The organism is Gilliamella sp. W8136 (assembly GCF_016101285.1).
GTDB classification, from domain to species: Bacteria; Pseudomonadota; Gammaproteobacteria; order Enterobacterales; family Orbaceae; genus Gilliamella; species Gilliamella apicola_N.
In genome coordinates this window covers 57672-115342 of the sequence record NZ_JACFQU010000003.1, presented here as the reverse complement: position 1 = coordinate 115342, position 57671 = coordinate 57672, and the positions used below count along the sequence as shown (strand labels likewise).

Here is a 57671-nt window from a genome sequence, read left to right as displayed (position 1 = left end):
ATACACACTTAGGACTAAGCTCATCATCATAAATCTCACTCCCTTTGGCAAGATTCGGGCAAACATATATAACTTCATTGCAGGCTGGACATTCACATTTATCCTTTCTTAAGATGTTTTCTTTAGGATTTCATCATAACAATTAATTAAGCATTAAATAATAAATTCAATACGGTAAAAAATACCGTTAATTAATTTATGTTATCTTTGTACCATACCTCCGCCCTTGTTATATTAAATTGTGTTGAAATATCCTCATCTCGCGATATATTTTTACTAAAAATATTTCCAAAAATACCTGAAAAGGGAAATGCAAACAGTGGCGAAATAACATGATGACTTAATAAGCCATACTGTTCGTTTAATGAATTCATAATAATATTGTTAGATTTATCAATATAGAATTCTAATAATAATTTACAATTTGTTTTATCAATAAAAATTGGGATAATACCCTCTGCAGCGGTTGAATATGTTGTTTCATTTGTTTTAACCGATGACCTAATGACATGCGCCGATAAATTAGAGTCATCCAATTTAAACAGCATAAAGCCATCGTTATACATTTTACGCATACCTCTGGTTTGTGTTAACACAATTCCATTTAGCTCTGATCCTTCAAATTCTAAATATAAATATGTTTTTTTGCCATCAACAAATAATTGCAGTGAATCCTGTCCAGTCTGATCATACAGATCTCTTCTAATATAATTGACTATATTCTTGCGCGCCGGAACCGTTGCAATACTCCGAATAGGGCCGGATTTATATAATAAATTACGGGGATTAAAATTAGATTCATAATTTTTAACGAAATCAAAAAAACCAAAATAAAAATCAGTTGTGTCAATTTCTTTATCTTTGCCATAAATATATGACAATTTATTTAACCCATATTTTAAATCGCACAGATACCGGGGAACATCAACCCCTCCATAACTGGTTTTCCCGTTTGTCATATCGAATCTTGGTAAGATCCTATACGAGTTAACTACATCAGTCATAATGTCTTTGTGCATAACATAGCTACCCGTGGCATTTTCATATGAAGCTTGACGATAAACGCACGCAACGTTGTTAGTTTCACACCAAACATAAACTTCCATGGTTGGCTGGTTAATGAATTTTTTAACATCTTTCGCGAGTACAATTGATAAATATTTTGTACCTGTGCCAGTGTATTGGCTGGCATAGCCAAATGGAGAATTAGATTTACTATCCATAAAATTAATTGATTGATACTGTGTGGAATCATTAATAATAACGGTATTTGAATATAAACGACTCGCTAGCCACATTGCTTGATATTTGTGCCCCAAATCACCAAAATGTAATCCGTCGGGTTGCAATTCTCCCCATTTATATTGATTGTTATTTTGTAACCAACTAATCATTGCATTGGATAAATCAAAAAATGGGATATTATATTTTTGGGCTAAATATTCCTTAGCTTGATTATATTGTTGAGTAACATCTTTTTTATCCCTTTCGCTTCCGTCCTTTTTTGATAGATATGTTAGATTACATGATAGCAACACAGGGGTTGAACCATCTTTTATAACTTTTTTAATTAATAGCTCTGTTTGATTAATATATCGATATAGCCGATTAGTTCTAGCGGCATCATTTAGTCCAAAGTTGATGATAACCATATCACATACTCCATAGTACGGATTTTTTGTGATATTGGCCTCATAATTATCTGTTGCCCAACCGTTTTCTATTCGTTGTCCGCTAAATCCTGCATTAAAAACGTTTATATTATTATTATGATACATTTCTCTAAGCAACAATTGTAACTGAGCTGGCCACGCATTAGGGGCATTGAGATTATGATCTGTTCCTGTAATATTTTTTTTATGGTTTGTTGTATTGATACCATCGGTGGTCGAATCACCATAACATGCTATTTTAACATCTTCCCCGGCCGCCATTTTTGCCATTATTAGATGTAGCTTATTGTAGTCTTCGGGGAAAGTATCTAATATCCGCTGTATACTTTCACCGGTTTGTTGCTTAATGACTGACATGATTTATCTCCTTACATATTCATGTTCTATTATTTTTGGAAAGTGTTTTGATTTTAACTGGTAACTTCTATTACTGCTTTTTAGTTACTAAATAATTATCTTTGTTAAATCATTTTTAGCCAATTAAGCAAAATTGTGACAAATTGAAATACAATATGAAAAGGTATTGTCGATCTATTAAGCAAAAATCAATGGTATTAACTATATTGGTTCATTGTTTTAGTAAATTGAGAGTAACGGAAATAAAAATGGTCGCCATTAACCTCACCGATTGACGGCTGGAGATGATGCAAATCGCCCTCTCTCATTAAACGTCGCATCCTTTTTGCACTCTTTACATCCGCCATTGCACTAACACTGCAAATGACATCCAAAAATTTTCAGCAAACATGACATACTCCCATTCTATACAAGATGTCCGTTCCTGATTTTTCTGAGTATATAACCGCACCTAATAAAATCAACATTACCCTTTTTACCATTAAACAGAAATTCACAACCGTAATAAAACGTGGTTAGTTCAAGGTCTGATGAGTAAATATGGACCAAGTGGGTTTTAGCATTGTTAAAAATTTTAAACTGAATTAGCAACAAAAGGATGAACAACAAGAGAGCAAATGCAACAAAACTTATAATAAATCGGATATGTATCCTAAAACAAAAAGCTCTCAAACGAGAGCTTTATAAAATCCTATTATAAATAATTTAGTATACGGTTTATCCCTGTGTACAGGGAACATTTACGAAAACAAATTTACAATCATATAAGAAGCTGCCGCTTTTATGGTTTCAAAGGTTAACTCACCACCTTTACCTTTAATAAGATTCTTTATTTTGTTCCAATTTGTATCACTTCTAATATTATCTAAAAATTCATGTCCTGCTAACGTTAAGTCTTGAGTATAATATTCATACATCATTCGATCACTACTTGAATTAATGGCTTCAACTAAACGTGCATCATTAAGTAGTTTTATATGATAACCAACAATCTCAGGATCATAGCCTTTAATCGAAAATGACGATATTTTCATATCACATGGAGAGTCTTCTATAGCTAGCATTATTTTTCTAATTAATTCCCAATCTCTTTTCATCTTTTAACACTGAAGTTCCAAATAGTTACAACTGAAATAAATAAAGTAATTAAATTATACACAATATAATTAATTGATCACTTTGATTTATGCCTAATTCTTAACGCTTCATTTTCCATTATTTGAATGTCGTTAAATTTTCATTACGGTTTATCCCTGTGTATACAGGGAACACACCCACCCAGCCGAAATTGTCAATCCGTTATCAGGTTTATCCCTGTGTATACAGGGAACACGCTTGCTAGACCGCGTGTTATTCCTGCGCTGTCGGTTTATCCCTGTGTATACAGGGAACACCCCCCGCAGATACGCGCCAATTTCAGAAAAAGCGGTTTATCCCTGTGTGTACAGGGAACACTTGCGCATAGTCGAACGCAGGGCGAGCCTAACCGGTTTATCCCTGTGTGTACAGGGAACACGCCGACCCACTTTAAAAATGATTTTCCTACACACGGTTTATCCCTGTGTGTACAGGGAACACTCCAATTATAACATACTGTTTTATAATTAAAATATTGACCGTCAAATTTCTACCGATTTTTTAGGTTATTTTTCATTAAAATCACATTCTATAACACTATGTTTTTATTTGATTAATTAAAATTGATGAAAATTAAAATTAGATTCTACGGGATTCTACCGATAAGTTAATATTTTTCATATAATTAAAAAATGGTAGACAATGAAATATAGAATTGCGATTTTTGAATAGTAAAAAATGCTATGTAATATTGACGCCCCCGCTGATTTATCCCTGTGTGCACAGGGAACATCGTAGTGGGCGGAATGCCCATTGAAACTTGCGCGGTTTATCCCTGTGTATAGGAAACATAGGAGATAAACCACTACGTATTACGTCAAATTCAGTTTATCCCTGCGCGAACAGGGAACATTGATTAGTTAGTAGAACAATTTTTTTGCAATTTTTTAAAGGCTTTTGCAAAGCCAGCTAGAGAGAACTCAAAATCTTTAGTTTTTGAATATTCAGCTCTAACCACTAACTTTTTCCCTTTTTTTATCAAATTATTAATTTCATTAATATCCGAAAATTCATATCCTATCTCTTCTTTAGTCCAATCCATTTCAATGGGAGTTTTTTTGTCCACTCTTAATACGACTTTTGTTGAATTTCCTCTCTCGTTTATTTTTGGTAAATCATTTATATCAAATGATAAGAGGCTAACTGAATTACAAGTAAATAAAAACGTAGCAGTTTCATTATTCAATTTTGTTTTATCAATCGTGAAGATTCTAACTGTTTTCTCATCAGTAATAGGGTCTTCATTGATATCAACTATCCAGTTACCGGTTTTTACTGAGCCGCAAAAAGCAAAAAAGGGGACAAACAACAAGCAAAACAAAATTTTCTTCATACCATTTCCTTAATCTTTACATTCATTTACAATATTATTTTATTTAATAGATTTTGGCAATAAAAAACCCTCATTAGAGGGTTGAATTGATTTGATACTTTATGCTAAAAAACAATATTTTTAATAGCTACAACTAATATTATGCCATCGGGTTATTACTATTGAATCTTGCGCATCATTTACTCTTAATAATTTATTGTCTTTTAAGAAAGCCCAATATAATTTTTTTCCTGTGTAACTGCCAAATGAATTTTTAGCATTGACATATAGGCAGACCGAATATCCGGTGACAACCTCCCCATATTCAATTATGAAATCTTTCTGAGGTTTAGAAATGTTAGAATATTTTGCAGAATCAGGATCTTTCAATACGTCCCGAAAATACGATTTTATCTTAGGAAAAAAATTTACTGGTTTGTTACCAAATTTTTCATTCTCGAAGTCAATAGATAAATCAAGAGTACAATTACCCCATTTAAAAACAAGATTACTTATTTTAGTCGTAATCACATACTTTGTTCTATCATTTGCAAGAACATATACTTTCTCTGAGTCCTCTGCAATAGATAAATTATCTGCAAATTCTGTAAACTCTGTAAATTTAGGCGATTTATGCTCCTTGTGTGTTAAATCTTGAGCAACAAATCTATCATTGGTTACCCGAACAGTTCCATTCGCCAAATAGTTTAGATTTTCTTCTGTTTCAATACCCATTGCATATTTACAATTATAGAAATCATCAGCAAATACAAAAAATGGGAATAACAACAAACAATAAATAATCTTTTCCATACCATTTCCTTATTCTTTATGTTTTTTTGCAATGGTATGTTATTTGATAAAGTTTGGCAATGAAAAACCGCCACGCGAGCGGTTTGTAGTAGTTTTGTATTTTATCCCTGTGCATACAGGGAACGCCGGTAATTTTGATAGTTGAATTGTTCGCGTCACGGTTTATCCCTGTGTATACAGGGAACGCGGACATTGACACGTCAGTCCTGTTGGTATCCCCGGTTTATCCCTGTGTGTACAGGGAACATGATTGTTTAAATCACGAGGATTAAGCATCGATGCGGTTTATCCCTGTGTGTACAGGGAACACAATGGTCTGAGTGTGATAACGATGAGGTAACTCGGTTTATCCCTGTGTGTACAGGGAACACAATTATTAGGTAACCTAAAAAATGTTTCAAGCCGGTTTATCCCTGTGTGTACAGGGAACACCCCAATTATAACATACTGTTTTATAATTAAAATATTGACTGGCAAATTTCTACCGATTTTTTTGGATATTTTTCATTAAAATCACATTCTATAACACTATGTTTTTATTTGATTAATTAAAATTAATGTAAGTTAAAATTAGATTCTACGGGATTCTACCGATAAATTTATATTTTTCATACAATTAAAAAAATAGAAAACAATAAAATGTAGAATTGTGATTTTTTTGAATAGCAAAAAATGCTATGTAATATAGACGCCCCGCCGATTTATCCCTGTGAATACAGGGAACTCCAAATACAAGTCAGAAGTCCAGTTTTATGACACGGTTTACCCCTGTGCATACAGGGAACTCTGCTTTTGGAAAATTTTCCCAAACCGTTTGGGCGGTTTATCCCTGTGTTTACAGGGAACATGTTATTATTGGTTGGTATCTGTGCATACAAATCGGTTTATCCCTGTGTGTACAGAGAACATTAAATCGCTCATCTTTCTCCCCTTATGCTTCTCGGTTTATCCCTGTGTATACAGGGAACACCCCCTGACCCGACGCCGTGATAATCCTACCGCCGGTTTATCCCTGTGTATACAGGGAACACCACTGAATCAATCTGGTTAGAAATTGACAATGCGGTTTATCCCTGTGTATACAGGGAACACTCTAATTATAACATACTGTTTTATAATTAAAATATTGACTGTTAAATTTCTACCGATTTTTTAGGTTATTTTTCATTAAAATCACAATCTATAACACTATGTTTTTATTTGATTAATTAAAATTAATGTAAGTTAAAATTAGATTCTACGGGATTCTACCGATAAATTTATATTTTTCATACAATTAAAAAATAGAAAACAATAAAATGTAGAATTGTGATTTTTTGAATAGCAAAAAATGCTATGTAATATTGACGCCCCGCCAATTTATCCCTGTGTGTACAGGGAACGCCTGTTCGAATATAGTTCGCATGCGAACCTGCCCGGTTTATCCCTGTGCATACAGGGAACTCTCAGCTAAGAGCTCTAAAGTTAATTTAGATAGCTTAATGAAATAGATATAGTGATTAAACATTAAGCAAACCAATTTCTTTTTTTAATCTATCAAAACTTTTTTTATTTAAAAGTTTCTGATCACTTTTAATCTCAATTTTGTTACATTTACCAGTTAAATATTGAAACTTATCATCAAGAGCCGCAAAAAAAGTTTGTTTTTTGGACGATAAAAAGATTTTATTAACAAGTGAATAAGCCCCTGATAATACATCACCATCAAGCTCATCTTTTATTATCGAATCCATGACAAAAGGTAGTTCAACAGAAGAATATTCCATTAATATTTTTATGTAAGTTAAATAAATAACCAAAAATATTTGGTTTAATGCTGAACCACTATTTTTAATTTGATTAAATTTTAAAAATTTAAAATCACGATCTACGGATGGTAAGTTACTAGCTAGTTTATTAAAAGTATCAGTAAAATACGAGTCTATTTCAGAACGCCTATTATTTTGTTCTTCAGTCAATTTTTTTATTTCTGTATTTATTTTTTTTATCTCATCTTCAATATCAGATTTTTTAATTTCTAAATCACCTAGTATTTTATAATATTTATCTTGAGATGTTGCTTCGCCTAAACTTTGGATAAATTCATTAATAGATGATCTACTTGATTTCATTTGTAGTTGTTTAGATAATTTATTATATTCTTTATCAAGCCCTAATTTTTTATCCAACAAAGATCTTATGCTTTGTTCAGCTTCGTTTATTTTTAATTCTATCTCCTTTATATTAAGAGATAATAAAAAAGAACTATAATCTAGTTTCATTCTTTCTTCAGATTGTTGTTCTGTCAGGAAAGAATTACATTTACTACATTTGATTGAGTTATTTTTATACAACTTATTATTACATTTTAATATATCATTAAGTTCTCTTAGTTCTAATTTAAGAGAATCTAATTCAACTTGCTTTTTATATATTTGTTCATTGTAAGTGGAAATCTTATCATTAAGAGATTCAAGTATTAATAAATACTTCTTCAAATCTTCTTTAAAACCATCTTCATCTAAAACTAAATTTCTTTTATTCGTTAAAATAAACTGATCTTTTAGTGCTATCAATGAGTTGCAAGTATTTCTTAATTGACTAAGTTCATTTTTTAATATTCCCCTTTTCTCTTCTTTTTCAAGATGTTCATTACTTTTTAAGTTTAGAACATATTCAAAAATAGATTGCGGCATATCTTTTGAGTTATACCAATTTAAATTAGCTGTATTTCTAAATGGTACTCCTTTCCAAGATGAATCTTGATCAACATAAAATAAGCTAAGAATTGCAGCCGCATGAACTTGACTTAGATTCTCACTATCTTTGATGCGAATTTTAATTTGCATATCTAACAGTTTGGTAAACCATCTAGAATATTCCGACTCACTTAAGGGAGCGTCAGTATCATATACCTTGTAAAAATTTTTATGACGTATTATCCATCCATCCTGATTATTATGACTAAAATAAATCTTAAAAATCATTTGGTTATAATTCCATGTTTTCGTGAAATTTTTTATGTCCATTCCAAGACAATAATAAATTGATTTTAGCAAGCTTGATTTACCTACAGTACCATTTCTGGAAAATATAACATTTGAGTTGGGTGAAAAATTGAACTCATTAGCTAATCCATTATTTAAGTCAACAATGACAAAACGCTTAATAATCATTTATTACGCTCCAAAAACTTTTCCGAAACAATATCTATAAGAACGGCATAAATATCTGATTGAAAATCATCACTTAATTTTTGATAAATACTATGTATAAATGAAAAACCATTACTTTCTAACTTTTGAATATAGAAATCACTACCAGAAATTTTATCAAATATATCTTTTCTTAAATCCCTTAATTTGCTATTAAGCATATAGAATTTAAACTCTATATCTTTTTTTTCTTTATTACTTATTAATTCATATTCAACTAATGATTCTAAAATCTCAATCCTAAGCTTTGGTATCTGACTAATTACACTACAAAGTCTAAAAATGTTTTTTAGTTCTTCTTGAGTTATTTTTTTACTTTCAATCACATTTTTATTATGAATACTCGCTTTTTTTTCACTTTTTAAATCTATTTGTTTAAATAGTTCATTGAGCGCAGTAATTCCAACATTGTCATCTACCACGATACCCTTACCTACCATATAACCAAGAAGATATGTCTGCGCATTTGATAAATCATTGTTAAAATTAGAAAATACTATTTTAGTTTTTTTTAATTCATTTTGAATTTTCTCTTTATCACCAGAAAATAAATTTTCTTGCTGCAAACATTTTAAAAATTCTTCCTTTTGTTTTTCAGAATAATCATAAACACAATTATCGAATATATTACAACTAGATTTATCTAAATAGTCTTTATCTTTTTTAATAAAAGTATCTAGAGTCACAACTTTATAATAATCTACTTTTTCTTCCTTATTTAAAAGTTTATATAAAATCGAATGTTTATTCTTTGGAACTTTAACTAAACTTTTAATACTTAATGTTTGCCCTTTTACTTGCAGGTGAAAAATTTTTTCTGAGAAAAAAACTACAATGTCCTCTTGATTTTCAACAATGATATAAAAATTATCCACGTTAAAATTATTAATAGCAATTTGAGCAATTACTGCTTTCTGGTAATTAAAACCTCTTATACTATAAGCACCACCACTATCCATAGCCATAAATAACACACAATATATAATCAATAATCGTGATTATATATAAATAAGAATGCATTTTCTTTATGTTTATACAAACAGTGTATTTTTATACAGTGCATCTTTTTTACAAATTTTGATAATTGTTTTTTACTATTAATTGAATTTGTTTAAGCTTGAAAACTTGATTTTTTAAAAATCCGCCAGAATGAAGTGACCCCATAAAGTTGGAAGCGGTTTGTAGTAGTTTTATATTTTATCCCTGTGTATACAGGGAACACAGATTTATTAACGATTCGCGTATGAATCGGACCGGTTTATCCCTGTGTATACAGGGAACACGATCACAATATTGCGCCAGTTGATAAATAGCCCGGTTTATCCCTGTGTATACAGGGAACACTTAACGATCGCGATTTTCATGTTGGCGATCTCCGGTTTATCCCTGTGTATACAGGGAACACAAATACCAAGAGTGCACCGCTCAAATCTGAACCGGTTTATCCCTGTGTATACAGGGAACACTTTATCATTGGTATCAAAATTTGTAGGTAGTGCGGTTTATCCCTGTGTATACAGGGAACACCAAAAATTTTACTCGCGGATTAACTGACTGCACGGTTTATCCCTGTGTATACAGGGAACACAATTTTTCCACCAAATGAATTATCCATTTTTTGCGGTTTATCCCTGTGTATACAGGGAACACTCTAATTATAACATACTGTTTTATAATTAAAATATTGACTGTTAAATTTCTACCGATTTTTTAGGTTATTTTTCATTAAAATCACAATCTATAACACTATGTTTTTATTTGATTAATTAAAATTAATGTAAGTTAAAATTAGATTCTACGGGATTCTACCGATAAGTTTATATTTTTCATACAATTAAAAAAATAGAAAACAATAAAATGTAGAATTGTGATTTTTTTGAATAGCAAAAAATGCTATGTAATATTGACGCTCCGCCGATTTATCCCTGTGTGTACAGGGAACACTAGATGACGTAAAACACCACGAAATCACAGTCCGGTTTATCCCTGTGCATACAGGGAACTCTCAATTAGAGGGGTGCTAGAGTACTAATGGAACGGTTTATCCCTGTGCATACAGGGAACTCCCCAATTATAACATACTGTTTTATAATTAAAATATTGACCGTCAAATTTCTACCGATTTTTTAGGTTATTTTTTATTAAAATCACATTCTATAACACTATGTTTTTATTTGATTAATTAAAATTGATAGAAATTAAAATTAGATTCTACGGGATTCTAACAATAAGTTTATATTTTTCATACAATTAAAAAAATAGAAAACAATAAAATGTAGAATTGTGATTTTTTTGAATAGCAAAAAATGGTGTGTGATATTGCACTAGGTTACGTTATGGCAGGTTCAACAAGTGACTTTTATATTTAGGTTATAAATAAGTTAGATTACTATAAATAAAAAGATGGCTGTTAAAGCAGCCATCTTTTTTCACAGAAAAATATTTATTAATTCAATTTATTTAGAAGTTAATCTCGGTACCTACAAAGTAACGTCGACCTTCTAGAGTTTTACCAAAGTCAGCGTTTGAAACATCTTTGTCAAATAAGTTATAAACTCCACCATAAATCTTAGCATTTTTATTTATATGGAAAGATGCACCCACATCCCAGAAAGTGTAGCCCGGATATTCTATTTTCTTACCACTACGATCTGTTGTGCTTTCTACGCCATAATAAGCAACTTTAGTCCATAAATCCCATTCTTGAGTAACATACCAATCAAGTTGAGTATTGAATTTTTGCTTTGGTGTACGGTTTAAAGGTTTACCTTTATTTTTTCCGGTTTTTTGTTCTGATTTATTCCAAGAATAGTTAGAACTTAACAAGAAATCAGTAAAGAGTGGTGTTTTGAATGATAGCTCTAAACCTTTAAGATCTGCTTTATCCACATTTTCACGCCCCTGAACAAAATCAAATTTTTCACGATAACCATTGATCTGGCATTTTCTAGATCCAGCCTCACCTCGGCAAATATAATAAGATTGGATTTTATCTTTATATTTGGTATAAAAAGCGGTTACAGATGCATCAACACCATATTCATTAGTATAACCAACACCCACTTCAAATGAATTCGTTTTTTCAGGTTTTAAATTTGGATTTCCCATTATCATCCCTTTATTACCTGTTCCTGATCCACCTGTAACTTGTCCCCAGTCTGAAACAACTTGGCGTAGTTGTGGAGTTGCAAATCCAGTTGAGTAACCACCTTTTAAAGTAAAGTTATCATCAATATTCCAGACACTATAAATCTTTGGATTCCAGTTATGACCATAATTTTCATCTTTATTATAACGTACGCCGGCAGTTATACTCCAATTATCGACGATTCTGATCTCATCATCAGCAAACAATGCATAACTCCAACGATCGATTTTTGTTAATTTTTTATTTAACTGATTACCATTGTCGTGTAGTTCTTGATAAGTATATTCTCCGCCAGCGGTTAACATATTGATCGAGAAAGGAATGGTCACGCGAGAGTCAACATTGGTATTACGAATTTTCATTTTTCTTTCTGGATTATTATTACTTTCATGAGCAATAAAAGATGTTGTTGATACATCACCAAATAAACCATTATGAGTCAAGGCAAAAGAGTTGCGACGGTTATCTCGATTAAAATCTCCACGATTAACTGGTCTTGTTTTTCCACCTGTAGCATTACTATTTTGTAAAGATCGCCCAAAGTCGAGATCAAATGTTTGTGTTTCAGTTGCATTAAGCGATATTTTACCATTCAGGCTACGTAATTTTTGTCCTGAATGGCCATTTAGGAATTCGTCTTCATGACGCCTACTATATTGACCATATAACTGAATACCCAAAACATCATCAATAATGGGTCCCATGGTGGAAAAACTACCAATATAGGTATTTTTTTCATCTGAACGGTAAGGAATCACTGACTCAACGCGTAAACCACCGTGCCATTTGTTAGATACTTTTTTAGTGATAATATTGACTACCCCACCCATTGCATCCGAACCATATAAAGAAGACATTGGTCCACGAACGACTTCAATACGCTCAATAATCGTTAACGGTGGTAGCCAGCCTTGTTCAAAACCTGAGTTATCACTATTAGGTCTTGTTTCACGTGTGCTTACTTTTTTACCATCAATCAATAATAGAGTGTATTTGGCATCCATACCACGAATACTAATATCGGTCGAATCACCACCACCAGTTATAGTAACACCCGGGATATCTTTAAGAGCATCAGTCACATCACGATAAGGTTTTTTGCTAATTTCTTCTGGCGTGATTACTGAAATTGTCGCCGGTGCTTCTTTAATTTGTTGTGAAAATCCTGATGCTGTCACCACCATGGTATCCGTGTCTTTATCGCTTGCAGCCACAGCTATGCCAGACAAAGATAATAAAAGACTAGTGTTAATGACATGTGTTGCCAATTTAAACTTAGTATTCATTTGTTTAACCCTATTATTTATATTGATATTTCTAACTGAAGTGCAAAAGTACAATATACTATATGAGAATAGTTATCAATATCTTTTCATAAAATTATTTATTACTAGACAATTTATACACTTTAAACAATAATAGTTATCATTTGCAGAGTAAACCAAGGAACCAAGATGAATACCAAGAAAAAATTACTACTAAGCACATTAGCTGCACTTGTCTTAGGATTAACAGGGTGTCAATCCTCTATGACGGTAACAACCGATAATAATCAATCAGTTGTTGTGCCTAAATCACCAAGTAAAGTTGTCGTGATGAACTATGGTGCACTAGACACTTTAGATGCTCTAGGTAAGGGTTCAATTGTTGCTGGAGCACCTCTTTCTGTTCTGCCTTCTTATCTTGAGCAGTATAAAAATGCAAACATTGCTGATACGGGTAATATGAAAGAACCAAGTATAGATGCAATCAAACAAGCTAAACCACAATTGATTATTATTGATGGTCGTCAAGCCAGCCGAACTCAAGAGCTATCTAAAATTGCGCCGGTAATTAATTTAAGCGTTGATGCAAAAAACTATCTTGAATCAACTAAAAATCATATTAATGTATTAGCAGACATCACTGGCACTGAAAAAAACGCAAGTAATTTAATTCAAACCCTTGATGTAAAAATAACAAATGCTCAATCTGTTGCTCAATCCAGTCCTAAAAAAGCAATTGTTGCAATCCATAATGATGGTAAAATGATTCTAATTAACGCAAGTTCAAGTGCCGCGTTAATTCATGATGTTTTAAAAGTAAAACGAGCCGTTCCATTTTTTATTCAACCAGTAAATAATGGTGAAAGACCAAAACCAACTTTTATTGACAATAATTACGTCAATAGCGTTAAACCTGACATTATTTATGTTGTTGATCGTAGTAAAGCAATTGGTCAAGCGGCTATGAAAGAAGACTTTTTTGATGCAAAAGTTTTAGCTGCAAGCAATACTGAAGTGGTTTATCTAACGCCGGATCTTTGGTACTTATCTGGCGGTGGTGCAGAAAGTTTAGATCGTCAAATTGATGAAGTAATCAATGGTCTAAAATAGCATTTTTATTGTTAATTGTTTAACTTCCTATTTGCCCTTATGCTGTCAGTAAGGGTTTTTTTATTATATAGCTATCTTGATTGTTTTTATCACTGTTTTTGGTATTTTAGAGTTTTGTAATACATGGTAATACTATCGATGTTGCACAACTTTGGGTTTACTGAAAACAGTACCAAAAATTGCTATTAAATGGTGGATTATTTGATACTTAAATGATGGCATGCCAAAAGTTTAAATTTTATTATTCAACCAATAATTAATATGTGAAAATAATCTTCTATTTAACATGAGTAAATTTCCTATTGAGAAATAATCTTTTTTCTCTTATCAACACTTCAACTTTCAAGCAGTCTTTTTTTAAACTCTTATAAATACGATTTCAATATGATACTTTTAAATTCTTAAGATGATACATTTAATAAATGTGGTTGCAAATGAACAAGTTTATAGTGCTCTCCAATTACAAAATTTTATACCGTTATAAAATGGATTATCGACTTGACCTGCTGCAGATTATATACCTAAACAATGATACAAGACCAATCCCTCAGTTCTTATTGAAGATAAATTATAATTTATTTATATGGTTAGCGGTCATGTTAGATATATGCCTTTAATAATTTTATTTTATATAAATCATAACAACCTAAAAATTTTTATTAGCATCTATTTAAATATGTTAAAATACACGCCTATTGTCTAAATCTAAATTGACAGACTTTTAGATTCTCGAGAAATACCTCTATAAATTTTAAAATTATTACAATACTATGAATATATCATCCCCAACAATTGGATTTGTGAGCCTCGGTTGTCCTAAAAATTTGGTTGACTCAGAGCGAATATTAACTGAACTGCGTACCCAAGGTTATCAAGTGGTACCTACTTATGAAAATGCTGATCTGGTGATTGTAAACACTTGTGGATTTATTGACAGTGCGGTACAAGAATCGCTTGAAGCCATTGGTGAAGCACTTGATGAAAATGGTAAAGTGATTGTTACCGGTTGTCTTGGCGCTAAAGAAGATCAAATCCGAAGTGTACACCCAAAAGTGCTTGAAATTTCTGGTCCTCATAGTTACGAAGCAGTGCTAAGTCATGTAAATAAATATGCCCCAAAACCGGCATATAACCCATTTACCAGCTTAGTACCCGAACAAGGGGTAAAGTTAACACCTAAACATTATGCATACTTAAAGATTTCAGAAGGTTGTAATCATAGCTGTACATTTTGCATCATTCCTTCTTTACGTGGTGAGATGGTCAGTCGTCCTATTGGTAATGTACTTGATGAAGCAAAACGATTAGTTGACAGCGGAGTAAAAGAACTTTTAGTCATTGCTCAAGATACCTCAGCTTATGGTATTGATATCAAAAATCGTACCAACTTTTGGAATGGTATGCCTTTAAAAACCAATATCCAAACACTCTGTGAGCAATTGTCTAGTCTTGGTATTTGGGTGAGATTACATTATATGTACCCATATCCGAGTGTTGATGACTTAATTCCATTGATGGCGGAAGGAAAAATCTTACCTTATTTAGATGTCCCGTTACAGCATGCCAGCCCAACGGTTTTAAAATCAATGAAACGTCCTGGGACAATTGAAAAAACACTTGAACGAATTCATCATTGGCGTGAAATTTGCCCAGAAATCACTCTGCGTTCAACGTTTATTGTTGGTTATCCCGGCGAAACTGAACAAGATTTTGAATTATTACTCGACTTTTTAGAAAAAGCGCAATTAGATCGCGTTGGTTGCTTTCCTTATAGCCCTGTTGAAGGTGCAGCAGCGAATGAATTAGCTAACCAAGTTCCAGACGAAATCAAACAACAACGATTTGATAGGTTTATGCAGTTGCAGCAAAAGATATCAATGCAAAAATTACAAGCTAAAATAGGGAAAACCTTAGCGGTTATTATTGATGAAGTTGATGAAGAAGGTGCAATAGGTCGTAGTATGGCTGATGCACCTGAAATTGATGGTGTTGTATATTTAAATGAAGAAAAAGATGTCAACGTCGGGGATGTTGTTCAAGTCATTATTGAGCATTCTGATGAATATGACTTATGGGGAACGGTTAAACGGTAATAAATCATGAAACAACATTATAAACATGAAATAAAAAATCTTGGTAAATTGGCTGTACCAGTACTTATTGCACAAGTATCACAAACATCCATCACTGTTGTTGACACCATTATGGCTGGGCACTACAGTAAAACGGCATTATCTGGTATTGCTATCGCCGTATCAATTTGGTTACCAACCGTTTTGTTTGGTCAAGGACTATTAACCGTTTTAACCCCCATCATTGCCAACTTAAATGGTGCAGCTAAACGAGACCAAGTTGCGAATCACACACGTCAAGGTGTGATAATCGCTCTATTTTTATCAGTGTTGATAATGTTGATTTTATATCATTCAGACCAAATAATCGGTCTACGAAGTTCCGTAGATCACGCTATTGATCCCGAAATGATGGACGTGGCCGTAAAATTTTTACGAGCAATCATGTGGGGAGTACCAGCATTCTTGCTGTTTTTAGTTTATCGCAATCAATGTGAGGGGTTATCTAATACTAAACCAGCTATGGTAATCATATTCATAGCATTACTTGCTAATATTCCAATTAACTATGTTTTAATTTATGGCAAGTTAGGATTACCTGCATTTGGTGGTGTTGGTTGTGGTATTACTGCTGCCATCATTTTTTGGCTAATGTTTGGCTTAATCCGCTTATATACTTTAACCACTCCAACTCTACGTGATATTCGTGAAACACCATTGACCAAATGGGTTGATTTTAGTGTAATCAAAAATATTGTTGTGCTCGGCATGCCTCTGGCACTAGCCTACTTTTTCGAAATGAGCTTGTTTGCTGTGATAGCTTTGCTGATTGCTCCACTTGGTCAAGTCACTGTTGCTGCACATCAAATTATCTTTACTATCAGCAGTTTAACATTTGCAATACCATTATCTTTAGGTGTAGCATCAAGTATCCGAGTAGGTTTTTTACTTGGTAATAAAAAAACATCATTAGCAAAACAAACGGCTTATATTAGTTTGGCGATATCGTTAATGATTGCTGTGATAGTGGCATTAGTTCTGGTTATTTTTAGAACGCCAATTATTCATATATTCACAGATGAAGTAGATGTTATTACTATTTGCTTGCAACTAATCATTTTACTCGCTATCTATCAAGCATCTGATTATCTTCAAGTTGTAGCAAGTAATGTATTACGTGGTTACAAAGATACGAAAAGTATTTTTTATATTACGTTTATCTCTTATTGGGGCGTTGGTCTGCCAGTTGGATACATTTTAGGATTAACCGATTTAATTATGCAGCCAATAGGTGCTGCAGGTTTTTGGATAGGAATTATATTAGGACTAGCGCTTGCTGCATTTTTACTTATTGCTAGAATGATCTACGTTCAAAAACAACCCAAAGAAGTAATTTTAAATAAATCTTCAAGATAATATATAATATGAAAAGGATTAATATAGTTTTTGTTTCAATTATACAAAAATATGTTAATCCTTTATTCGTTATGGACACCCTATTGTTTTATTAAGAGTGAGCATTAGCAATAGTCCATGATGGTAAACCTAGTAAATTAAATTTCATTGCTTTTCCTTTATCAATATCTGTTTTTTTAATTAGCAAATAAGCCCGCTTGACAGTTGCTCCAAATGGATCACTCTTAATATATGTTCCAGAACTCATATCTAAAAATATTTTGCCATTTTAATTGGTGCTATAAATGATTCAGCCACATTAGGCTCGATTCTAGACGCATAATTTATTGGATATTCAAGCGGTTTTACAGGTATCCCAAACAGTTACTGTATAATGACAAATAACCCTAATATATTATTTTTTCCTAATTAAATAACTGCTGTCTAAATGTATAATGAATATTATGTTCATTTTAAATAAATATAAGTTGATTAAAATTAGATTACTAATATAATTTTGCAGCTTATAAATTGATTGTTTTAAAATGGATTTGTTTTTGTGATATTTATAAAAAGAAAATTATTTACACATATTATTTGTATTTGTCTCTCAATAGCATTGGTTTACCTATTAGGTTATGAAAAAAGATTTGATAGAGCAATGCTTACTTATTTTTCTCTAATTTTTTTAGCTAGATTCACACTATTTCGTTTCTTTTTTGGGGCGATATTTGTCATTGCATCACTTTATTTTCCGATAGGATTTTATTATGGAAGTCCAAATGTTGCAGTTATCAGTGCGGTATCAGAAACCGATTTTGATGAAGTATTAGAATTCTTTAATCAATTACCTATTTATTTTTATTTTATACCAATAACCCTCGTAATTTTATTCACATATATATTTTATAAAGTTAAATTTCCAACAGTGAATAACAAATATGTTATTATTTTGTTTTTGTTACTATGTTGTTATAAACCAATCAAAATATTTTTTAAAAGTCAGAATCCCTCAATTCCAACAATTTTAGTTCATAATTTTAAATATCCACCTTTTGAATTTTGCGTAGATTTATATTCAAGCTATAAGTTATATACAACAGAGAAACAAGAGCAGCTTAAACAAATTGAAAAAACTAATACAATCCCTATTGTTTCAGTCAATCCTAAATATAAAACCTATGTTATTATCATCGGTGAAAGTGTTCGTAAAGATTATATGAGCGCTTATGGATTCAAGTATGATAATACTCCGTTTACAAATGAACATGCCTCACTAATTTGGGATGGATTAATTGCTCCTGCATCCAATACTCAATCATCAATTCCTCATTTAATTAGTCAATCTACTTATTCAGATAATAAAGAAGTTAATGCACAAATAAACAATAATATTATTACTATTGCAAATGATGCTGGATTTGACACCTACTGGCTTTCGAACCAAGGCCAATTAGGTAGAATGGAAATAACTGTGCCGAGAATTACCGCTTATAGCAAAAATATTTTCTACACCAAAAAAGGGGAATATAACGGTCGCTCGTCAAAAGGTAAATACGATACCTTGCTTTTACCTAAACTAGATAGCTTATTAGCAGAAAAGAATGACAAACCAAAACTTATTGTTATGCATTTAATTGGTTCCCATCCGCATTTTTGTAAAAGATTACAATTTGATGTGCAATTTGATCTCGACAATAAAAATTTATCATGTTACGTCAGTAGTATTAAAGAAACGGATGATTTTATAAAATCAACAATAGAGATATTAAAACGACATAATGAAGATTATTCTGTGGTTTACTTTGCTGATCATGGGCTTTCTCATACTGAACAATACCAAGATTTAAGACATAATTGGGAAAACCAAAATAGTTACCAAGTGCCATTAATATTTTTTGATTCAGCAGAAAATAGTCAAATTAAAATCAATAAACAAATTTCAGGATATCAATTCGTTTATTTATTAAGTCATTGGATGGGGATTAAATTGAACATCCAACATGATTACATGCAATATCATTTGATGGATATACCTGAACAAAAAAATATTCAAATTAAAGATTGGAATAATAAACTTTTTCCATTTAATGATTTGAAAAAAGATCCTAATCCATATTAAAAGATTTAATTTTTTGACTAAAAAAAACATACCATCACTAAATTACTAGTGATGGTTTTTAAATTTAATTGAAAATAACAAAATTAAGAAAAAACAATAAATAACCAATCAACCTAAATCAAAACAAATATTATCTCCAATATTCAATTTTGGAAAAACATCTGGTTCAACTGCAATTGCACCTGGCAGAATGTCACTATCACTTTGTTTAAAATAAATAGAAATATGTCCCAATTCTTCAAAGTTTTTATTTGCCTCGCTACCAACTTGTTTAATAATATATTTATGTTCACCTAACATAAATTCTTTACCTTCAATCAATGTTTGATTAGGCTTTTTATGAAACTCATGTATTACACAAATTTCCCTTAAATCAGGTGTTGCCATTGGACCAAATAAAATGATAACTTTTTCTTCTTCAAATTCCGGAACAATAGCACCAATATCAGTAATAACACTTCTTGACATATTTACCTCTTTTATAACTTAGTACATTCCAATACTCATAATCCAAGCAACAATAACAGCCAATATTCCAGTGATCATTCGACTATACAATACAGCGGGTACCCCAATTTGAACAGTTTGAGGTTTTGCTTCCCCTAAAGATAGTCCAACTGGAATAAAGTCACATCCAGCTTGAGCATTAATAGCAAACAACGCAGGTAATGCATAAGCAACAGGAATTGCACCAATTGCAATCTGTGAACCTATCAAGACCCCAATAACTTGAGCAATAACAGCGCCCGGTCCAAGAATTGGAGATAAAAATGGTAAGCTACAAATAAATGCAATTACCATCATACCCCATATTGAGCCAGCTAAAGGTGACAATGTTGTAGCGATTACATGGCCAATACCTGTGTAATTGATAATACCTATTAACATACTAATAAATGCCATAAAAGGTATAATATTTTTAATTAACATATCAGTCGAATCACGACCTGCTTGATAAAAGATTCCCATTGCTTTACCAATACTTCGGGATAATTTAATCAATAAGCTTTCTTTTTGATTTTGGCGATGTTCTTCTTTTATTTGTGCATATTTTTCTTTAAATTTTTCGCGATCCAAAACTGGATTTTCAGCCGTTTGTGTTTGCTGTTGTTGATTCTGCGCAGATGCTGTTGGTTGTTCATTATGACCTTCTAATAGATTTATGTTTTGAGGCTTAACCCCTGAAACAAAAACATCTTCAGTAATATGTTTTGCTAAAGGACCTGTTGGTGCTGATGGAATAACATCAATTGTAGGAATTTTTTTCATTGGATAAACACCAATTCGAGCGGTTCCACCACAATCAATAATTGCGCACAGAATTTCATTTTCTGGAATTGCATTTTTGAAACCGTCTACCGCTTCCCCACCGGAAAGTTCAGCAATTCTTTGGGCAACTGGATGAATACCACCGCCTGTTACAGAAAGTATTTTATGTTTTTCAGTCGTTGGCGTTAAAGAAAAACCTGTTCCCCAGCCACCTTGTCCTTTATCTATAATAATTGTTTTATACATAGCATCACTCTCCTACAGATTTTTTTTACGCATCAAAAATTTAGTAATAATTTCGGTAATAACACCACGCATTAAAATAATGATAATACCCGCTAAAAAGTACCGAACAGAAAGACTTGAAATGCTATAACCTGCATTCATAACACCATTTGCAATCCCCAGATATACAAATAACTCACCAGCATTGGCATAAGGAAACATACCGGTTACAGGGTGCAAGAAAGAAACAACCGAATCATAAAAAGCTGGTTTTTGTTCTTCTTTAACAAAGCGACCAAAAGTATAAGCCATTGGATTAGTCAACATTAAAACAGACAGAATTGGCATTAAACTGTAGCGCAATAGCATATTTTTTGCCGAAAATTGAATTGCCTTAGTGACTCGTTGTTCACCAATAAAAGCAATTAAAGAATAGGTAAATGTTAATAACACAATCAAAAGCGGGACAATATCTGTCATAAAACCAACAAAAACTTTCCCACCAGCTTGAAATAACCCAATAAAATGGGTTCCAAACCATTCAATATATTCCATTATTATCTCCTTTGTTGTTGTCTTCTAAGATTTTAATAAGTTAAATTAAACAGGAAGTTGGTTTGTTCCCATTTTTATAATTGCTTTTTCTTCAAGAGAAAGTTTTCTGGTTTCACTTTCTTCTCTTAAATTGGTTAAAATTTGTGACAATTGGTATCCATAGAATCTTGGTAATGGTTTAAATTTGGCAAAGATTGATTTTCCTTTTAAAAGTTGGCATTCTTTAACCATTTTGTTTTCATCTATCACCATAACCACAATCGCACTTGAACCTAACCTTTTACGTTCAATAGATGAATAAAGATGATAATTTTTAGAATTTGAATATTGTTGAGTGATGTTGTACATATATCTTTGATAATACCTAATTTGCATTAAACTCAATATTGACTGTAAAACAAAAACAACACTGGCGATGATTACAATATTCATGTTTACAAACCCCATAAAAACAACTTAATTTATAACGCTAAGAACTGCTGAATCTTATTAGTCAGCAGTTCTTATATTTTTAACTAAAGACTTCATCTTGAAGTTTACGTAATTTCCAAACTGTTGTTGTTTCATCTAAAACAACATCATCTTCAGTTAAAAACTTACCATTTGGTATATCTCGTTTGGCAACAACATTACCGCTGATTAGACCAATTGGGATATTTTTGTTTTTCTTCATATCCGCATGAGTTTCAATTACACCACGAACACAAAAACCACCGATTCCATCAAGTCGTTCGCCAATTTTGATATCCTTTTTAGCGACTGCAACTGTTTCAGATACTGGAGCACCACAAGGGACAATAGCGGTATCGTGATTTAAAATAGCTTTCGCAATAGTCATTGGTGTTTCAAGGCTAGCTAAATGGAAAGGACGATATAAAATGTGATGATCTCTATCACCTTTTTTCATTAAGTAATTTAATTCATTACTCACATTAGGATTTTGACCTTTAACGATAGCAAAAATACCTGGGGCTAAACCATCAACATATTCAACGACACCAAATTTATTAAGAACGCCTCCATTTTCTTTAAGGTTTAAATCTTTGAGGACTGAATCTAAATCACCTTTGACGCCATGCATACCAACTACATCAGGAACAAAACCCATTGCATTCGAAAGTAAATTCATTTCTGCCATAGTCTTCGTTCCATCTTGGAATGCCGCTAACATGTGTGATGACATATGTTTTGAATCAGCCTCAGCTTGTGCTGTATCAGGATTGGCTTCTATTTTTAATTTGTTATTTTTACCTTTACCTACAACAAGAACTTCCATTCCCATTGATTTTGCAAATTCATACATCTCAAGTGTTGCTGCTGGTTCATCTCCATCAGAACCGGTATAGATAAGATCAGCAGCACTAAACAGTTTATGCATCAAAGGGCCTATTGTGATATCTATCTCCACATTAAGAAGAACTAAATGCTTTTTGGCTAATAATGTTTCTAAAGCAATTTTTGCACCTACTTCAGGTACTCCTGTAGCATCAACAATTATTTCAACCTCTTTTGATTGAATTACTTCTTTAAAATTTTTAGAAACAAGAATATTATTTTCCTTACTGGCGCTTGCTTTATAATCTTTTGCTGCTTGTATCGCAGCTTCTAAATTAATATCACTAATTCCAGTTACACACATTCCCGGAATGGTTGCTATCTGCGCTATCATTCCTGTTCCCATTTGACCTGCACCAATAACCCCAACTCGAATTGGATTGTCATTTTCTTCTCTTTGTAACAATTGTCTATAAATGGTCATTTTTGTATTCTCCTTGTTAAATTTAATATTAAATAGGTTTATTAACTATTTATCATAAAGATAACATAATAAATCATAACCACAATTGACAAATCAACATTATGTGACTTTTGTCACACTAATTGTCATTTGTCACAAATTTAAATTTTGGACAAAAAAAAGCCTCTTTATACAAATAAAGAGGCTTTTTAACTATAAAAATTAAAGAATCATTAGTGACTAGTATTTAAGACATACTCAGCCATTTTGTCTGTCATTACGATAATATCGATAATCTTAGAATTTAAAGCTGCAATAACTGCTTTTTCCTTATTTTCACCTGATACAATAGCAACTACTGTTGGAATTTCACGTAAATCATCTAAACTTAAACCTATAATTTTTTGATTTATTGGACTATTTGCTTCTTTCCCGTCAGAAGTATAAAAACGTGAATTACAATCGCCAACTACATCATAATAACGAAACTCTTCAAGATCTTTTTTATTAATATAACCAATTTCTTCCATAGTACTATTTTGATAAGGATTAGAGATACCTACGATCGCCATATCAACCGTTTTACCTTCATTGAGTACTTCATTTATATATTTATTTTTACATAGATCATTTTTCATTGTTTGATCTTCCACTAATGCTGGTGCATATAGGTACTTACACGTACATTGCATCTTTTTTTTAAGATCATAACAAATTTGATTCGAATGTAAGTCAACTTCCTCAGCACCCATACCACCTATCAAAGGTACAATAACTAATTCTTTATTGGTAATATAAGGAAATTCATTAACAAATTTCCTAATTGTTTTTCCCCACGAAATACCTAATTTATTAACTTTTAAAATTCGTTTATTCAATGCATAAGCCGCTTTTTTAGCTAACCAATTTGTAGATTCTTCATAAGATAGATTATGTGTAGCAACAACAATCGCTTCTTCTAGTTTGAATTTAGTTTCAAGCTTCTGTTCTAATTCAACTGTATATGCAGTTTCATCTTTGATGAAAATTTCAACAATGCCTAATTCTTTAGCATCTTGTAATTTTTTAGAAATTATTGATCGTGATATACCTATCTTCTGAGCTATTTGAGCCTGAGTCCAACCGTATTGGTAATACCAAGTTGCAATTTTAACTAAATCTCGCTTTTCTTCCCATCTCATAACTCACTCCTATTGAGTTTTTATAATTAACAATAGTCAATCAACATAACAAATGTTTAACTAATAGTAGCATAAATTGAAAAATCAAACATCAAATCAAATTTTAATCACCATTAGTATTTAAAAACGTCGATAAACAACACTAACTATAATGAATTAAAATAATAGTTAACGATAATTATCACACGTTGCGATCAGTTGAATGATATTGAGATAATACACAACATAAAATTCCCTAGGGTATTTTATTGAGCTACATAAATGACAAGATTCAAGCTTGGTAAGTTATTTTTATATAAAACATTTATCAAATACCTTATTCTTTTTTCTATAAGAATTCTAAAACACCTTGAAACAATGAGATAATTATTGGGGTTCTACTGTATGGTATTTGAGGTATGCAGAAGTTTGAAAAATTTCAACTAATTAAAAAATAGAAATTTATATAATCAGTTTCAAGCATGAGATTAAGATATATTGATTACCCAATAATCTATAAGAGAATATTCATAAATAGGATAAGTTTTCTAAAGAACATAAAATAAGCATAAAAAAACTTCGCTAAAGTTATTAGCGAAGTTTTATTCTGTTAAGCAGAGTATAATTTATTTCAATAAACTTTTCGCCTGATTTAAGACATTATCAATAGTAAAACCAAATTCTTTAAATAGTTGATCGGCTGGGCCTGATTCACCGAATGTTGTCATACCAACAACTTTACCGTTAAGACCAACATATTTATACCAATAATCACTGATACCTGCTTCGATCGCTAAGCGAGCCGTCACTGAAGATGGTAATACAGATTCTTTATAAGTTTCATCTTGTTTATCAAATGCATCTGTCGATGGCATTGAGACAACTCTTACTTTTTTACCAGCTTCGGTAAGTTTATGATATGCCTCAACAGCAAGTTCAACTTCTGAACCAGTAGCTATGATAATTAATTCTGGTGTGCCAGTACAATCATTAAGAATATAACCACCACGATAAACATTAGCTAATTGCTCAGCACTACGTTCTTGTTGTTTAAGATTTTGTCTTGAGAAGATTAGCGCTGTTGGACCATTTTTGCGTTCTATCGCATATTGCCAAGCGATAGCTGATTCAACTTGGTCACAAGGACGCCAAGTACTGACATTTGGTGTAACACGTAAACTTGCCATTTGTTCAACAGGTTGATGTGTTGGTCCATCTTCACCTAAACCAATAGAATCATGAGTATAAACGAATAATGAACGAATCTTCATTAACGCAGCCATACGGATAGCATTACGTGCGTATTCCATAAACATTAGGAAAGTTGCGCCATAAGGAATAAAGCCACCATGTAATGCGATACCATTCATGATCGCTGACATACCAAATTCACGTACACCATAGTGGATATAATTACCATTTGGGTTGGCTAAAATCTCTTTTGAACCTGACCACATGGTTAAATTACTTGGTGCTAAGTCGGCAGAGCCACCTAAAAATTCAGGTAAGGTAGGAGCAAACGCTTCAATCGCATTTTGTGATGCTTTACGTGTTGCAATTGTTGCTGGATTTGCTTGTAGTTTATTCACAAAATCTTTTGCTACTTGTTGCCAATTAGCAGGTAGATCGCCACTTACTCGACGTTTAAATTCCTGAGCTAAATCAGGATAAGCTTTAGCATATGCGTCAAAACGTGCATTCCACTCATCTTCAACGTGTTTACCTTTGGCTTTTGCATCCCAAGCATCATAATATTCTTTTGGAATTTCAAAGGCAGGATAATTCCAACCAAGTTCCTTACGTGTTGCTTCGATTTCAGCATCACCTAAAGGCGCGCCATGACTTTCGTGGCTACCCGCTTTATTTGGTGAACCAAAACCAATAATTGTTTTACACATTAACAATGACGGTTTATCGGTTACTGCTTGTGCTTGTTCAATGGCTTCTTTTAAAGCTTTAGCATCATGACCATCAATGCCACGAATTACATGCCAACCATAAGCTTCGAAGCGTTTTGCCGTATCATCAGTAAACCAACCATCAATTTCACCATCAATTGAGATACCATTTTCATCATAAAATGCAATCAGCTTGCCTAATTTAAGCGTACCTGCTAATGAACATACTTCGTGTGAAATACCTTCCATCATACAACCATCACCCATAAAGACATAAGTATGATGGTCAACAATGGTATGGCCTGGTTTATTAAATTGCGCAGCTAATGTTCTTTCAGCAATAGCCATACCTACCGCATTAGCAATACCTTGTCCTAACGGGCCTGTTGTTGTTTCAACACCCGGAACATAACCATATTCAGGATGACCTGCGGTTTTTGAATGCAATTGACGAAAGTTTTTAAGATCATCAATCGTGACATTATAGCCAGTTAAATGCAGCAAGCTATAAATCAACATAGATGCATGGCCATTTGATAATACAAAACGATCGCGATCAGCCCAATTAGGGTTAGTTGGATTATGTTTTAAAAATCCACGCCAAAGTACTTCCGCCATATCGGCCATACCCATAGGTGCACCTGGATGACCAGATTTAGCTTTTTGCACACCATCCATACTTAATGCTCTTATCGCATTCGCTAGTTCGCGGTGAGATAAAGTCGTTGCATTCATGTTGTAATCTCCAAAATATTTTTAATTAAAAATTCCTAATCTAGCAAGTTACTATTCTTAGCAACAAATGCTGTCACCTGCCAAATTTGTTAATCAAATCGAATTGAATAATGTAAAAATGGGGAGCTAGCTCCCCTTTGTATTCTATATGTTTAAAGTAATGCACTAATCATATCTTCTAATTTGCCTTGGTCAACAGCAAAAGCACGGATACCTTCAGCAAGTTTTTCAACTGCCATGGCATCACTATTGTGTTGCCATCTAAATTCAGCCTCGGTCATCGGTACTGGGCGATCGACTACCGGTTGATTTGGATTAAGTTTTTGTGTTACAGGAGCTGTTGATTGCTGCATTTCAGCAAGCAAACTCGGTGCAATGGTTAGACGGTCACAACCCGCTAATGCTAAAATTTGATCAACTTTACGGAAACTTGCGCCCATCACAATCGTTTTATAACCATGTTGTTTGTAATAATTGAAGATATTACGAACCGAAACTACACCAGGATCTTCGTCTGCAACATAAGGATCGATTGGTTTTTTAGCTTGATACCAATCATAGATACGGCCAACAAATGGAGAAATTAAAAAGGCATTTACTTCAGCACATGCTCTTGCTTGTGCAAATGAGAAAAGTAATGTCAAATTACAGTTAATCCCCTCTTTTTCAAGAATTTCTGCTGCTTTAATCCCTTCCCACGTAGAAGCGATTTTAATTAAGATACGTGATTTATCGATACCTTTTGCTTGGTAAAGTTCAATAATACGACGTGCTTTGTCTATACAACCTTGTGTGTCAAATGATAAACGGGCATCCACTTCTGTCGAGATACGACCAGGAACAAATTTTAAAATTTCAGCACCAATATTAACAGCGACTTGATCACACGCATTAACTAATTGTTGTTCTTTACTCCCACCCAGTTTTTTAGCGGTTTCTACAGCAGAATCGATTAGATAGCGATACTGAGGAAGTTGAGCTGCTTTCAGTACAAGGGATGGGTTGGTAGTGGCATCTTCAGGGGAAAATTGTTTAATTGAATCGATATCTCCAGTATCGGCAACAACTACAGTAAATTTTTTAAATTCATCTAATTGACTCATACTTCTTTTATCCTCTACAGCTTTTAGTTTAATAAAAATATAATAGCATTTATTCAAAAATAAAACGACAGTGCCCTATTGCTATTTCGCATACATAATAGATTAAAAAACAGACAAATATAAGGTAAAATTAAATATCGAAATGTTCTCATTGTTTGCAAATTTAATCTGCTTTTAACCAAAAAAATTCTAACAAATAGTGATTATTTACTATAGAGCTGATCATAATGGTTGATGCGCTCAACTTTAGCTGTCGAACCACCACCTTCAAATTCAGAATTTAACCATGCTTGTACAAGTTTTTTAGCTAGCTCAACACCAATTACTCTAGCACCCATTGTCATAATTTGAGCATTATTACTCTTTCTAGCACGCTCAGCCGAAAATACATCATGACATTGAGCTGCGCGAATGCCGGGTATCTTATTGGCAGCAATGGCAACACCGATACCCGTACCACAAATCAAGATACCTCGTTCATGCTTACCCTCTTTGATAGAACAGGCTACGGCATTTGCAACATCAGGATACAAAGCATTTTTTACCTGTTTGTCACTGCTATAATCAATAATTTCAATACCTTGTTTAGTCAAATAATCAACTATGCTATTTCTAAATTCAAAAGCGGCATCATCAGCGCCAATGGCTATTGGTTTCATATTATTTTACCTCAATTTAATTCAAAAAATGAACATAAGTTCATATTAATATCATTTGATATTTTGAGATATAAATTAATTCAATTATGTGATGAAAGTCTCGAAAATAAAATATTTTTTAAGAAAATATAGCAATAATTTATGCTATTAATTACAAAGAGTACTGCCTAACCAGAGTGTCTATAGTAAAATTTTTTGCATGATTCAATCAAAGGTTAAATATAAATACATTTGAACATAATAATTTTGAAAAGGTATGACTCATTTATTTAACCAAACATAAACTCTTTGCTGAGTGATATTACAACCTGTACACGTTTTGCATTGATTAGGTGTGCATGCGATTTGATTGTCCCCTATGGTAATTTGCTCAATATTTCCTTTTTTAATCCAAAAATCCAACATTTGTGCTGTGGCACTGTTAGGTATACGAAAATGTCGGGCAATGTCTTGCAGCTCAGCACGACCTTTTAGTTGCACATAATCTCGAATTGAAGTTACTAGCATAATAATGAAAGATGCAGGTTTATGTCCTGCATCTTCTCCTTAATTTATGATTGAATGGTTAATTAAATAAGATGTTTTAAGGATCTGCTATTTAATAACAGCAGGATGAATTTTTAGAGTTAGATGATGAACTAACGATTGTTTGATTAAAAATGGAATATCGCCCTAATATCCGCATAGTGATAATCATAATTAGCATAAATGCCCCACATCCTAAAAGCCACCAAACTGCCGATTGTGAATGTCCAATCAAAGTTGTTTGATAGTAAATTGTTGCAGATAACCAACCAATGATAAAAGTCCAAATGCCAACAAATATCATCCATCTTATACCTGCTTCACGATATACCGCCCCTAAAGCAGCAGCACAGGGAGTATAAAGTAATATAAAAATCAAATAAGCTATGGCGACCGATGGCGTCATAAAGGAATTTTTTATTTGTGATACTGCTGACGAATCCACTGCTAAATCGGATTGTAATGAGTCAATATCATCATTAACAGTAGATAACCCCAAAGGATCTAAAACAGCATCAGACAAATCAACTAGATTTTTAGGAATCGTTTTAAGTGCATCTAAAATCCCTTGCGACAAATTAAATGATTCAGCCTGTTGTGTGGTATCCGTTTCATCCATAGAATAAAGCGAATTTAAGGTGGCAATAACCGATTCTTTGGCAAAAATACCCGTAAAAATACCAACTGTAGCAGGCCAATTTTGTTGATTAATACCCATTGGGGCAAATACTGGTGTAATCTTTTGGCTAACTACAGATAGCATGGAATCTTGTGAATCTTCATGTCCAAATGTTCCATCTCGTCCCCATGAGTTAAGCAAACTCAATACAGTTACCATGATTATAATGGCTTTTCCTGCTTTGAAAATGAAATTTTTCAGACGTTGCCAAGTTAAACTGAGCATACTGCTTAAAGTAGGAATTCGATATACGGGCATTTCCATAATAAACGGCGTAATTGAACCTTTTAATAAAGTAAATTTAAGCACAAATCCTGTGATAATTGCCACTGCAACACCTAACATATACAAACTGAAAACGATAAATGAAGCATGTCTAGGTGCGAAGATAACCGCAAACAACGCATATACTGGCAATCTTGCTCCGCACGACATAAATGGAATCATACAGATTGACATAATGCGATCGCGCGTGCTTTCTAATGTACGCGTTCCCATAATGGCTGGCACACCACAACCAAAACCGACTAACATGGGTACAAATGCCTTACCCGGCAAACCGATACAGCGCATACCACGATCGACAACCATCGCGGCCCTTGCCAAATAACCCGAATCTTCTAAAAATGACATACAGAAAAACATTGCCCCAATTACAGGTATAAAGGTTGAAACAGTTTGAATACCGCGCCCGATACCATTGGCAAAAATGGCAATAAGCCAGCTAGGAGCCTGTATGGTTTGCAACACATGTGCTGTACCATCCACAAACAACGTGCCACATAATCCATCAAAAAAATCAACAAATACTGATCCAAAATTAATCGACAACATGAACATGATATACATTGTTAACAAAAACAATGGAATACCTGTAATGCGTCCTAAAGTAATTTTGTCAAGCATATCTGAAAAGCGAACATTTAATTCACGAGGCTTGTCAATGACCGTTTTACAAATCGCATCAATCGTATCATAGCGCGCAGATGCTAGCGCTACATCAATTTCGTTATCGCACCATGCTGAAAGTGACAGACGACAAGCTGTTAGCTTTTCACTCTCAAGTTGGGCCAAATTGTAGTGTGAATCATCTAATAACACATCTTGCAACTGCCATGGGTTAAATCGACGTAGTTCACTGTCTTCAGGTAATTCATTAATATATCTATCAATAGTAGCTTGCTGTTCATCCCCCAACAAATTGATTGAAGGATTAGCTACTTGGGAAGATACTGTCATCGCTTCAATTTGCTGATACAGTGCTTGCAATCCTATTTTTTTACTTGATGATATCGCCACCACTGGACAACCCAGCAATTTAGATAACTTTGCAACATTAATCTGTTCACCCATTGCTTTAACCGCATCCATCATATTAAGCACAACGATCATAGGCAATTGCAAATCAACTAATTGACAGGTCAAATATAAACTGCGTTGCAAATTTGTCGCATCAATAATATTGACTATCATGCAATCATCTTCACTCAAAACAAACTGTCTTGCAATTAACTCATCTTGCGACACGCATAAGGGATCGGATTCAATTGAATAGGTTCCCGGCAAATCAACAATATCGTATTGCTTCTGATTATAGGCAAACAGACCCGTTTTACGTTCGACAGTAACGCCAGGCCAATTACCCACTCTTTGTTTGGCACCGGTCAACAAATTAAATAATGTTGTTTTGCCACAATTTGGATTACCAATTAGCGCGATCTTCATACTCCGACCTCTAACACTTCGATAAAAGAAGCTTCTTGGCGGCGTAAACATAATAAAAATCCACGCATATTAATCTCAATGGGGTCACCGAGTGGCGCAGTCCGTACTACCTCGACTTTACAACCCGGTGTAATGCCCATAGCCAGTAATTTACGACGATAAGGTAACGATTTAGGTAAAAATCTAGAAATAACCGCCTCACGCCCTATCGGCAAGTGGTTAAGAGTTAAAGATGACATCATACTTCCTACGTTTATTTAGCTTATTTATTTTTATCGCACAAATTAAAATGCGAACGATTCGCAATATTAATACACATTAATGTAGAAAAAAACAAATTTTCATGTAAAAAATGGAAATAATGGTCAAATAATGGGGGTAATTAGAAAATTTTCAATTATTTTTAAATAAAAATGCAGCTTATCTTCAGAAAAAACGATTTTAACCTCTTTTTTAAGGTTGGTGCAATTATCACCCGTTAATCTTATTAGATATAATAAAACAAAATCAGAACGGATATTCTCATTAATCATCCTAATTGCTGATAATAACTTATAGCTGTTATAATCTTTTAATATATTAAAGAAATGGATCCCCCCAATTATGTATATCATCTATGGTATTAAAAACTGCAACACAATGAAAAAAGCGTTTACTTGGCTTGATGATCATCATGTCCAATATCAGTTTCATAATTATAAAACCGATGGATTATCGGCTGACCTGCTCGACACTTTTTTACAAATAGTTGATTGGCAAAGTTTACTTAATACGCGCGGTACAACATGGCGCAAATTAGATGAACAAGTTCGTGCCCAAATTAATAATGCACAAGCCGCCAAAAAAATTATGTTAGACAATCCCTCCATTTTAAAACGTCCTTTACTGATCGATGGTCAGCGTGCTTTGTTAGGATTTTCTGACGAAAGTTATTCACAATTTATTTCGCAATCAAAATAAGAACAAAACTATGATGAATGAACCTGTTATTGCGCTGACTACTGCGCTTATTGCTGAAAAATCGATAAGTCCTGATGATAAAAACTGTCAAAACATCATTATCGAACGTTTAAAAAAAATTGGATTTACCATTGAAGAAATCAATATTGGGCAAACCAAAAATTTGTGGGCTTTTCATGGTGATCGTAAAAGTAAAACACTGATGTTTGCAGGTCATACTGACGTAGTGCCCGCAGGTGATGAAACTAAATGGCTTTATCCGCCTTTTACGCCTACCATTGATGAAAATGGTGTGCTGTACGGTCGTGGTGCAGCAGACATGAAAAGTGGCGTTGCGGCTATGGTGTGTGCAGCAGAAGATTTTATTAAAAACAATCCTGATCATCACGGCTGTGTGGCTTTTTTATTAACGTCTGATGAAGAAGCTGACGCAACCGACGGCACCGTTAAAGTAGTCGATTTACTAATCCATCGCCATGAACGCATTGATTATTGTATTGTTGGCGAACCTTCAAGCGATACCTTACTTGGCGATCAAATTAAAAATGGACGCCGTGGATCATTAACCGCAAATTTAGTCGTGCATGGTGTGCAAGGTCATGTGGCTTATCCTCATTTAGCAGATAATCCAGTGCATCGCTTTGCTCCTGCTTTAAATGAATTGGTCAGCACAATTTGGGATAATGGCAATGACTATTTTCCACAAACTACCATGCAAGTTGCAAATATCAATGGCGGAACAGGGGCAGAAAATGTAATACCTGGCGATCTGAGTGTTCAATTCAATTTTCGCTATAGCAGTGAACTTACCGACACACAAATTAAAGAACGTGTTGAACAGATTCTTCAAAAGTATAATCTAAACTATACTTTAAATTGGCGTCTTTCAGGTCATCCTTTTTTAACCCCACAAGGCGAGCTAACCAATGCCGCTGCCAATGCTATTAAGGACATTACGGGAACAGATACCCGCCTCTCAACCAGTGGTGGGACATCAGATGGGCGTTTTATTGCTAAAATGGGTTGCCAAGTCATTGAGCTTGGTGTGGTTAACAAAACTATCCATAAAGTCAACGAAAATACCCACTGCCAAGATATTATTAATTTAACCGCAATCTATAGACGTATTTTAGAGATTTTATTACTGGCATAATTAAGCCCGTTTCACTTATCTAAAAGGAGATAATATGGCATGGCTTAAAGATTATTGGTGGATTATTTTAATTATCTTAATTGGAATTTTTATCAACGGCATTAAAGCACTGAATCGACTGAGTTATAAAAATTATCTGGAAAAAAAGAACGGGATAAAACCCATACCTTATAGTGATGATGATGACGATTGGTCATCATCAAATAAATCAAACAAATAAACTAAACGTTACCGAAAATCTTGGTTGGCACTTTCAAATACAGCTTGATGACGGTAACGATCTACCCACATTGCTGTTGCACCACAGACAGCAATGGGCATCACAATCAAATTCAGCAGCGGTACCATAGTAAAAAAGCTAACTAAACCACCAAACATCAAATTGTCGACTTTGTTTTGCTTTAAAAGTTCGCGCATGCGGTGGAACTTAATTTTGTGGTTATCAAATGGATAGTCCGCATATTGAATGCTGATTTGCCAAGCGGTAAATAAAAACCATACCACTGGCGTAACCGTTTGTCCAATGACGGGGATAAAATAGGTAAGTAAAATAGGAATAGCCCATAAAAGATAATGACCTAATTTTTGCAGCTCACGATTTAATATTCGCGGTAAATCTTTAATTAAGCTCATCCATGTTGTATCGGGTGCAGGCATACCTGTTAATTGCGCTTCAACTTGTTCTGCTAATATTCCATTAAAAGGAGCAGCAATAAAGTTAGTCACCGTACTGAAAAAATAACAAAATAAAATCACCAGCGTTAGGATTACAATAAATACAATGATGTATCCTAACCACTGTAACCAGCTTGGTACATAAGACAATCCCCAATCGACCATGCCACTAAGAACGGTAAAAAACCAATAAAACAGCGCCGACATTAATACAATATTGGCAAGTAGGGGTAAAAAAACAAATTTCTTAATACCTGGACTAAAAGCTAACGACCAACCTTTAAAAAAATATTCAAACCCATTTCTAGCTTGATAATTTTTCGGGCGTGATTGCGTGTGGGAATGTCGATGCTGGGTATTATTATCTAATTGATTAGACGTCACATTTGGTTCCTTTTTATTTACAAGTCAGTCAATACCTCAAGTAGGTATAAACTGGTAATACATTAATATATCGTTTTAAATAAACAGTGCGATATTTTAAACATACCGCCTACTAAGCTCAATAACGTTTAATTATATTTACTGGCTATTTTATTTACTATTGCATTATTTTAGTATTAAAGTCCGTTGATTATTCGCTAACCAAGTTTTAACTTCGTATTTGATGGCTTGCATTAACGCGTTTTTTCCCGCTAATTGATAACGATTAATAACATCCATCTGATTATTTTTGCTATCAATTAAGGCTGATAACATCGGTAATGTTAAGTATTGCTGATGTTGATGTGCATAAAGATTTAATCGACAAAGTGCAGGATAAGTCGCTTCAAATGGACGATAGTAATCACAAAAACCAGCTAATTCACTACAGTCTTGTGCAGTTAAGGATTGATTATTATCAAAAGTAATCATATCGTTAAATGGTAATTCGATAATATCTTTAAGCCAGTAAGCATTGCGTACAAGTTTCTGTTGCAATTGATCAGATAATTGCTGTCCTAACTGGGTTAAAGGTTTAATCGCCATAACGGAATAACTGCCGCTACGGGTCTCTTTATGGCTACTAACGTGCACCAAATTAAACCCACATGCCATCCAAAATTGATAATTAGGCTGACTGTACGCAAAGCTCACCGATAAATAATCGATATTTTGGTGATTCGCTTCATCGTATATCGCTTGTACCAGTTTTTTAGCAACATGTTGTCGACGATAAGAGTCAATCACCGCAATACGATTGATGCGTACCGAGCGTAATTTGGCTGCCAGTTTTTCACCTGCATGGGCGACTAATGATTGCGCGACTAAATTACCCTTAGGACGGCGCGTACCAAGCCACACTTGCTCAATGAGTGAATCGGATAAATTGCCTTCATTTAACGTAATTGCCGCAGCGATCTGTTGAGTTGTTATTGGATGATTTTGGGATAAGTCATTATTGACCGTGGCTTGCCAAACCGATAAATTTTGCGCATCAAAAAGGCGCCGTAAATCGACTAATGTGGTTTGATAATGAGCACTTTTTAAAAGGTAAAAGATCGATGTTAACGCGTTTATATTATGTCGATCGAGTATACTGTAGTTTATGGATGAATCAATTGCTATTTGGTTTTCTTTCTCTTCCAATATTCCATTTAACAATAACCGATCGCAAAATAACTCTAATTTGTCACCCGTTTGCCAACGGATGGGGTTATCAAGATAAAAAAACTGATATGATCTATTTTCGAGCAATTTTAATAAAAAACCCTGCCCTGTCCCTTCGTATCCTTCAACCGTGGTAGTGAGTAATATTCGACTGTTTTTAGTCTTAGCTAAATGCAGTAATTGTTCAAGCATGGGAAGCGGTATCATGGCTGCTTCATCAATAATTAAATAATCAGCAAAATCGTTATGTTGCCAAGCGATTAACTCATCAGGCGCATAAAACGGAGTGTTTGAGTTAGCAAAGACAAAAAAGCTATTGAGTGCCGCTTTATTCGGTGCAGTCACAATACAGTTCTTGTTATGACTAAATAATCCTGCCAAAGCCGATTTACCACGACCGCGTTTAGCAATAACGACATTGATGTTTTGTTTACTGTTCAATAATTTTTGTAACGTCATTTGCTGCTGAGTTAAATCGCAAGCTTGCGTGTCGATGTCCGACCATTTTGATAATGGCAGATTACTGCGTGATGATAAGACAGTGTGCTCAATTGCTATATCAAATTCTGCAAGTGTTTTTAGCAAATGATTTACAAAATTCGGCACAGTAATGGGGATATTGGCTTCATTCCAGCGTAAACTATCTTGGTCTTGCCAAGTTTCAAGTTGCTTCGGTAATAATAAAATCAGCAGACTGCCTTTAACCAATGTACCGGTTAACATTGCAAACGCATCAAGATTAAATCCTATTGTTGCATCAAATATTGCATGCAGATACTCTTGCCCTAATAGCTGTTTGGTTTTGGTAGGTAAAAGAGTATTTGGCAAAAAATCAGGCACATTTGGCTGACTGGTAACGGTTATCCAATCGCCAAAATTTGTCGTTATGGTGTGATTAAGTTGCTCAAATAATTGTGTTGCTTCACCCTGTAACACCCATAATGTTCGTGTGCTTTTAAGGCATGACATGAGTTAATTTTTACCAATCAACAGTGACAATATGCCAGCGGCAATGAGAGGTCCGACAGGAACGCCTTTGAAAAACGCCACACCTATAAGTGTGCCAATGATTAAACCATTAACAATAGTAGGATGAGCACCAATTAACGATATGCCACGAGTACCTAGCCATGACACTAAAATGCCTACAGCTATGGCAACGAGAGATTGCCATGTGGTGAATGATTTTAAAATATCAGCGACTTTTAATGAACCATCGGCTAACGGAACCATCATAGCAGCAGTTAGGATCACAATACCAATAGTTAAACCATATTTATTTAAAAATGGAAAGTAAGCCGCTAACGGTGTAAGTTTAAACATTAGCAGTAAGAGTACTGCAAAAGTCACTGTGTTATTATGAGTTAAATAACACAGTGCTGCGAGACCTAAAAGTAGAAAAAAAGAAATATCAAACTGCGCAAACATTACAACGGAACACCAATTCGTGTTGCCACTTCTTCATAAGCTTCAATAACCCCACCTAAACCTTGTCGAAAACGGTCTTTGTCCATTTTTTTCAATGTCTCTTTTTCCCATAGACGGCAACCGTCAGGTGAAAACTCATCACCTAAAGTGATTTCCCCTTTGAATAACCCAAATTCAAGTTTGTAATCAACTAAAATTAAACCTGCTTTATCAAATATATCTGTCAAAATAGTGTTAATTTTAAAGCTGAGTTCTTTCATCGTAGCTAATTGCTCATCTGTCGCCCAACCAAAAGCTTTACAGTGAGATTCGTTGACCATAGGATCATGAAGTGCATCGTTTTTTAGGAATAATTCAAACGTTGGAGGATTCAGTACTTTACCTTCTTCAACGCCTAAGCGTTTAACTAAAGAACCTGCAGCACGATTACGAACGACGCATTCAACTGGTACCATATCGAGTTTTTTTACTAAAACTTCGTTGTCCGACAACAAGGCTTCAACTTGAGTTGGTATACCTGCGTCACGTAGTTTAGTCATAATAAAAAAGTTAAATTTATTATTGACCATTCCTTTACGATCTAACTGCTCAATACGTAAACCATCAAAAGCAGAAGTATCATTACGAAATTCCAATATTAATAACTCAGGGTTGTCTGTTGCGTAAACAGTTTTTGCTTTACCACGATAAAGCTCATCCAACTTTTTCATGTTTATAACCTTATATCAATTTGCCAACAAATAATTAAGGAGCTACGCGCTCCTTAAATTCAAACTCATTGCTACTATTTTTGCTATTACTTTTTTAAGCATAAATAGCAACTGGGTATCAGTTTATAGCTAAGATCGAGTCACAAAAGCTACAAATTTCAAGCCACACTATGAATTAAAGTTATTGTGAATTAGAAAGTTATAAATTTTCATATCCACAAAATAAAACTGTTTTATCACTTTCCGCGGATCTGATCTTTAAGATCTTCTTTAATCCTTTTCATGGACTCAGTATCTTTATTAGCTCCTTTTTTCGCTTCATTCCCGTTCGAGTCTTTCACTTGTGGTTCTCGAAAAGATTGCGGAGCAATATCATCCATTAATGAATTAAATAAACCGACAACATAACGCTGAACTTCAATTGGTTGTGAAGAGATATCTTCAGCACCACGAGCTAACGAATCCAAGCTAAGTGTAATAGTTTGGGTATCACCAACAATTTTACGTTTAAAAGTAAACGAAGCTTCCGCTGTTTGAGTTTCATCCGCTCGAACAATAAAAGCTTTGCCTGTTTTTATCGTTAAATTATCACTACTACTTATAGGAATATTTTTGTTGTTTAAAGTATTTGGAATTTTATTCCAAACATCAGCACTGAGTGGTGAATTAAAAGTAACGACACCATTATTATAAATAACAAAGGAATCAGAAACGGTTGGAATAGGTACAACAGGTGCTCGAATATCAACTTGTTTACCTAAATTACCCTTAGAATCAAGTTTATAAATATAAAAATCAGCTACTTCTGCTGGTATTGTCATACCCTTGGGAACAATTAAAGGCTTTAAAGCAGGTGAGTTTAAATAATCTTCATTACCATCAATTTCGCGCTTATAATTTTGATCACTACCACACCCTACAAGGAATAGAGAAACGATAGCCGTCAAAATAGCGGTTTTTTTTACGACATAATTACGCAATATAGTTTTATCAAACATAGATATCTGCTTTTAAATTAATAGTTGTATGAAAATAAATTACAGTAAATTAGCATCTTTTAATGCTTGCTCTACCGCTGGAATTGAAGATTCAGACAGCGATATCATTGGTAAACGGATTGTACCATTGTCTATTAAACCTAATCGAGTACACGCCCATTTCACTGGTGTTGGATTTGGCTCAATGAACAAATTGTTGTGCAGTGCTAATAGACTGTCATTTACCGCTCGTGCTTCTTGAATTTGATTATTTGCAGCTAATTTACAAACCGTTGCAACCTGTTTTGCTGCAACATTAGCCGTAACTGAAATGACGCCATCTCCACCTAAAATCATAAAATCTAAGAAAGTTGCGTCATCACCACTTAAAAGTTTGAACTCGTTACCGACTAATCTTCGGGTTTTATAAACGCGAGAAAGATCACCGGTAGCATCTTTTAAAGCAACGATATTTTTAATTTTTGACAAACGTCCGACTGTCTCGGGTTTAATGTCACTACTAGTACGGCCTGGTACATTGTATAGGATTTGAGGTAATTCGGTACTTTCAGCAATGGCTTTAAAGTGCTGATACATACCTTCTTGCGTTGGTTTATTATAATAAGGAGCCACAGTTAAACAACCAATTACACCAATATTTTCAACTTTATTAGTCAATTCAATTGCTTCTTTGGTCGCATTTGCGCCTGTTCCTGCAATGATATTAATACGACCATCAGCATAATCGATGGTGCGCTTAATAACATCAATATGCTCATTATGATCGAGCGTTGCTGATTCACCAGTTGTTCCAACAGAAACAATAGCTGATGTACCATTAGCAATATGATATTCGACCAATTTTTTTAAGCTTACGTGGTCTACATTTCCTTTTGAATCCATTGGTGTAATAAGGGCGACCAGACTTCCTGTAAACATAAAATGACCTCTCATATTATCTGTTTTCAAAACAGCTTTGAAGATTATAATAACTACGAATAAGTATGCGTTATTTCTAAGTTAAATTCAACTTTTGTTACGCTGGATTATCGATATCGATAAAAATACATTGCAAGCCATAGTGACTTGCTAACCACTCACCTAACTTTTTTATCCCATAACGTTCGGTGGCATGATGACCTGCTGCATAAAAATTAATACCATATTCACGGGCAATATGAATAGTGCGCTCGGATACTTCACCTGTAAAAAATGCATCACAACCAAGTTGAGCTGCTTGCTCAATAAAGTCTTGCCCACCACCACTGCACCACCCAATACGCTTAATGATTTGCGGTGCATTATCACCACAAAACAACACTTGGGGTTTACCATTATGTAATACTTGCTCTAATTGTTGTTTAAACTGTAAGGCTGTAAGTGGATTGTTTAAGGAACCTGTGAACATGAAATCGGTTATATCATCGTGTTTATCAACCTTGATATCCAACAAATTCGCCAGTTCAACGTTATTACCCAATTCAAGATGCCCATCTAATGGCAAATGATAACTGTACAAATTAATATCATGTGACAAAAGCGTTTTTATTCGTCGATATTTTATGCCCGTAATGGTTTGCGGTTCATTTTTCCAAAAAAAACCATGATGTACCAGCACGGCATCAGCTTGCAATTCCACAGCTTTATCTAACAATAATTGACAAGCTGTAACGCCTGTAACAATTTTCTTAACCTCATTTCGACCTTCAACCTGCAATCCATTGGGTGCATAGTCTCGGTATCGACTTATTTGCAATTCATTATTAATTATTTGTTCAAGTTCATTACGATGCATTTTATCTATCTTATTAAAAGAAGTGATAGTTAATAATTATAATCACTTTTGTCAATTATCTCACCAATATATTTTATTAAGTGACCTTAAGTTATTTAATCTTCTGACATTTACAAAAATCCTAAACATTTGTTTATTGCTAATATTGCTAAATTATGAAAGTTTATTTAGACTTAACGCCGTGTCAAGTTATGCTGTTTTATGTACATTCACTAAAAGGATATTATTGTGCCATTTTTAGGAATTGGATTAAGTAGCGTTATTGCATTATTTTTTGTATTCCATGCAATTCGTACTCAACAGGGTAGATATTGGATTTATATATTATTTTTGGTGCCATTTTTAGGCAGTTTGATCTATTTTGCTGTCATTTTTTTTCCTAAGTTACGCTCGACGCCAGTTGGTTACCAAATTGAAACAAAACTACTTAAAACACAGGATCCTGAGCGCGAATTACTTGAAGCCCAAAAAAAATATGAAGCATCACAAACCACCAAAACACGAATCAATTTAGGCAAAGCATTGGTTGACAATAATCGAGCTGATGAAGCTTTGACATACTACCAACAAGCATTAACTGGTAATAATGCAACCTCACCCGATATTTTAATGCAATATGCTTTTGCGTTATTTATGGATCATCAGTATACAAAAGCAAAAGAGACGTTAAATTTTTTAAGTGAAAAAAATCCCAATTATAATTCTGATGAATGTCATTTACTCTATGCTAGAGTTTTGGTTTCACTTAACGAAAGAGATCAAGCTAAAAAAGAATTAGAAAATTTAATTAGCTATTTCCCGAGTTTAGAAGCAATTTCATTTTACTTACAGACCTTAATTGGCTGGAACCAAATTGATAAAGCAAATCATGTATTACAAATCATAGAGCATCGTTTGAGTTACCTACCCAAACATACCAAACGTTTAAATGCTCAATGGATCAAAGATATTGAACGATCTAAACGAAAATTGATTCATATGCAAAGATGTTAATTGATTTAACCAATGCGTACCATTTGTTTGATTTAGGAAAGTACTTCAGTAAAGGTAAAACTAGGCGAATACATTAAAAACTGGCATAATAATTTTCATTTTTTAACAAATAAGATAACTATTGTGCCAAACGCAAAATTATGTGAACGTTTTCGGGGTTTTTATCCTGTAGTGATTGATATCGAAACATCTGGCTTCGATCCTAAACAAAATGCAATTTTAGAAATCGCCGCCATTACGTTAAAAATGAATAAAGATGGCTGGATTGAGCCTGATCAAACCTTACAATTTAATGTCAATCCATTTGCTGATGCAATTTTAGAGCCTACCGCGCTGGCATTTAATGGGATTGATCCCAATAATCCTTTACGTGGCGCAGTGGACGAAAAAATTGCAATTGAAGCAATTTTCAAAATGGTAAGAGCAGGTATTAAAGCAAACGATTGTAACCGTGCGGTAATTATTGCTCATAATGCTCACTTTGATCATAGTTTTTTAATGACAGCCGCAGAGCGTGCAGGAATAAAACGTAATCCATTTCATCCATTTGCAACTTTTGATACCGCATCCCTATGTGGTTTAATATTTGGACAAACGGTTTTGGCTAAAGCCTGTGAAGCGGCAAAAATCCCATTTGACCACAAACAAGCCCATTCAGCACTCTATGATACCCAAAAAACGGCTATTTTATTTTGTGAAATTGTTAATCGATATAAACGATTAGGAGGATGGCCGCTTGCTAATATATCACCACAAGCAGAGTTAGATAATGAGTTGAATGGTGAACAATTAAGCCCAGAGTCCGATCAACAAACAGAATAATAAAAAGAGCGCATATGCGCTCTTAAATGACCTTTGAATCTAAATTAAGTTGAGAAAAACTATCCTAAATTGGATGCTTTTCCGCTGTTTCTTTAATTAGCGTTTGCAGCTCACCAGTTTGGAACATTTCGATCATAATATCACATCCTCCTACTAATTCACCTTCAACCCATAATTGTGGGAAAGTAGGCCAGTTAGCAAATTTTGGTAGTTCTGCACGAATGTCAGGATTCTGTAAAATGTCTACATAAGCAAACGGCACGCCACATTGAGATAAAACCTGCACTGCTTGAGCCGAAAAGCCACAACTTGGCAATTTTGGCGAACCTTTCATATATAAAAGGATAGGATTTTCAGCAATCTGCTTTTTGATTTTATCAAGTGTTGTCATTTCTTCAGTCGTCATAAACGTTTTTCCTTGGTAATTAATTGCTAGCTTATTATCTTAACGTAGATTATCCGCGCTTGATACCGATAATAAGCCATTTTTTTGACCTATAACAAGATTTTGAATAAATATATATAATTATCAATCACTATTCAACACGGGCATGGATGTTTTTCAACCGAAAGCATAAAAATTTTTTTAAAAACCCATAAATAATAGATGTAAATATAATTTTTTGTAAAAATAATTCAGGAGTCTATACCGTTTCAGATTCTTTTTTACTCAATTAAATACTTAATTAACTATCATGTGTAACAAAATAGCAAAAAGAAATGCCCTATATTGAAATTGATGAATATATAATTCTCAGTGAGTGCGTGACGCAGACATGAATATTTTTGTAACCAAAAGCATTAAAAGATTTTTTAAAATCCCATAAACAATAGATGTAAATATAATTTTTTGTAAAAATAATTCAGGAGTCTATTCCGTTTCAGATTCTTTTTACTCAATTAAATACTTAATTAACTATCACGTAGCTAAACAACACAACGAAATGCCCTATATTGAAATTGATGAATATATAATTCTCAGTGAGTGCGCAACGCAGACATGAATATTTTTGGTAACCAAAAGCATTAAAAGATTTCAAAAGCATTAAAAGATTTTTTAAAATCCCATAAATAATAGATGTAAATATAATTTTTTGTAAAAATAATTCAGGAGTCTATACCGTTTCAGATTCTTTTTTACTCAATTAAAAACTTAATTAACTTTCACGTAGCTAAACAACACAACGAAATGCCCTATATAGAAATTGATGAATATATAATTCTCAGTGAGTGCGCAAGGCAGACATGAATATTTTTTGTGACCAAAAGTCTGAAAAATTTTCTATTAAAAATGAATAATAGATGAAAATAGATTTTTTGTAAAAATAATTCAGGAGTCTATACCGTTTCAGATTCTTTTTTACCCAATTAAATACTTAGTTAACTTTCACGTAACTAAACAACACAACGAAATGCCCTATATTGAAATTGATGAATATGTAATTATCAGTTAGTGCGTGACGCAGACATGAATATTTTTTGTGACCAAAAGTATGAAAAATTTTCTATTAAAAATGAATAATAGATGAAAATAGATTTTTTATAAAAATAATTCAGGAGTCTATACCGTTTCAGATTCTTTATCAAATTTAATAAGTAATGAGTTATCAAGTTATTAAAAATATCTAAGAAAAATTGACTCATATTTGAACACTCAAATTCATTAATCTAAGGAAAAACATTCAATTCAGATGACGTTAAAATAATTAATAATATGTATATTAGTTATTGTTATTTTCAACCAAAAAATTCCACCCTCTTTAATAACTGTCAACAATATAGTATTCTACCCTCCATCTTATTAACTCTACGAAAACCAACATTTGTGCATCCTTTTATTTTGACTTTGCGTAAAGTCTTTTACAGCAGTAACCTTCTGTTTAGCATCCGCATGCTTATTAGCTTAACTGGCTCTACTCTAGTGCCTTGGTATTTTGGTCAGACAACATTGGTTATTCCGCTCACGCTTGGTGTGGTGGCTGCGGGATTAACCGAGATTGATACTCGATTACTCAGCCGTTGTATTAATCTAGTGTTGACGTTGTTCTGTTTTGCACTGGGTACGTTTTCGGTCGAGTTATTATTTGATTACCCTGCACTGTTTATGATTGGGCTAGTGTCTTCTACCTTTATTTTTATTATGCTGGGTTCACTCGGGCAGCGTTATGGAGTAATTGCCTTTGGATCGTTATTGATTGCTGCTTATACAATGCTTGGCCATAATTTATTTGATGATAAATTCACGCTACCCTGCTTTTTATTACTCGGTGCACTTTGGTACAACGTAGTATCGCTAATTGAATCAATCATTCAACCTATTCGCACGACTCAACAGTCACTTTCTATCTGCTTTATGAAGTTAGCGCAATATTTGGATGCCAAAGCAGCAATGTTCGATCCCGATGAAACTGACGGATTTAAAAAGCAAACCTTGCAATTAACCGAAAGTAATAATCAGTTAATTGGTGCGTTTAATGATACAAAACGCTCTCTATTTAACCGTTTAAAAAGTTATCGCGGACAATCTTACATTCGTAAACTGCTAAGTTACTATTTTGTAGCGCAAGATATTCATGAACGTGCAAGTTCAGCACATGGACAATATCAAGCATTAAGTGAACATTTTAAACATAGCGATATTCTATTTCGCTTTGCGCGAATTTTAAATTTGCAAGCGAAAGCCTGCACGCAGTTAGCAATAGCTATCAAGTTAAACCAAACCTATCAACATGATTCACTGTTTGCGCGCTATTTTACTTATCTTGAGGAAGCCATCGCTCAATATCAATTCAGCAATAGAGCTGACATGCTTTTGATTAAATCCTTAAAAAATTTGCATCAGAATCTACTCTCTATCGATCTGCTGCTAACAAACATTGATACTGAACAGCACCTCTCTAAAGAGCAAGAAGATAATCAATTGATTGACGAAGAGCTAACTAGCTTTCACGATCTATTTGCTAAAATTAAGCGTAATTTGACCGTTAAGTCTCCACTATTTCGCCATGCAGTGCGAATGAGTTTAGTCTTTTTTGTGGGATATATGGCAATTCTCTGTTCAGATTTATCGCATGGATATTGGATCATCTTAACCAGTTTGTTTGTGTGTCAACCTAACTATTCCACCACAAAACATCGATTAAAATTGCGCGTTATTGGGACTATTTTAGGGATTGTGGTTGGCATTCCGTTAACCTTTTTGTTCCCGAGTGTACCTGAACAGTTAGTGCTCATTATTATAACTGGCTGGCTGTTTTTCTTATTTAAAAATTCCCAATATGCTTATGCCACCGCGTTTATTACGTTATTGGTATTCTTTAGTTTCAGTTTGATTGGTGAAAGTAGCATATCGGTTGCTATTTCACGAATTATAGCCACATTAATTGGATGTTTTATTGCTTGGCTTGCGGTGAGCTTTATCTGGCCTGACTGGAAGTTCAGAAACCTACCTAAATTAGTGGATCGTGTTTGTCATGACGACAGTCACTATTTGGCATTAATTGGACAGCAATATCTATCGGGTAAAACCAATGATCCTCAATATCGCGTCGCACGCCGTGCCGCACACGATAGCAGTGCCGATTTGTCATCACTAATCAGTTTAATGACTAAAGAGCCTCATATGAATCAGGCAATCATCGATAAAGGCTTTCGCCTGCTCACCCTAAATCATATACTTATCAGCTATTTATCAACGTTAGGAGCACATCGAGATAAAAGTATCTCCCCCAAAACCCTTGACCTATTTGACGATTTAACGGTTTATATTATTAATCTTCTCAGTGATAAAAAACTAGACAGTGAATATCAAGCCATTAAACAGTTAGTTACCGATTATGTTGAAACGATCTCAATCAATGACGATCAGACCAATAGCGATCTACTGGTAATGCAACAATTAGCTTTAATACTCGATATTCTGCCGGAAATCGTCACACTTGTTAGTGAGTTGGATAATAAGACAGCTTAACAAAGCTGTTTTAGATTTCTAACATATCAATAGAAAGGCACTTAAAAATCCATTTTTGCTGGTTTTATCAATTCATAAAATCGTCATTGATTTGAAAAATGTGGATACGTAGAATCATACAAAATAGGTTCAATAAAATGCCTTTTCTAATAAATAGTCAGATAATTAATACAAACAATCAGATATTAAAAGAGCTAATACAAACTTAAAAGTTAGCCACCTACACGTATAATCATGACCATTAATAAAAGCCTTTTTAGATATATTATTATCTATTAATTACCGACTTGTGATTCCATTCAATTAAACACGAATGCAATAATTCTATAACAACCTTGAACCCAATTAATCTTAAAGAGTTATCGATAAAAAATAGATAATATATTAAAATCCCAAGCCATAGAGTATAATAAATTATGTTAAAAAACTTTTGGCTAATTACTTGAAATTTAATCAATTGAACTTATATTTTATAAGATTAGGAATAGTTTAAGGTATAAAAATAATGGCATCAGAAGCTGGTGGATTCGCTGAAAAAATTGGCAATCAATATGAAAAAAATTGGATAGCCTATCAATTACTTCTTTTACTTGAAGAAAAAGTCAATTCGGTGATTGTTGAACCTATTGGAAATGATGAAGTGGGTGTTGATGTTTTAACCGAACTTAAGAATGGTAAAAAACGATATTACCAATGTAAAATTGGTGCGGGTAATAGCGAATATTGGACATTACCTAAACTCAATGAGTACAATATTTTAAAAAATGCTCTATTCCAAATTCAACGTGGACAAAGCGAATACCACTTAATATCGCCATTACCATGTAAAAAGATCAATGATCTTAGAATAAGTGCTCTTAATAGTAATAATCCCAAGGATTTTTTAACATATCAAATCAATGCCAGTAAAGAGCGGAAGAAAGATTTTAATAGCATTTGCCAATATTTGAATTTAGATGCTGAGATTGAATCAGATTTACTACAGGCTATAAATTTTCTGCAAAAATTTCATATTATTTCTTATGATATAAATATTAAAACCATAGAAGAACTTGAGAGTAGAGCTGGTAATTTATTTATGGATGATTCTGGCAAACTTATCGCTTTTCTAAAAAACTATCCTGAAAAATTTAATAAATTACGACGAACAATAACAGCTACCGATTTATTAGCTGATTTAAAAGACAATGGTTTTGAACCCAAAATTATTCCTGATGATGACAGAATATCAACGGTAATCTCTTCTTTATCCGATGAATTTCAACAATCAATAGAACCTTTTCTTATTGGTGATACATTAATTAAAAGAAATGAATTAACCTCAGTTCTTAACTCAATTGAAAGTAATGCCATTACTTTAATTTCAGCAGAAGCAGGCAGTGGAAAAAGTGCGCTACTGTTGGAATTACATAATTACTTAACGACAAACAAAATTATTTCAGTACCTATTCGATTAGATAGACGCCGTCCCGAAAATAATATTGATGAGTTTGGTAAGTCGCTAGGCTTTCCTTATAGTCCAATCGGTAGTTGCAGTAAATTTTCTTCACAAAAAAAAATTGTATTTATCCTCGACCAACTTGATGCCATAAGATGGACCGGCACTCATTCGAGTAATGCTTTAGAAATCTGTCGTAAAATGGTGGATCAAGTTCAACGATTAAGACAAGTAGGAAAAGATATTAGTATCGTTCTCGCATCAAGGGACTTTGATTTAAATGAAGATATTGCTTTATCGAAATGGTTAGAAAGCGTTAAAAAGGATCGCTTTGACATCAAGTTAATACTGTTAGATGAAGATACTATTAAACCATTAATTTCCCCTTATGAACCTTTTAGTTCGCTTTCTACACAAAAACAAGAGATATTAAAAATTCCTTTATGGTTGGGAATATATTTAGCAATAGCTCAACGCAACCAAAAGGCACCTCAGTTTAGTAATAAATTAGAATTAATTAAGAAATTTTTGGAAGATAGATTAGATAAGATTAATCAACTTGGTATCAATAAACAATCAGCTTCGGATTTTATTAATACAATAGTTTCATTGATGACTGGTTCATCACAATTATCCATTTCGGAAAATATACTCGATCCAGCTACAAAAGAACAACTTGGTGCGAGCCTTTCAGTCGGATTACTTAGTAAACAAAATAATCGAATCAGCTTTCGCCATCAAGCGTTATTTGATTACCACGTCGGTCTTGCCCTTTTTCAAGCTGGAATTCAATCACCTCAAACTTTATTAAATCATATTGGTAATTATGAAGAACAAACGCTAACCAAAAGAGAACATCTTAAATATGCATTAACTATGTTACTTGACCATAGCGAAAAAGCTTTTTGCAATTGTGCTGAGGCTATTTTATTTAATAACAATATTCGTTTCCATTTAAAAATTTTAGTTTTAAATACAATCAAAGAAATTAAACATATCAAACAACCGATAAAATTACTTATTGACAAAATTCTTGATACACCTGAACTATTTGACAAATTTTTAAATATTACCTGTGATTCGAATGTTACTATTATTTCTTATCTATCTGAGCAAAAAATTATAGAAAATTGGCTCAAAAGTGATAATGAAAAGTTAATCAATGATGCTATCGAACTGCTTCGATCTATTTCAACAGTTGAACCTAACCTAATTATTAACAATTTAAAAGATTTTGTTGGACAGTCTGATTTATGGAATGAAAGAGTATACTCTGCTCTTATTTGGAGAGTTGAAAAAGACAGCGATGAATTGTTTGAATTTAGAAAAAAATTAGTTATTTTGGGTTATGTACCATATTATACTGACTGGAATACATTAATTAAAATAAAACCATTACGTGCATTTGATTTCCTCAAAATAGTAATGGAACTTTATAAAAATATTGTAGATAAAGATTCATGTTTACAAGCCCCAAATAATATTAATAGTGCAACAAATTTATTTTATTGGGATAATGAGGATATTGAAGAAATAAAACAACCATCTCAATCCATACTCATACTACTGATTGAATTGATTTTGAATTATCTAAGCAGTATTTTTAACTCAGATTGCGATAGTTTCACTGATGAGTGGCTGATTAATGACAGATATATGAACAATGGCTTTGCTAGTAGTTTTCGTAAAGGTCTAATTGAAATACTTGAAAATTCCGGAAAACAACTTTCTGTACAATCTGAATCTTTATTGCGCGTAATCTTACCTTATATGGATAAAAATAATAAGGTTATCACTCACCTAATTGCAAAATTACTATTAAATTTATCTCTAGAATATGCTGATAAAGTTATTAGTTGGTTATTAGAGTCACCAAATGAACGTTTAACGTGTGGCAATGGATCGGAAGAATCGATCTGGTTACTCCCTAGTGAACTTATCAGTAAGTTTTCGCCATTTTGTTCCGATGAATTATTTAGGAGGTTAGAAGAAAAAATTTATAGCTTTGCACCAACTAAAAAAATCAACGAAACAAAAGAGCAACTTAATTTAAATCTAAAGTGGGAAAATTTCAATTATTGCAGAAAGTTACAGTATTTTCTATTACCGACATTAGATAAGCATCGAATTTCCGTAAAATCAAAACAATTAATAGGCGTTTTAAATCGTGAATTTAGTTCTTATACAAACTCTGATTTTTATGAAAATAATATACCTAAAAGTGTTTTTATAACGTCACCTTTACCTCAATACAATAAACTTTCTAACAACGCATGGAAAGAAATAGTTTTATCATCAAAAATTCATCAAAAATCAGATGGATGTGTTCAAATAACTGATGATTTAGCTTCTGAAGCAAGTATTAGACAATTTAGCTTTAGTTTAACAGAAAGTGTAATAAAAGAACCCGACCGTTTTGCTCAATTTGCACTAACATTACCTCAGAATATTGATCCCCAATATATCAATGCCATATTTGTTGGTTTAGTAGAGAGCAACAACCAACAAAATGACAGTGATGAGAAAGAAACTTGCCCAATATCATTAATTGAACAAGTGATTCTTCATTTTAATAACCCAAAATGTGAATATTCTTTAGTCCAATTAATTGAAAGTAGAGCTGAGCGTTATTCTAAATCTGTAATTAATTTATTAATAAATCTTGCTAAAAATTCTAGCGATCCAGAAGCCGACGAATTTAGTGTTAGGCATGTTAAAGACGAATATTCTATGAATAACATTAATGCCGATTCACTAACAAGTACTATGTTTAATTGTGTTCGAGGCAAAGCATATCTGGCTATCTCAAAAATTTTTTGTTACAACCAAGAGTTTCCTTTACAACACTTAAGCATAATTGACAACGCAATCAATGACATTCATCCCGCAGTTAATATTGCAGCAGTTTCTCTCTTAGCACCACTCCTCAATTATAATGATGATTACGCTCATCAAAAATTTATTGAATTATGTCATAAAGATCTTCGTATGACTTGCGCTAATGGCGCTTATCGATTTTTTAATCAAGGTTTCGAAACAAAATACCAATCACATTATATTGATTTAGTTATAAAAATGCTTACTTCACAAATGGATGAGGTTAAAGAATTAGCTGGAAAACAAATTTATGCTCGCTGGTTTTTTAATGATTTGTTTATAGAACAAAAACAACATCTATTAAAAGATACTATTTTAAAAAAAGGGTGTGCATCCATGTTGTGTCATTTATTACGGCAAGATAATTATAATGATAAGATTCATAAAATTGAGAATACTTATCAATTATTATTAAATGATAACGATACAAATATCTTAAAAGAAGTTGGTCGTTGCATAAATGATGAAAACTATTGGAAAAAACCAAACAGTAATAAACTATTTGAGCTATTTATCACATCAAAAGCAGCAATCTATTGTTTTGAATATTTGGTTGATTATTTAAATAAAACACCTAAGAGTTTATTAAGTTTTGGGCAACCTATATTCAAATTACTCGAAAATATAATGCTCCATTATGATAAAACAGACCTTTATCGTAATGAAAGGCTTTTGGTTGATTTGCTAAAAAGGCTATATGATGAAGTGGTAGAAGATGAAAATGGCACTGCTATTAATACCTGGCTCGATATTTGGGATAGTTTATTAAAATCAGATAAACTTTCAGTAAATACTGCTATGGATCAATTTAATACAGGTTTACTCAATTAAGAAGATTTTAATTCTATAAACATAATATTGCTACAATATTTTAAATTATCACAAAGATTTTTTTACTAAAGTCAGATAATTTTGTAAAAATTATTCAGGAGTCAATGCCATTTCAAATGGCATTGATAAATGATATTCAATATAAAATGCATATGACATTAATCAAAATCTCAATAAGCGATTTTTTCCTAAACTATTTTCTGTTGTTTGAATCACGTTATCCGTTGGTATTGTTTGCTTTTTGGTTATGTTTCATCTTCCCTTATTACTATTGGTAATTGATAGTGTGTATTGTTCATTAGCTGGCATAGATAGGCTGTTTGTAGAATATGTTTGATTTCTATCGGTTGGTTTTGTGCTAATTTGTTTAGGGTGTGGCTTAACGTAGTTAAGCCAAGTGTATCGCATTGGTATTGTAATTGGTTTATTTTTTGTTTATCTGCGTTAGATAAGATCAATCGCCCAGAACTGGTGATTGCTTCAAGTAATGCCAGTGTAGGTTTGATGATATATGTCGCAATAGGATCTTGTTGGTAATTGATTTGCGTCATCTGTTTTTTTAATACCGGTTCTTTGGATGCTTCAAAGGCTTTATAATTTTTTCCTTTTGGATATAACCATTCATAATCAAAATCCAAATTGGCGATGTTGATTTGGTCGGTTTTCGACTCTTTATAAATGATTGCAAAAGGTTCAAGATCTAAATTACTGTCATTTTTTATGCATTTTACCAATACTGTCAATGGTTGATGAGCCGTTCTTAGCAAGAGGTTTAGCGTATCAATGCGCTGTGAATAATTTCCATCCCAAAAAAGTCGTAATAAAAGATCATTATTTTTATTGTCTTTTATACACCAAATTAAACTTTGTTTAATTTCATCTAATACCGGTTTTTGGGTATTGGTAATATGAATAGCGATGACCTGATCAAACAAGCCGTCACTAACATCACTATTTTCTAGATAACGACTCAGTTCTTTCCAGTTTCGAAAACCATTAAAGGCTCGAAATTCTTGATAATCCAGATCAGTCCATCCTATCGATTTTATCACCACACTCGCTCCAGTACTTGATAAGTTATTGCCTTCAGCAAGAAGAGGATTATTCAGTGAGAATCGTTTTCTCATCAATATATTTGGCATTGATTGCCATAATGAAATACGATGCCATATAGAATATTGATTAAAATTAATGTCAGCCTTATTGGATCTGGCTAGCGTTGTTTGGTAATACTGATTATCGTTAGGGTTCCAAAAGTAAAAAGTGGCACCTTGTGCACCGGTTTTACTTTCCCACCAATAAGCACCTAATGGCAATAAATCTAACGTTTGCTGGTTGGTCTGGTATTGGCGTTTTTGTTTTCCTCGTAAATTGGCAAGTTGTTCACCTTCGCTATTTAATATTGTTTGCAAATGAACGGTTAAGCGAGCTAAAAGTAAGATGATATCTTGCTCTTCAATAGCGAAATGCCGATTAACTTGCATCTCAACTAATTGGCACAATTGCCTAAGCATGGCAGCCAACATTGGTAAACCTTGTGCTCGGGCTGACATATTAAGTAATTGTAATTGGTTAGCTTGGCTGGCACTTACATGCGACAAGCCATGCTCTATTAACGTGTTGATTTGATTTTGTATCTGTTTTATCAAGATAATTTCATCATCACAAAGCTGATCTTGCTGATTATTTTGCTGATGTTCTGAAATAATCTGTTCAGGCCATTGCCAGCTTTTTTGATTTTGTTGGAATAGATAAGCAATAACGGCTAAATGTACGGCCTGTTTTTGCTTATCGGGTAATTCTGAAATGATGCCAGCAAAGCCCGTACCCGCTGTGTAAATAACTGGGGTGGTACTTTGTGGAACTTGAATACGAAGTTGAACTCCCTGAGTTTGCACTGTTACCGCATCGCTTTGTAACCAATCAAACAGTAATTGATAAGCCAGTCGTATATTGGCTTTGCCCACTGTTTTAAATAACTGGCTACTCTCAATTGCTAATAGCTCGGCTAAAGGATCACTATGTGATTTAGAGGATTCAAGTGGTTGATTAAGTGTGTCACAATTTGGGGTAACTTTGGATTCATCGATAAGTGGATTTTCGTGTAACCATAACACAGAAGCTATTATGTGTTTACAATGATCACTAGCTGGACAGCTACACTTTGCCGCTTGAATACCTTGTGGTGTCAGTTTGACTTGTTGGTTATCAACCTCAAATATCAAATGTGATTGATTGTGTTCGATTAATTTAACTTTATTAGCTTCAATATCTTTGAGTGCACGTCGAATGACGCCAACATTAGCATAGACAGCCAAAGCATCTTGATCGTAATTTAAGTAGATTTGAGACCAACTCATTTCATCACCTCTGCAAGCCAAGTAGCAAAATGTTCGGGTGTTAAAGCCGCAATTTCCATTCCCCGATTGGCGAGTTCTTGGGCTACTTGCAGATCATAAACGGGGGTTGCCAAGTAATCTAATGCAGCTAAACCCAGCATTTTAACTCGATTAGCATTAAGGCGTGCAACAGTTGTATAAAGGTTAGTTAAATTCACCCCCTCACAAAAATCACTGACCACAACCATGACAGTACGACTTGGATTTATTATTTTTTGTTCCGCATAATTTAGTGCATAACCAATATTAGTACCACCACCGAGTTGTACTGTCATGAGTATTTCGACTGGATCGCTCGCTAAATGAGTTAAATCCACCACTTGAGTATCAAAAACCAATAAATGTAAACGAACAGCCGGCAACTGTGTAATGATACTGGCACACACCGCCGAGTAGAAAATAGAGCTATCCATTGAACCGCTTTGGTCAACACATAAAATGATATCCCAAGGAAGTTGACGAGCAGCGCGAGAGTTAAAAATGGCCTTTTCAATTATGATGCGTTGTTTATCATGATCAAAATGTTTTAAATTAGCTTTAATGGTTGCTCGCCAATCAAAATTTTGGTTATTTTTAATTAATGAGCGTCTAAATCGATTTTTTTTGCCTGTCATGGCATTAATAAAATTCGTCTGGATTTTTCGTAAAATTTCATCCACCACTTTTTTGATAAGTGCTTTTACCTCATCTTGAACACTGTTACTGAGCTTACCTCGTAAGCTGATTAACAGTCGTACAGAATTGAAGTTAGGTTGTAACTCTTTTACGGCATTAGGATCGTTTAAGATACCTTCAAGATGATATCGTTCAATAGCTTGGTTTTGCATTCGTTCAAAAGTACTTTTAGGAAATAATTTGCGGGATTGTCGCAACCAATTTACTGTATTATAGACAGAACTCTCTTTTCCGCCAGATTTTGAGCTTGATTGGTTTTTGTCTTCCATTAATAAGCCCCGAGAACGATATTCATGTTGATAAAGGTAATCTAAAGCTTGATCAATTTGCTTATCGTATATGCCTAAATTATTATTGCTGTTTAGATGTTCATCGGCGTATTGACCTAATATCAAACGCCAACGCTTGACTTGCTCGTCTGTTTTGCTGTTTTTAGTTTGTTTATCGTTAATCATGCCAATGCCTACTGTTTGAACCAATCGGTAAGATGTTGCTGTTTTATTTTTTCCGTAATAAACAATTCCAGCAAGAGCGCTTTTTGTAGCTGATTTTCACTAAATTGATGCTGTTGAAAATGCAAATCAGCATCAGCAATCTGATATTTTTTAGCAATTTTTTCGGCTAACGAAGCCGTTTGTTTAGGATTTAATTGAGAAAAGGCATAACGTAAATCAGGTAAAATTTCGATAAATTGCTCAGGTGACCAATCAATCAGTAATTGATCTAAACTCTCCAATAAAATGGATGAATGTATTACTAATTCAGGTGTACATTGCATGATGCCAATAAAATAGCTAATTGCTTGTTCATTTTTAGTACCTAAACTGAAGTTAATTTTTATATTATCTTCCAATTGTTGTTGGCTTAAATAGGAATCTAAATAACTCATACTATCGATAGCACCACGAATCAAAGGTGCCTGAGTTAACTCTGGTTGCAAACGGGACAAATTATGGTAAAAATCCTGTTTAAGTTGGTTAACATCAAGCTCATCGGGCAGATAATTTAATAAATCTCTAAATGAAAGTAATACTTTTAAATTTTGCTGTTGCTGTTCATTTTCATGTTGTTTAAGTTTATTTAACAAGAAAAAACTCTGTTTAACAATTTTAGTTAATAACGTAAGTAAAGTGGATGTGGCTTTAAGTTGTAAAAAAGTTTGACCTTGCCATAAGTAAACCATACGGTGTCCACAATGGATGAGTGAACTCAATTCACCATCACTTTCAATAAAATCTGCAAAATTATCAACTAAATGGTTAAAATAATCATCTAACCCCATTAAAGCGGCATGGGTTAACTGCTCAACGGCTGAAAGACTTACCGACCCAGTGTTATTGTGTATAAATAGTTTGGCATCCAATTGCAGTTTATTTATAGCAATTTGTTCCAGCTTAGTCCCCTGCTGAGATAATTCAATCAATCTTGCTTCAACCATTGGTGTCCAAGCATAACGCCAATCTTCAAACATTACATTTAAACGTTGGCCATGAATGTAATCCGGACCATCAAGTCGATTAGCAAAACCAACATTTAAAAAGGTCATCAAGTGCAAAAAACGGCTCCGTTGTCGATGATTAGGCTTGCGATAAATATCAATATGAGTAAGTTTTGGGTTGGTATCATCCAATTTGAAACGATATTTTTTTAAAGTTGAATAGACGTCATTAACCAGTGGTGGCTGTGACGTACCAGTCGGCACTTCGCCCAGTAGATTGCCTGATAAGCAACTTTGCACTGACAACCAAAACTCACTATGCGTAGTGTCAATGCTCTCTTTAATAAAGCAAGATTGAATAGCATCGAATAAATCATATCGCCCTGCTCCAACATGTCCACGCAAATCCGCAAGTAATGTGGCTTGTTCAATGGCTGATTTTAAAGGAACAAATCCAGTTGAACTATTATAATTTGGTTGTTGGCGTAATTTATCGGCAATTTCAGACAGTAAAGCTAAGGTTAGCCGTTGGCGATATTCTCGCCCTGATTGATCTTTATTAGTCGCTTTATCATAATGCAATATCGATTGCCAAGCTGCTTGATAATACGCGGGTGATGGCATACCCGAAGCATAACCATTTAACGCATCAAGACGATCAAAGCTATAACGAATTAGCCATGTTTGATCGTTCGCACTATTTTTTTGTTGGCGGTTAAACTGTATAACATCTGATCTTTTAGGTAATACAAGCTGATTTTGCCATAATCCCTCTATTAACGCTAAAGTATGAAATCCCCCTGTTACTACGACAATTTTGGCTTGTGGTTTGGATTTTTTTAGCTGACCAATAGCGGTTAACATATACTGTTCGCGCTGGACTGATCCTTCCGCAATTAGCGACTCTTGTGTGTAATCAAGCCTTGACATGGCACACCAAACAAACGTATCAACAAAAAACGTCTGCCAATCAGCGATTTCATCATAATCTTTTAATTCAAATAGATGCTCCCAAACTTCATCATGATCTCGGCAGTGCAGTTTTTGCATTAAACGTTGTATATATTGGCT

The 57671-nt window shown here is 33.5% G+C and carries 42 protein-coding genes and 2 CRISPR repeat arrays (1 of these 44 only partly in view); of the genes, 11 read left to right on the top strand and 31 right to left on the bottom strand.

Annotated elements, in window-relative coordinates; translation table 11 throughout:
* Positions 1-191: 191 nt before the first annotated feature.
* The 7 genes from H3T96_RS02605 to H3T96_RS02575 form a co-directional block, all read right to left on the bottom strand.
* Entirely contained in the window at positions 192-2030 is a 1839-nt protein-coding gene (locus H3T96_RS02605) for an SGNH/GDSL hydrolase family protein (protein WP_144091175.1), read from the bottom strand.
* A gap of 740 nt (positions 2031-2770) precedes the next feature.
* Positions 2771-3127 carry a DUF2513 domain-containing protein gene (locus H3T96_RS02600; protein WP_144091173.1) on the bottom strand — a complete coding sequence of 119 codons (357 nt, stop codon included), beginning with the start codon at positions 3125-3127 and terminating at the stop codon, positions 2771-2773.
* Positions 3128-3273: 146 nt separating this feature from the next.
* Positions 3274-3608: direct repeats of the CRISPR family, unit length 29 nt; unit sequence CGGTTTATCCCTGTGTGTACAGGGAACAC.
* A 415-nt stretch (positions 3609-4023) separates the two neighbouring features.
* A complete protein-coding gene (locus H3T96_RS02595; RefSeq protein WP_144091171.1) occupies positions 4024-4500 on the bottom strand; it encodes a type VI secretion system-associated protein TagO in 477 nt (158 codons plus the stop codon).
* A gap of 120 nt (positions 4501-4620) precedes the next feature.
* Entirely contained in the window at positions 4621-5292 is a 672-nt protein-coding gene (locus H3T96_RS02590) for a hypothetical protein (RefSeq protein WP_144091170.1), read from the bottom strand.
* Between the two features lie 1499 nt (positions 5293-6791).
* Positions 6792-8447 (bottom strand): hypothetical protein, encoded by a 1656-nt coding sequence (locus tag H3T96_RS02585; protein ID WP_144091168.1) that lies wholly within the window; start codon positions 8445-8447, stop codon positions 6792-6794.
* Positions 8444-9451, bottom strand: coding sequence for a hypothetical protein (locus H3T96_RS02580; RefSeq protein WP_144091166.1), 1008 nt, complete (start codon positions 9449-9451; stop codon positions 8444-8446). Before H3T96_RS02580 ends, H3T96_RS02585 begins: the two co-directional genes overlap by 4 nt.
* A gap of 228 nt (positions 9452-9679) precedes the next feature.
* Positions 9680-10136: a CRISPR direct-repeat array (repeat unit 29 nt; unit sequence CGGTTTATCCCTGTGTATACAGGGAACAC).
* 810 nt (positions 10137-10946) lie between these two features.
* Positions 10947-12920 (bottom strand): TonB-dependent receptor domain-containing protein, encoded by a 1974-nt coding sequence (locus tag H3T96_RS02575; RefSeq protein ID WP_144091164.1) that lies wholly within the window; start codon positions 12918-12920, stop codon positions 10947-10949.
* Positions 12921-13088: 168 nt separating this feature from the next.
* Here H3T96_RS02575 and H3T96_RS02570 point away from each other — a divergent pair, with 168 nt between their 5' ends.
* The 3 genes from H3T96_RS02570 to H3T96_RS02560 all read left to right on the top strand — a co-directional run bounded on the left by H3T96_RS02570 (position 13089) and on the right by H3T96_RS02560 (position 17497).
* Entirely contained in the window at positions 13089-14009 is a 921-nt protein-coding gene (locus H3T96_RS02570) for a siderophore ABC transporter substrate-binding protein (RefSeq protein ID WP_086327445.1), read from the top strand.
* Positions 14010-14779: 770 nt separating this feature from the next.
* The gene (gene rimO, locus H3T96_RS02565) at positions 14780-16102 is read left to right on the top strand and encodes a 30S ribosomal protein S12 methylthiotransferase RimO (RefSeq protein WP_086327388.1); all 1323 of its coding nucleotides are present in this window, start codon (positions 14780-14782) and stop codon (positions 16100-16102) included.
* 6 nt (positions 16103-16108) lie between these two features.
* Positions 16109-17497 carry an MATE family efflux transporter gene (locus tag H3T96_RS02560; protein ID WP_144091162.1) on the top strand — a complete coding sequence of 463 codons (1389 nt, stop codon included), beginning with the start codon at positions 16109-16111 and terminating at the stop codon, positions 17495-17497.
* 91 nt (positions 17498-17588) lie between these two features.
* Here H3T96_RS02560 and H3T96_RS02555 read toward each other — a convergent pair whose 3' ends face one another.
* Positions 17589-17744, bottom strand: coding sequence for a hypothetical protein (locus tag H3T96_RS02555; RefSeq protein WP_186279199.1), 156 nt, complete (start codon positions 17742-17744; stop codon positions 17589-17591).
* 291 nt (positions 17745-18035) lie between these two features.
* Here H3T96_RS02555 and H3T96_RS14825 point away from each other — a divergent pair, with 291 nt between their 5' ends.
* On the top strand, positions 18036-19598 hold the full coding sequence (locus tag H3T96_RS14825) for a phosphoethanolamine transferase (protein WP_144091160.1): 1563 nt from the start codon (positions 18036-18038) through the stop codon (positions 19596-19598).
* A gap of 108 nt (positions 19599-19706) precedes the next feature.
* Here H3T96_RS14825 and H3T96_RS02545 read toward each other — a convergent pair whose 3' ends face one another.
* The 12 genes from H3T96_RS02545 to H3T96_RS02490 all read right to left on the bottom strand — a co-directional run bounded on the left by H3T96_RS02545 (position 19707) and on the right by H3T96_RS02490 (position 32108).
* Positions 19707-20066 carry a PTS glucitol/sorbitol transporter subunit IIA gene (locus H3T96_RS02545; RefSeq protein WP_144091158.1) on the bottom strand — a complete coding sequence of 120 codons (360 nt, stop codon included), beginning with the start codon at positions 20064-20066 and terminating at the stop codon, positions 19707-19709.
* An 18-nt stretch (positions 20067-20084) separates the two neighbouring features.
* A complete protein-coding gene (locus tag H3T96_RS02540; RefSeq protein ID WP_144091155.1) occupies positions 20085-21113 on the bottom strand; it encodes a PTS glucitol/sorbitol transporter subunit IIB in 1029 nt (342 codons plus the stop codon).
* Positions 21114-21125: 12 nt separating this feature from the next.
* Positions 21126-21647 (bottom strand): PTS glucitol/sorbitol transporter subunit IIC, encoded by a 522-nt coding sequence (locus H3T96_RS02535; protein WP_086327383.1) that lies wholly within the window; start codon positions 21645-21647, stop codon positions 21126-21128.
* A gap of 45 nt (positions 21648-21692) precedes the next feature.
* Positions 21693-22079, bottom strand: a complete 387-nt coding sequence (locus H3T96_RS02530) for a transcriptional regulator GutM (protein WP_186279198.1) — start codon at positions 22077-22079, stop codon at positions 21693-21695.
* A gap of 79 nt (positions 22080-22158) precedes the next feature.
* Positions 22159-23406 carry an NAD(P)H-dependent oxidoreductase gene (locus H3T96_RS02525; protein WP_086327660.1) on the bottom strand — a complete coding sequence of 416 codons (1248 nt, stop codon included), beginning with the start codon at positions 23404-23406 and terminating at the stop codon, positions 22159-22161.
* 212 nt (positions 23407-23618) lie between these two features.
* Positions 23619-24566: a sugar-binding transcriptional regulator gene (locus H3T96_RS02520; RefSeq protein ID WP_065738983.1), complete on the bottom strand. Its 948-nt coding sequence runs from the start codon at positions 24564-24566 to the stop codon at positions 23619-23621.
* Between the two features lie 605 nt (positions 24567-25171).
* A complete protein-coding gene (tkt, locus tag H3T96_RS02515) occupies positions 25172-27178 on the bottom strand; it encodes a transketolase (protein ID WP_144091151.1) in 2007 nt (668 codons plus the stop codon).
* Between the two features lie 152 nt (positions 27179-27330).
* On the bottom strand, positions 27331-28281 hold the full coding sequence (gene tal, locus H3T96_RS02510) for a transaldolase (protein ID WP_086327320.1): 951 nt from the start codon (positions 28279-28281) through the stop codon (positions 27331-27333).
* Between the two features lie 203 nt (positions 28282-28484).
* Positions 28485-28940: a ribose 5-phosphate isomerase B gene (rpiB, locus tag H3T96_RS02505; protein WP_144091149.1), complete on the bottom strand. Its 456-nt coding sequence runs from the start codon at positions 28938-28940 to the stop codon at positions 28485-28487.
* 261 nt (positions 28941-29201) lie between these two features.
* Positions 29202-29447 (bottom strand): FeoC-like transcriptional regulator, encoded by a 246-nt coding sequence (locus tag H3T96_RS02500; RefSeq protein ID WP_144091147.1) that lies wholly within the window; start codon positions 29445-29447, stop codon positions 29202-29204.
* A 91-nt stretch (positions 29448-29538) separates the two neighbouring features.
* The gene (gene feoB, locus H3T96_RS02495) at positions 29539-31869 is read right to left on the bottom strand and encodes a Fe(2+) transporter permease subunit FeoB (protein WP_144091145.1); all 2331 of its coding nucleotides are present in this window, start codon (positions 31867-31869) and stop codon (positions 29539-29541) included.
* A complete protein-coding gene (locus H3T96_RS02490) occupies positions 31866-32108 on the bottom strand; it encodes a FeoA family protein (protein ID WP_086326735.1) in 243 nt (80 codons plus the stop codon). The genes feoB and H3T96_RS02490 overlap by 4 nt, the downstream gene beginning before the upstream one ends.
* A 364-nt stretch (positions 32109-32472) precedes the next feature.
* Here H3T96_RS02490 and H3T96_RS02485 point away from each other — a divergent pair, with 364 nt between their 5' ends.
* From H3T96_RS02485 to H3T96_RS02475, 3 genes are read left to right on the top strand one after another with little or no spacing between them, the layout of a single operon-like run.
* Positions 32473-32829: an ArsC family reductase gene (locus H3T96_RS02485; protein ID WP_144091143.1), complete on the top strand. Its 357-nt coding sequence runs from the start codon at positions 32473-32475 to the stop codon at positions 32827-32829.
* 13 nt (positions 32830-32842) lie between these two features.
* Positions 32843-33982: a succinyl-diaminopimelate desuccinylase gene (gene dapE / locus H3T96_RS02480; RefSeq protein WP_144091253.1), complete on the top strand. Its 1140-nt coding sequence runs from the start codon at positions 32843-32845 to the stop codon at positions 33980-33982.
* A 34-nt stretch (positions 33983-34016) separates the two neighbouring features.
* Complete coding sequence (locus H3T96_RS02475; protein ID WP_025315793.1) at positions 34017-34202, top strand: YpfN family protein; 186 nt, start codon at positions 34017-34019, stop codon at positions 34200-34202.
* Between the two features lie 8 nt (positions 34203-34210).
* On the opposite strand, the gene cysZ is transcribed toward H3T96_RS02475, so the two are convergent.
* The 7 genes from cysZ to H3T96_RS02440 all read right to left on the bottom strand — a co-directional run bounded on the left by cysZ (position 34211) and on the right by H3T96_RS02440 (position 41157).
* The gene (gene cysZ / locus H3T96_RS02470) at positions 34211-35041 is read right to left on the bottom strand and encodes a sulfate transporter CysZ (protein WP_144091142.1); all 831 of its coding nucleotides are present in this window, start codon (positions 35039-35041) and stop codon (positions 34211-34213) included.
* 165 nt (positions 35042-35206) lie between these two features.
* Complete coding sequence (locus H3T96_RS02465; protein WP_144091140.1) at positions 35207-37216, bottom strand: GNAT family N-acetyltransferase; 2010 nt, start codon at positions 37214-37216, stop codon at positions 35207-35209.
* A 3-nt stretch (positions 37217-37219) separates the two neighbouring features.
* Positions 37220-37675 (bottom strand): DUF441 domain-containing protein, encoded by a 456-nt coding sequence (locus H3T96_RS02460; RefSeq protein ID WP_086309000.1) that lies wholly within the window; start codon positions 37673-37675, stop codon positions 37220-37222.
* Complete coding sequence (gene purC / locus H3T96_RS02455) at positions 37675-38385, bottom strand: phosphoribosylaminoimidazolesuccinocarboxamide synthase (RefSeq protein ID WP_086326741.1); 711 nt, start codon at positions 38383-38385, stop codon at positions 37675-37677. Before purC ends, H3T96_RS02460 begins: the two co-directional genes overlap by 1 nt.
* 236 nt (positions 38386-38621) lie before the next feature.
* Complete coding sequence (gene bamC, locus H3T96_RS02450; protein WP_144091138.1) at positions 38622-39383, bottom strand: outer membrane protein assembly factor BamC; 762 nt, start codon at positions 39381-39383, stop codon at positions 38622-38624.
* 39 nt (positions 39384-39422) lie between these two features.
* On the bottom strand, positions 39423-40301 hold the full coding sequence (gene dapA / locus H3T96_RS02445; RefSeq protein ID WP_144091136.1) for a 4-hydroxy-tetrahydrodipicolinate synthase: 879 nt from the start codon (positions 40299-40301) through the stop codon (positions 39423-39425).
* A gap of 97 nt (positions 40302-40398) precedes the next feature.
* Positions 40399-41157 carry a Nif3-like dinuclear metal center hexameric protein gene (locus tag H3T96_RS02440; RefSeq protein WP_144091134.1) on the bottom strand — a complete coding sequence of 253 codons (759 nt, stop codon included), beginning with the start codon at positions 41155-41157 and terminating at the stop codon, positions 40399-40401.
* 228 nt (positions 41158-41385) lie between these two features.
* On the opposite strand from H3T96_RS02440, the gene H3T96_RS14965 reads away from it, so the two are divergent.
* Together H3T96_RS14965 and rnt are read left to right on the top strand one after the other, a co-directional pair.
* On the top strand, positions 41386-42150 hold the full coding sequence (locus H3T96_RS14965; protein WP_172398389.1) for a tetratricopeptide repeat protein: 765 nt from the start codon (positions 41386-41388) through the stop codon (positions 42148-42150).
* Positions 42151-42273: 123 nt separating this feature from the next.
* Positions 42274-42972: a ribonuclease T gene (gene rnt / locus H3T96_RS02430; RefSeq protein WP_216355785.1), complete on the top strand. Its 699-nt coding sequence runs from the start codon at positions 42274-42276 to the stop codon at positions 42970-42972.
* A gap of 64 nt (positions 42973-43036) precedes the next feature.
* On the opposite strand, the gene H3T96_RS02425 is transcribed toward rnt, so the two are convergent.
* On the bottom strand, positions 43037-43363 hold the full coding sequence (locus tag H3T96_RS02425; RefSeq protein WP_038518280.1) for a Grx4 family monothiol glutaredoxin: 327 nt from the start codon (positions 43361-43363) through the stop codon (positions 43037-43039).
* Positions 43364-44797: 1434 nt separating this feature from the next.
* Between H3T96_RS02425 and yccS the strand changes: the two genes are divergently transcribed.
* Positions 44798-46942, top strand: coding sequence for a YccS family putative transporter (gene yccS / locus H3T96_RS02420; RefSeq protein ID WP_370545711.1), 2145 nt, complete (start codon positions 44798-44800; stop codon positions 46940-46942).
* A 505-nt stretch (positions 46943-47447) separates the two neighbouring features.
* Positions 47448-52088: an ATP-binding protein gene (locus H3T96_RS02415; RefSeq protein WP_144091130.1), complete on the top strand. Its 4641-nt coding sequence runs from the start codon at positions 47448-47450 to the stop codon at positions 52086-52088.
* Between the two features lie 245 nt (positions 52089-52333).
* Here H3T96_RS02415 and H3T96_RS02410 read toward each other — a convergent pair whose 3' ends face one another.
* The 3 genes in view from H3T96_RS02410 to H3T96_RS02400 are tightly spaced (at most 8 nt apart) and all read right to left on the bottom strand, a layout consistent with a single transcriptional unit that may run on beyond the window.
* Entirely contained in the window at positions 52334-54448 is a 2115-nt protein-coding gene (locus tag H3T96_RS02410) for a hypothetical protein (RefSeq protein WP_144091129.1), read from the bottom strand.
* Complete coding sequence (locus H3T96_RS02405) at positions 54445-55617, bottom strand: VWA domain-containing protein (RefSeq protein ID WP_144091127.1); 1173 nt, start codon at positions 55615-55617, stop codon at positions 54445-54447. The genes H3T96_RS02410 and H3T96_RS02405 overlap by 4 nt, the downstream gene beginning before the upstream one ends.
* Before the next feature lie 8 nt (positions 55618-55625).
* Positions 55626-57671 carry the 3' portion of a DUF5682 family protein gene (locus H3T96_RS02400; RefSeq protein WP_144091125.1) on the bottom strand. Its footprint extends 528 nt past the window's final position, so the window shows 2046 of its 2574 coding nt (coding positions 529-2574); its start codon lies off the right edge, out of view; it ends in the stop codon at positions 55626-55628.

Coding starts and splice junctions, on each gene's coding strand:
- H3T96_RS02605 (WP_144091175.1), bottom strand. CDS start 2,030: ATGTCAGTCATTAAGCAACAAACCGGTGAAAGTATACAGCGGATATTA.
- H3T96_RS02600 (WP_144091173.1), bottom strand. CDS start 3,127: ATGAAAAGAGATTGGGAATTAATTAGAAAAATAATGCTAGCTATAGAA.
- H3T96_RS02595 (WP_144091171.1), bottom strand. CDS start 4,500: ATGAAGAAAATTTTGTTTTGCTTGTTGTTTGTCCCCTTTTTTGCTTTT.
- H3T96_RS02590 (WP_144091170.1), bottom strand. CDS start 5,292: ATGGAAAAGATTATTTATTGTTTGTTGTTATTCCCATTTTTTGTATTT.
- H3T96_RS02585 (WP_144091168.1), bottom strand. CDS start 8,447: ATGATTATTAAGCGTTTTGTCATTGTTGACTTAAATAATGGATTAGCT.
- H3T96_RS02580 (WP_144091166.1), bottom strand. CDS start 9,451: ATGGCTATGGATAGTGGTGGTGCTTATAGTATAAGAGGTTTTAATTAC.
- H3T96_RS02575 (WP_144091164.1), bottom strand. CDS start 12,920: ATGAATACTAAGTTTAAATTGGCAACACATGTCATTAACACTAGTCTT.
- H3T96_RS02570 (WP_086327445.1), top strand. CDS start 13,089: ATGAATACCAAGAAAAAATTACTACTAAGCACATTAGCTGCACTTGTC.
- rimO (WP_086327388.1), top strand. CDS start 14,780: ATGAATATATCATCCCCAACAATTGGATTTGTGAGCCTCGGTTGTCCT.
- H3T96_RS02560 (WP_144091162.1), top strand. CDS start 16,109: ATGAAACAACATTATAAACATGAAATAAAAAATCTTGGTAAATTGGCT.
- H3T96_RS02555 (WP_186279199.1), bottom strand. CDS start 17,744: ATGAGTTCTGGAACATATATTAAGAGTGATCCATTTGGAGCAACTGTC.
- H3T96_RS02545 (WP_144091158.1), bottom strand. CDS start 20,066: ATGTCAAGAAGTGTTATTACTGATATTGGTGCTATTGTTCCGGAATTT.
- H3T96_RS02540 (WP_144091155.1), bottom strand. CDS start 21,113: ATGTATAAAACAATTATTATAGATAAAGGACAAGGTGGCTGGGGAACA.
- H3T96_RS02535 (WP_086327383.1), bottom strand. CDS start 21,647: ATGGAATATATTGAATGGTTTGGAACCCATTTTATTGGGTTATTTCAA.
- H3T96_RS02530 (WP_186279198.1), bottom strand. CDS start 22,079: ATGAATATTGTAATCATCGCCAGTGTTGTTTTTGTTTTACAGTCAATA.
- H3T96_RS02525 (WP_086327660.1), bottom strand. CDS start 23,406: ATGACCATTTATAGACAATTGTTACAAAGAGAAGAAAATGACAATCCA.
- H3T96_RS02520 (WP_065738983.1), bottom strand. CDS start 24,566: ATGAGATGGGAAGAAAAGCGAGATTTAGTTAAAATTGCAACTTGGTAT.
- tkt (WP_144091151.1), bottom strand. CDS start 27,178: ATGAATGCAACGACTTTATCTCACCGCGAACTAGCGAATGCGATAAGA.
- tal (WP_086327320.1), bottom strand. CDS start 28,281: ATGAGTCAATTAGATGAATTTAAAAAATTTACTGTAGTTGTTGCCGAT.
- rpiB (WP_144091149.1), bottom strand. CDS start 28,940: ATGAAACCAATAGCCATTGGCGCTGATGATGCCGCTTTTGAATTTAGA.
- H3T96_RS02500 (WP_144091147.1), bottom strand. CDS start 29,447: ATGCTAGTAACTTCAATTCGAGATTATGTGCAACTAAAAGGTCGTGCT.
- feoB (WP_144091145.1), bottom strand. CDS start 31,869: ATGAAGATCGCGCTAATTGGTAATCCAAATTGTGGCAAAACAACATTA.
- H3T96_RS02490 (WP_086326735.1), bottom strand. CDS start 32,108: ATGTCATCTTTAACTCTTAACCACTTGCCGATAGGGCGTGAGGCGGTT.
- H3T96_RS02485 (WP_144091143.1), top strand. CDS start 32,473: ATGTATATCATCTATGGTATTAAAAACTGCAACACAATGAAAAAAGCG.
- dapE (WP_144091253.1), top strand. CDS start 32,843: ATGAATGAACCTGTTATTGCGCTGACTACTGCGCTTATTGCTGAAAAA.
- H3T96_RS02475 (WP_025315793.1), top strand. CDS start 34,017: ATGGCATGGCTTAAAGATTATTGGTGGATTATTTTAATTATCTTAATT.
- H3T96_RS02465 (WP_144091140.1), bottom strand. CDS start 37,216: ATGTCATGCCTTAAAAGCACACGAACATTATGGGTGTTACAGGGTGAA.
- H3T96_RS02460 (WP_086309000.1), bottom strand. CDS start 37,675: ATGTTTGCGCAGTTTGATATTTCTTTTTTTCTACTTTTAGGTCTCGCA.
- purC (WP_086326741.1), bottom strand. CDS start 38,385: ATGAAAAAGTTGGATGAGCTTTATCGTGGTAAAGCAAAAACTGTTTAC.
- bamC (WP_144091138.1), bottom strand. CDS start 39,383: ATGTTTGATAAAACTATATTGCGTAATTATGTCGTAAAAAAAACCGCT.
- dapA (WP_144091136.1), bottom strand. CDS start 40,301: ATGTTTACAGGAAGTCTGGTCGCCCTTATTACACCAATGGATTCAAAA.
- H3T96_RS02440 (WP_144091134.1), bottom strand. CDS start 41,157: ATGCATCGTAATGAACTTGAACAAATAATTAATAATGAATTGCAAATA.
- H3T96_RS02425 (WP_038518280.1), bottom strand. CDS start 43,363: ATGACAACACTTGATAAAATCAAAAAGCAGATTGCTGAAAATCCTATC.
- H3T96_RS02415 (WP_144091130.1), top strand. CDS start 47,448: ATGGCATCAGAAGCTGGTGGATTCGCTGAAAAAATTGGCAATCAATAT.
- H3T96_RS02410 (WP_144091129.1), bottom strand. CDS start 54,448: ATGAGTTGGTCTCAAATCTACTTAAATTACGATCAAGATGCTTTGGCT.
- H3T96_RS02405 (WP_144091127.1), bottom strand. CDS start 55,617: ATGATTAACGATAAACAAACTAAAAACAGCAAAACAGACGAGCAAGTC.